Source organism: Amycolatopsis sp. NPDC005003, from assembly GCF_053600695.1.
Genome location: NZ_JBSGAI010000004.1, coordinates 229485 through 286714, shown reverse-complemented (window position 1 = coordinate 286714; position 57230 = coordinate 229485). Strand labels below are relative to the sequence as shown.

The window sequence follows — 57230 nt, the reverse complement described above, 5'->3', positions numbered from 1 at the left end:
GGCCGCCTGCCCGGCGGATGTCGTCATGCGGCTTCGTCCGCCGGTTCGCCCGCGCCGTGGATCCGGCGCAGGCGGTCCGCGATCTCCCGTTCGCGCGCCGGTGCGAAGGTGCTGTGCCCGGCGTGCACGGCGACGTAGCGGACGCTGCCGTCGGTGAAGATCTCCACGTCGGTGCGCGACCCGGCGTCGAAGGGGCCGCCGCAGGCTCCGCAGGTGCGTTGCCGGGCGGCCGCGCCCGCCGGGTCTCGCGGGGACGCGCCGCGCTCCTCGTCGATCCGGGACGGGGTGTGTGGATCGGTCATCGGATACCTCCGGAATTCGGGTGGCGGGGCCGGGTTCGCGGTCCCGCGCGGGATTCCCGTTCTCCCTAGTGCACCGCTCGTCCCGGCCCGCGGGCCACTCGTGCGCTGCGCACCCGGCGGGCGTGAGCGGTTCCCATCCGATCCTCGACCCCGGGAGCGGACCGTGGACGTGGTCGAGGTACGAAACGGAGGAAAACGCCATGGCAGCAACACTGTTGCCGGTCGGCGGCGGCCTGGTGGACGCCGCGCCGCCCGAAGCGACCGACCGTCCGCGCGCGGACTCGCCGCGGGAGCTGCCCGCTCAGGCCGAGCGGGAGTACCTGCGTGAGCACATCGTGCTCGGGTACAACTGACCGGGCCGTGGCCGGGCGGGTACCGCGGCCGGGGCACCCGCCCGGCCCGACCGGCGCACGCACAGAGATGACGTGGTCACCGCGTGACCGCAATACTGGGAGCTCACCGGGGCCGGAGTGGCCGGCGGGGCGAGGCTCGCCGTGCGTGCCCGGGCGCCCGGCGGACGTTCGGTTGGGAGGCCGGCGATGGCGATGCGCCTCCAGCTCACCGCAGGGGTGGAGCTGCTCGAGGACTGGGCCGAGTCGGCGACGCAGGCGGAGCGGAATGTCGTCTACGCGGCGTTGTTCGCCGTGGGTGACGGTTCCGCTTTTCTGATTTACGACATTTTCGGTGATCCACACGATCCCGGTAATTTCATGATCATGGTGAAACCCGGTCTCATTGTCAAAGTGATGGTTCAGCGGGCGGAATCCGCATTCGAAATTCGTTATGTCGGCAGCCTTCAGGACGAAGCCGATGCTCCGGCCCGGCCGGGCTCGACGAGCCCGTAATGACTCGCAGCGACGGTCCGATGGGCCGAACGGGTTAAACCCTCGGCCAGGTGGATCACTCCGCGTCGAAAGTGCAATACGCATGGCCGTTCGGGTATTCATCGCCTTGACAATGTCTCTCGCGGTGTGAAAACCTCTGGGTGTTCGCACTTGCGGTCGTTATTTTTGGGGTGAATAACGAGGAGGCCTCCTTATGTCGTCGCCCGAATTGCCAGGACTCGATGTCTCCAGCCGGGTCCGCGCCAGGGACATCCAGATGACCGGGGTGGCCGATGTCGGCCGCCGGGTGCTCATGATCACCGGCGCGATCGACACCACCGATCACGACGTTTCGGTGAGCGTCAGTTTGCCGGAGCCGGGGCGCTGGCAGGTCATCAAGGCCGAGACCAACCTGACCGACCAGACGTGGGTCGCCATGCAGGCCGTGATGGACGAGGACTCGGTGTTCCTCGACGACGCCGTCCTGATGTCGCCCCAGTTCTCGAAGAGCTTCATGACGCCCGACCAGCGGCGGCTGACCTTCTACGACGGTGAAGTCCGGCCGGGGGAGTCCGTTCTCAAGACGTACTCGATGGAGACCGGCGGCCGCAAGCCGACCTACTTCTACTCGCGCTACAGCCCGATCGCCACCGACAGTGCCGAACAGTCCCAGCAGACGCTCGACGAACTGGTCAGCAACGGGATGCAGCAACGCCCGGTGGTCGAGCTGATCGTCCCGATCACGGTGATCGACTGAACCGGCGCTCCGGCCCGGAATCCGAGCGGTGGGGGAAGCCGTGATCAAATTCGTCCCGGAACCGCACCTGCTGGACTCGCCGCGCGGCCGGCCCTGGCCGAAGCTGCCCGCCCCGGTCGCGGCGGATCGCGGCGCCGCACCCGGCGGCAGCGCGGACGTCGTCGTGGTCGGGGCCGGTCCGGCCGGGCTCGCGGTGGCGTCGGCGCTCTGGCACCACGGCGTCCGCGACGTCGTGGTGGTCGACCGCGACGGCCGGCCGTGCGGCCGGTTCTTCGACCGGATCGACCGGCTGGGGCAGCGGGTGCTGCGCTCGCCCTACGAGCACCACCCCGGCGTCGAGGGCTACCGGGACTGCGAGCTGGTCGACTTCGCCCGCCTGCACTGGGCGCGGCTCACCCCGGTCGAGCGCCGCGAAATCCGGATGTCGCAGGCCGGCCACCGGTCCGTCGTGCCGGTGGACGTCTTCGAGGCGTACTGCGCGCACCTGGCGGCGGTCCACCACGTCACCGAGAAGACGTGGCGCGCCTCGGTTCGCGAGGTGCGGCCCACCGCGGACGCCGTCACGGTGCGCACCGACGGCTTCACCGTCACGGCCCGCCACGTGGTGCTCTGCCTCGGCGAGGAACGCCGGCCGGCCCCCGAGCGGTGGTGGGGCGGCGGCCCGCCGCCCCCCGGGGTCTCGTACTGGGACGAGCCCGTGCCGGCGGGCGCGCGGCAGATCGTCGTGGGCGCCGGCCTGACCGCCGCGCACCTGATCGCCGGCGCGCTCGAGGCCGGGCGAGAAGTGCACTGGGTACTCCGCGACCCCGGCGAGCGCTACCAGTGCGCCGACGTCAACTCGACGTTCTTCCGCCCGGAGGGGCGCAAGCGGTTCGACAGCGTCGGCTGGTCCGACCGGCTGGACCTGATGAACCGGTTCCGCCGGGCCTCGATCATGTTCGAGTTCCGGCCGTTGCTCGAGCGCGCCGAAGCCGACGGCCGGCTGGTCGTGCACCGCGGCGAGACCGTGGAGCGGGTCTCGGCCGGTCTGGGCGGGACGGTGACGCTCCGCCTCGCGGGTGGCCTCGGCGTCACCGGCGACCACGCCGTCTTGGCGCTGGGCACCACCCCGTCGATCGGCGACGGGCTGCTGCCCGCCGAACTGGTCGGGGCCCGCGACGGGTGGCCGGCGCTGGACGAGCGGACCCTCGTCTTCGAGCGTGCTCCCCGCGTTTCCGCGGTCGGCGCCGCCACGGCGATGGTGCTCGGCCCGGCCGCCCGCAACATCGACGGGCACCGGGTGGCGACGACCCGGGCGGCCGCGGCCATCGCGGCCGCCGTCCGGGAAGAACGCCCGATCCGGCCGCGCCGGGAGGCGGTCGGTGTCTGAGCCCGTGGACAGCCGGTTCGCGTTGCCCGACGTCGACGCGCCCGCCGACGTGGAGATCGGCGTCATCCTGCTCGGCCTGGACGCCGACCGCCTCCTCGGCGGGCTGGGCCTGGCCCGGATCGCCGACGATCCGGCGCTGGTCACGCAGCTGGTCGACCAGGCGCGTCACGGCGCGGGCGGCTTCGACCTGGCGGGCCTGGTCGCGCTCGGCCGGGAACACTGGCGGTCGCTGCGTTCCGCGCTCGGCGAGGCCGGGGGCACCCCGGCCTCGCTCAGGCAGGAGTGGGCCAAGGCCGCCGGGCGCGTCGCCGCCGCCGTGCCCGGCTCGGGTCCCGCCTCGATCGCCTACCTGACCGCGTGCGCGCTGCGCCGGGCCGACGTCGACGCCTGCGCGGACGCACCCCCGGACGGAAAGGAACCCTTCGATGTCCTACCTGAAGTCCCTGCCGGCTGAAACGACGCTGCTGCAGGTGTTCCAGGCTTACCCCGGCCCGGCGCGGCACCTGCTGGCCTTCCACGAACTGGTGCTGCGCGAGGAGTCGCCGTTCACGCCGGGGGAGCGGGAGCTGATCGCGGCCTACGTGTCCGGCCTCAACAGCTGCGACTACTGCCACGGCATCCACACCGTCACCGCCGAGGCGTTCGGCGTGCCGGCGGGCACGCTGGCGGCGGCGCTGGCCGACCTCGGCTCCGCCCCGGTGGACGCCCGGCTCAAGCCGGTGCTCGCCTACGTGGGCAAGCTGACCCTGACGCCGGCGAAGATGAGCGACGAGGACGCCGAAGCGGTCTTCGCCGCCGGCTGGGACGAGCGGGCGCTCCACGACGCCGTGCTGGTCTGCGCCCTGTTCAACTTCATGAACCGGATGGTGGAAGGCCTCGGCATCCGCGCCGACCAGGCGTACGCGACGACGTCGGGAGAGCGGCTGAAAGACGCCGGGTACGCGGGCCTGGCGCAGTTGCTCGACGCCGGAGCCTGACCGGAAGGGGCCCCGGCGGGGCCCCTTCCGCACGCGTCAGGCTTCGAGCGGGGTGTTCTGGTAGGCGGCGAGCAGCCATTCTCCGTCCTCTTTGGACAGAACCCAGATCGCCCGGACGGCGCGAGCCGGGCTCACCTCGGTCTCGCCCGGGGCGAGCACCCCGCCGATCGTGGTGACGACCGCGGCCTCCTTGCCGAGGAACTTGACGTTGACGGGATCGCCGTGGACGCGCGTGCCCCGGTACGGGCCGGCGTACCCGGCGGCCATGAAGCCCTTGATGTCTTCGCGGCCCTTGACGAACACGCCGCCGGGCAACGCCATCGTGCCGTCCTCGGTGAAGACCTTCGAGAAGGCCTCCGCGTCGTTTTCCGCCCATGCCGCGACGATGCGCTGCGGAACCGCCGCGACTGCGGCCTGCTCGGCGGCCAGGGTGGTCGTGCCGTTGCTGCTGGACATACCGGTGTTCCCTCTCCTCGGGTGGGCGCGAGTCCTTCGAAGGTAGGCCGCGCGGCGGGGCGGCGGCTTCTCGTCGATTGTGGATTTCGAGAGGACGCGAGGGGCGGGCCGCCGCTGGGAACCTGGCTGGGTACCGGCATCGCGATGTCCCATCCCGAGGAGGATTCGATGGCCGCCAACGACGTACCGGACCGGACCGAGCTGGCCGCACGAGCGACCAAACTGGTGCCGCTGCTGCAGAAGAACGCGGGCTGGGCGGAAGAGCACCGGCGGCTCCCCGAAGAGACGATCGACGCGCTCGCCGACGCCGGCCTGCTGAAGCTGCGCATGCCGGCCCGCTACGGCGGCTACGAGTCCGACACGGCGACCGTGGTGGACGTGCTCTCCGAACTCGCCCGCGGCGACGCCTCGACGTCGTGGACCGCCGCTGTGTGGGCGATCAGCTCCTGGGTCGTCGGGCTGTTCCCGGACGAGGTGCAGGACGAGGTCTTCGCCTCCCCGGACGTGCGGGTGAGCGGCATCCTGAGCCCGACCGCGATGGCGGTCCCGGCCGCCGGCGGCGTCGTGCTCAACGGGAAGTGGACCTTCAACACCGGCGTTTGGCACAGCCAGTGGAACACCAACGCCGCCGTGCGCCCGAAGCCGGACGACGGGTTCGAACCCGTCATGGTGGTGGTGCCGGTCTCCGACCTGCAGATCGTCGACGACTGGCACACCACCGGCATCCGTGGCTCCGGCAGCGTCTCGACCGTGGCGCAGGACCTGTTCGTCCCGGAGGCCCGCGTGCTGCCGATGGGGCCGGTCCTGAACCAGGTCTACGCGTCGAAGGCGAACGCCGGCGCGCTGCTGTACAAGTCGCCCTTCCTCCCCATGGCCTGCGCGACGGCCGGCGCTCCCGTGCTCGGTCTCGTGAAGGCCGCGAGCGAGGCGTTCTTCCAGCGCTTGCCGGGCCGGAAGATCTGCTACACCGACTACGAAGACCAGAGCGCGGCCCCGCTGACCCACCTGCAGGTCGCCGACGCGACCGTGCAGGCCGACGAGGCGGAGTTCCACGCCTACCGGACCGCGGACCGCATCGACCGCAAGGCGAGGAGCGGCGAGGCGTGGACGATCCGCGAGCGCGCCCTCAGCCGCCTCGACCTCGGCGCCCTGGTCCAGCGGGCGAAGGGCGCGATCGACGTCCTCAAGACCGCCAGCGGTGGTTCGTCGATCTACGACGGGGTGGCCATCCAGCGGATCCACCGCGACATCGAGGTGCTCAGCCTGCACGCGATCATGCACCCCAACACGAACATGGAGCTCTTCGGCCGCGTCGAGTGCGGTCTCGAACCCAACACCCACTACCTCTGATCCGGCGGTGCCCGGCGCGCGGGCCGCACCGTCCGAAAAGGACGTTCGCGGGCGGTGCCACGTCGAGGGTGAGACCCGAGAGCCTCCGGTCGGTGTGACCACACCGACCGGAGGCTCTTTTCACGGCAAGCCGAGCGCCGGCCGCGGTCCGGGTGGTCCGGACCGCGGCCGGCGCGGCAGGCTCGCGGGGGTGAGCGATCAGAGCATCTTCCACTGCCGGTACGGGTTCTCCGCCGCGTTCGCCAGGATGCGCCGGTAGCTCGCCGCCCAGCCGGCCACCGTGCTTTCGCCGACGTCTTCCAGGTTGTACTGGATGCTGCCGGTCAGCTCGCCGGTGCGCAGCAGGTGCAGGGCCCAGGCCACGCCGTGCGGGATCCACGGGCCGACCGGTGTCGGCGCGGTGCGCTTGCGGATTTCGGTGGACCCCTCTCCGATCTGGAGGTCCGCTTCGTCGAAGGGGAGCTCGAAGAACCCGATGATGCAGTTGGTCTTCAGGTTCTCGTCGTTCGGCTCCATCACGTGCGGAGCTTCCCATTCGATGTGCTGGATCGGGATCTCGTGGGCGTAGGCCTCGGCCCAGCTGTCCTGCGTCCGCTTGACGACGTCGAGGAAGCTCCCGGCGGGGCCGATGTCGGTCCGGAACACCAGGAAGTTCATCACCGGCCCGACCGTGTCGTCGAACCGGGAGTCGGTGCGGCCGGTGGTGAGCGTGTCGATCGCCTGGTCCGTCGTGCCGGCGATCTCGTGCGCCAGCACGTTGAACGCGGCGAGCAGGACGACCGGGGCGGTGGCCCCCGCCGCTTCGGCGATCTCGGCGACGCCCGCCATGACGCCCGCGTCGACCGTGAAGTTGTGCGTCGTGCACGGCGTGTCGTGCGTGTCCGGGACCGGGTAGTCGGCCGGCACGGCGAAGATCTGGGCCCCGTGCATCTTCTGCCGCCAGTAGCCGCGCGCGGTGTCCCCGGCGGCCGAATTCGCCGCCGCCTGCTGCCACGCCGAGAACTCCCGGTACTGGCGCGCCTCGGGCAGGACCGGCTCCCGGCCCTCCTTCCGCGCCGCGTAGCAGACGGAGAGATCGCGGATGATCACCTGCATCGACCACTCGTCGACGGCCGTGTGGTGCACGGTCAGGGCGAGCACGGAGTCGGTTTCGTCGAACCTGGCCAGGATCGCGCGGACCACCGGCATCTCCCGCGGGTGCACCGCACGCTGCTCCGCCTCGGCCAGCAGCTCTTCGGCTCGCAGGTCCCGCCGCCGCCCGGCGGGCACCGGCAGGTCGCGGACCTCCAGCGGCACCGGGGCCGCCGCATCGACCCGCTGGTAGGGCGGCTCGACCTCGCGGACCACTGTGGTGCGAAGGATTTCGTGGCGCACCACCAGGTCGTCGAGCGCGGCCTGCAGCGCCGGGACGTCCACGCGTCCGGTGATCCGCAGCGCGCTCGCGAGGATGAACCCGGAGCCGAAGAACCCTGCCTGGTCACCCTTGTCCCCGGAGTACCACAGTTCCTGCGGGGAGGAGAGCGGGTAGCCGGGCCGCGTCGTTGCCGTCCGGTCAGCCATTTCTGTCATCGGTTCTGCTCCTCAGGGAGGCGAGGGGGAGCCTACTTGTAGGCCCGGGCTTGCAAATCGAACAGTTCCGCGTAGATCCCGCCCGCGCGCATCAGCGCGTCGTGGTCGCCGCGTTCGGCGATGTGGCCGTCCTGCACCACGAGGATCAGGTCCGCCATCCGCACCGTGGAGAACCGGTGCGAGACGAACAGGGTGATGGCACCCGTCGACTCGGCGACCTGCTTCGCCCGCGCGCCGTACTGCTCGAACAGGCGGTGCTCGGCCTCCGCGTCCAGCGCCGACGTCGGTTCGTCGAGGACCAGCAGCAACGGGGTGTCCCGCATCAGCGCCCGGCCCAGCGCGAGTTTCTGCCACTGCCCGCCGGACAGCTCGGTGCCCTCGCCGTAGCTGGTGCCGAGTTCGGTGTCGAGGCCCCGCGGCAGCTGGTCGACGACGTCGGTCGCCTGCGCCCGGGACAGGGCGGTCCGGATCGCGTCCTCGTCGTCGAGGCGGGGCAGGTCGCCGACGCCGACCGTCTGGCCGGCGGTGAACTCGTAGCGGACGAAGTCCTGGAAACCGGCCGCGATGCGCTCCCGCCACGCGGCCATGGGGATGCGGTCGAGCTCGGCGCCGTCGACCAGGATCCGGCCGCCGCTCGGGCGGTACAGGCCGCACAGCAGCTTGACGAGCGTCGTCTTGCCCGCCCCGTTCTCCCCGACGATCGCCACGGTCGACCCGGCCGGGAGGGACAGCGACAGGCCCTGCAGCACCCGGGCGTCGCTGCCGGGGTAGGTGAAGTCGACGTCCTCGAGCTCGATCCCGCCGGTCAGCCGCGCCGGCGGCACGAGATCCGGTGCGGCCGGCACGCCCTCGCGGACGATCTCGCCCATCGTGTCCAGGCGCTGGAGGGCGTTGGCCATCCGCTGGAGATCGGCGAGCAGCACGACCGCCGTCGCGACCTGCTGGTTGACCTGGGTGGCCAGGCTGATCACGAGGACGACGTCGCCGACGCTGTGCTGCCCGGCGATGGCCTCCCGGACGACGAGGATGACGGCGCCGACGTAGGCCAGGCCGAACACGACCTGCCCCGCGGCCCGCACCAGCGCGGCGCGGGTGTTCGCCCGCCACAGGTGCCGGCTCGTCCGGTCCCACAGCGTGGCGTGGCGGCGGCGAAGCTGGTCGCTGAGGCGGAACACCCGCACCTCGCCGGCGAACCGCGCCGACGACGAAAGCCGGAACAGGTTCCGCGCGATCCGGGTCGGCTCCGCCGTGGCCGAGCGCGAGCGGTCGGTGATGCGCTCGGCCCACCGGCCCGTGAACAGCGGCGGCACGGCCGCGATCGGCAACAGCAGCAGGACCGGGTTGAGCCCGGCGAGCAGCACGGCCGTGAACGTGACCGCCAGGGCCAGGCCGAACATGCTGAACAGCGACTGCAGGGCATTGGGGAACCGCCGGGACTCCGGGTCCAGGACGGTCACCATGTCGGCGTAGTCCGGCCGCTCGTGGTGCTCGATCCCCACCGATCCGTTCGACACCCCCATGAGCCGCTCGACGAACGCCTGCTCGGCGAGCTCGGCCAGCTCGTGCTCCGCGACCGACGCGAAGTTGCTGCAGGACAGCGTCATGATCGCGAAGATGGCGGCGAGGCCGCCGTAGGTGGCGGCCTCCAGCGACCGGCCGTGCACCACCGCGTCGGTCAGCTTGCCGAGGGAGAAGGCCAGCAGCGGGCCGGCCGCGGTGGCGCTCATCGCCAGCGCGATGGCGGTCAGCGTCTTGCGCTTGCTGACGCCCCAAGAGATCGCGAGCACCCGCAGGATGCCCGGCATCATGCCCTTCATCGCGGCATCCCCGCCATTTCGTCGTCCTGCTCGTCCCGGTCGGTGAAGCGTTCCGCCTGCAGGCGGAACAGCTGTGCGTAACGCCCGTTCGCGGCCATCAGCTCGTCGTGGCTGCCCTGCTCGGTCACCTGGCCCTGCTGCAGCACCACGATCCGGTCGGCCTGCCGGACGGTGGAGAAGCGGTGCGAAATGAGCAAGGTGGTGGCGCCTTCGGTCAGCCGGCCGAACTCGCGGAAGAACTGCGCCTCGGCGCGGACGTCGAGGCTCGCGGTCGGCTCGTCCAGCACGAGGACCGACGAGCCGTGCCGCAGCGCGAACAACGCCCGGGCCAAGGCCACGCGCTGCCACTGGCCGCCGGAGAGGTCCGCGCCTCCTTCGAGGTGCCGCGCGAGGGGGGTGTCCAGCCCGCGGGGCAGGCCGTCGAGGGTTTCGGCGAGGCCGACGGCCTCGATCGCCGCCCGGATGCCTTCGGCGTCGTGCAGGTGTTCCGCGGCGCCGAACCCGACGTTGTCGGCGGCGGACACCTCGTAGCGGGCGAAGTCCTGGAAGATCACCCCGAGCCTGGCCCGCCACGCCTCCACCGAGTACTTCCGGATGTCGACGCCGTCCAGGTAGATCGCGCCTTCGGTCGGTTCGTACAGCCGGGCGAGCAGCTTCACGAGCGTCGTCTTGCCCGCCCCGTTGACCCCGACCAGCGCCGTCGACTTCCCGATCTCGATCGTCAGGTCGAGGCCGTCGAACACCTTGCCGCGGTCGCCGGGGTAGGCGAAGCCGACGTTGTCGAAGTGGATGATCCCGACCGGTTCCGGCACGTCGGTCTCGCCCGCCTCGGGCCGGTCCGCGGGCTCGTCCTTGGTCGCCGGGCTCTCGTCGAGCCGGGTGAGGAAGCGCAGAACGGAGTAGTAGGCGTGCATCCCGACCGCCGTCGGCAGGTCGGATTCCGGGAACCGCTGGCCCAGCGAAAGCGCGCCGAGAGCGGCGGTGATCACCATGACGTAGGTGGTCAGGGTGAGCGACGTGCCGGGCTCGGCCGCGGCGTTGCCCAGCAGCGCCAGGACCCCGCCGCTCACGGCGAGACCCCAGACGGTGTACCAGACGAACGGCCACAGGTAGATCCGGCGGCGGGCCGCCCAGACCGGCTTGAGCCACTCCTGGTAGCAGTCGCGCCAGTAGCCCCGGAGGAAGTCGATCAGGCCGAAGACCCGGATCTCCTTCGCCGCGGTGGCTTCGAGGGTCAGCCGGCGCAGGTAGTCGTTCTTGAGCTCTTCCGGGTCGAGGTCGAACCGGACCTGGGCGTACTTGCGCAGCCCGCCGCGCACGCCGTAGCGGAACATCGAGACGGCGAGCACGAGCCCCGCCGCGGCGAACCACGAGAACCCGGCGCCGACCACGGCGGTGTACCCGACCAGCTGGCCGTAGCGGGCGAGCAGCGTGAGCTGCCCCGCGCAGGCCTGCCCAGGGCTCTGGACCCACTGCTCCAGCTCACGCGCCGCCACCCGGAGGTCGGAGACGACGTCGGGATCCTCCATCGGGCCGATGCTCGAGGTGCCGGTCGAGGCCGCCATCACCTCGTCGATCACCCGGCCGTCGACCCGGCGGGCGACCAGCTCGCTCACCGATTCCCGGATCGGGGCCACGACCTGCTGGGCGATGAAGGCGCCCGCAGCCACCGCGAAAGTGCCCAGGAGCGCGTCCCACGCGGGGGAGCCGAGGCCGCCTTCGACCGCCGCGGGAGTCCGGCCGACCATCAGCGCGGAGGCGACGACGAACACCACCGGGAGCGCGCCGAGCAACAGGTTGACGAAGGTGGCGAGCGCGATCAGCGGGCCACCCGCCTTGCGGGTCAGCCGGACGATCTCCCAGCGCTGCCGGAGCAGCTGGGCCGCCGTGCTGTTCGAGGTCATGGGTCCCTCCAGCCGGGAACGGTGACGGCGCGGACGACGGCCTGCTCGCCGATATCGCCGTCGTGGCCGCGAATACGAAAAAGCAATCCTATCTTCGACGGAAATCTGTTGGCCATTTCTGGGCCGAACTCCGCATTTTCGGAGATGGCCGCGGAGTCGGCGCGGAAAGGGCGGGGTGCCCGATCCGCCGCGCCGGCATCGGCGGAATCGGCCGAGCGCCGGGCGAGCGGGTCAAAACCGCAGGATGACCTTGCCGACGAATTCCCCGCGCAGCTGGCCCACCGCGGCGGCGATGCCGTTCTCCAGCCCGTCCACCACGGTCTCCGCGACGACCAGCCGTCCGTCACGCACCCAGCCGGAGAACTCCTCCTCGAACTTCGGCAGCAGATCCGGGTGGTCGAAGGTGTAGAAGGCCTGGATGCCCAGGCGCTTGCCCACCAGCTTCAGCATGTTCCGCGGCCCGGTCGGCACCCCGGAGCGCACCTGCGCGGTCTGGCCGCACATGACGATCCGGCCGCGCGGGCGCATCACGTCGATGGCGGCTTCCAGCAGCGACCCGCCGACGCTGTCGAAGTAGAGGTCCAGCCGGTCGTCCAGGCCCAGCCGGAGCAGCTCGGGCAGGCAGCCGTCGTGGTAGTCGAAAGCCGCGTCGTAGCCGAGTGTTTCCGTGACGTACCGGACCTTCTCCGGCGAGCCGACGGACCCGATCACCCGCCCCGCGCCGCGCAACCGGGCGATCTGCCCGGCGATGCTGCCGACTCCGCCGGCGGCGCTCGCCACGAGCACGGTGTCGCCCGGCCGGACGCCCGCGACCTCGATCCCGATGTAGGCGACCAGGGCGAAGCTCAGGTGGTGCGACAGCGACGGGTAGGCGTCCGGGTCGATGCGGCGGAACTGCGAGCCGTCCTCGACCGCGTAGTCGCGCCAGCCGAACCGGTGCCACACCACGTCACCGGGCGCCAGGTCCGGGTCGCGGGATTCGACCACTTCGCCGACCGCGTCGCTCCACATCGCCGCGCCGGTTTCGAAGAAGGGGATGTCGAACTGGCTAAGGTCGCTCATCCGGAGCAGGCCGCCCGGGTCGATCGACATGAACAGGTTGCGCACCACCACCTGCCCGGCGCCGGGCGCGGGCACCGGCACCTCGACCAGGGCGACGTCGTCCGGCGCCGGTATCCGCTGGGCCGGGCGGGACACCAGGCGCATTTCACGGCCGGTTCTCATCTCGGTTCTCCAACTCGTCGGAAGGGCCGCTTGGGGGGCCGAACGCCTCCCGGAACCTCGGCGATCGACGAGCCACCATCCTAGAACCGGTTTCCGCCACCCGGCTCTCCGAACTTGCCGGAGAAGACGCATTCCATGAGTAGTTGGCGGCACTTTTCGCCGGAAGACTGCGAAGGCACCGCGAACTGTTGCGCGGGCGGACAAGGGAATACGGGTGGTGGATGCCATGGCGGTGACCCAGCTGAAAAAACGGCGCGACGGGCGTCGGTGGGCCGCATTGACGTTGCTCTGCGTTGCGAGCTTCATGATGATTCTCGACGGGCAGATCGTCTTCCTGGCGCTGCCCGCGATCCAGGACGGCCTGCACCTGCCGACGGAACAGGCGCAGTGGGTGCTCACGGCGAACGCGATCGCCTTCGGCGGTCTGCTGCTGCTCGGCGGGCGCGCCGCGGACCTGCTCGGCCGGCGGCGGGTGTTCATGCTCGGCGTGGCCGGTTTCCTGCTCACCTCCCTCCTGTCCGGCGTCGCCTGGAACGGCGCCGTGCTGGTCACGGCGCGTGCCCTGCACGGCTTTTCCTCGGCGGTGATGGTCCCCAGCGCGCTGTCGATCCTGATGAACACCTTCTCCGAGGGCCGGGAACGGAACCGGGCGGTCGCCACCTGGTCCGCGGTGGGCGGGGTCGGCGCCGTGGCCGGCCTCCTCGTCGGCGGCGGCCTCACCACCGCGCTCGGCTGGCAGTGGGTCTTCGTCGTCAACGTGCCCGTCGTCCTGGTCGTGCTGGTGCTGACCCCGGTCATCCTGCGCGAGAGCTGGGACCGGACCCGGCGGTCGTTCGACATCGCCGGCGCGGTGACGAGCACCGGCGCGCTCACCGCGCTGATCTACGCCTTCGTGGACGCGCCGGCCGCCGGCTGGGCGAGTGTCCAGACGATCGGCCTGCTCGCCGTCGCGGTCGTGCTCACCGCGCTGTTCCTGGTGATCGAGACCCGGTCCGCCGCGCCGCTGGTCCCCCTGCGGGTGCTGCGCAAGCGGACCGTTTCGTCCGGGAACACCCTGATGCTCATGGTGGCGATGTTCGCCGCGGGGGAAAGCCTGCTCATCTCCCTGCACCTGCAGCAGGTGATCGGGTATTCGGCGATGCAGGCGGGGCTCGCGGGTTCGGTCATGCCGGTCATGGCGGTCGTCGGCGCGTACGTCGGGCAGGCCATCGTCACCCGCTGGGGTTACCGCGCCGCCGTGGTGCCCGCGGCGCTCTCGTTCGGCGGCGCCTGCGTGCTCCTCGCCCGGCTCCCGGTCGACGGCCACTTCGTGACCGACGTCCTCGGGCCGCTGATGCTCTTCGGCCTGGCGCTCGGCATGGCGCACACCACTTCCTCGATCGTCGCCCTCAGCGGCGTCGGCGAAGCCGAGTCCGGCCTGGCGTCCGGGCTGAGCTCGGCGGGGTTCCAGATCGGCGGTGCGTTCGGGATCGTGCTCGCCACGACCGTGTCGGTGTCCGTGACGGCGGGCTCGGCGACGCCGGCCGGCCTGGCCAGTGGCTACCACGCCGGGTTCCTCGCCCTGGCGATCCTGGCGGTGCTCCTCCTCGTGGGGACCACCCTGCTGCCCGCTCGCCTCCGCCGCACGGAGACGGAGGCGCAGCCCACCCCGATCGAGCGTGCCGACCGGGCCGCCTGACGACAGCGCACGTGGCGAGATGCGCCGGAATCCGGCGCACGGTAAGCAAAGCGAACCTACGGTCCCGATCGAGGGGTGGACAGCAATGGGAGTCGAGTCGACACACCGGCCGCGTGTGTCGGTGGTCATCCCCACCTACAACCGCAGTGAGCTGCTCCGGGTCCAGCTGGAGCACCTCACCCGGCAGCAGCTGCCGGCCGACGAGTTCGAAGTGATCGTCGCCGACGACGGCTCGTCGGACGACACCCGTGCCGTGGTGGCTTCGTTCGCCGGCCGGCTGCGCTTGCTGTACCACCACCAGGAGGACCTGGGCAACCGGGTCGGCACCGCGCGCAACGCGGGGGCGGCGCTGGCCACCGCACCCCTGCTGGTGTTCCTCGACACCGGCCCGCTGTTCGGCCGGGACTTCCTGGTGCAGCACCTGGCGCTGCACGCCGACGCGTCCCGGCGGCGGGCCGTCGTCGGCTATGCCCACGGCTACAACCCCGAGAAGGACCTTTCGTGGGTGCGCGACGAGGTCGCGCGCCTGGGTCCGGAGGCGACGGTCGCCCGGTACGCCGACGATCCGGACTTCCGCGACATCCGGCTCGAGCAGCTCGCGGACGTGGACTACGACCTGTCCCGGCGGCTCGAGCCGTGGCAGGTGTTCTTCAGCCTCAACGTCTCCATGCCGGCCGAGGACTTCCGCGCGGTCGGCGGCTTCGACGAGGCGTTCAACGGGTACTGGGGCGCGGAGGACCTCGAGCTCGGCTTCAAGCTGTTCCGCCGCGGGCTCGAAATCCACCTCGGCTTCGACGCGTGGGTGGTCGACGTGCCGCACCCGCGGGACATGTCCGTGCTGATGCCGCAGCTCGTCCGGCAGTTCCGGGTGCTGCTCGACCTGCACCGCGAACCGCTCTTCGAGATCGGCGTCGCGCTGATGGCCCGGCAGCACATGTGGAAGTGGGACGCCGAGAACAGCCGGCTCGACGCGTGGCGCCGGGAAGCCGCCGGCCGGGGCGTCGCCGCGGAGATCGCCACCGCGATCCGGGACCTGCCCGCCGGGACGAAGATCGCGGTGATCGGGTCGGGCGGGGAGATCCCCGAGGACGCGCCCCCGATGGTCGTGATGGACTTCGACCGCGGGCTCGTGGCCCGGGCCGCCGGCGCCGGGCGGCACTTCGGCCACCACGCCCTCGGCCTGCGCACCCCGCTGCTGGAGCAGTCGGTGGACACCGTCGTCATCACTTCGCGCCTCGACGGCCTGTGGGAGCGCTGGGGCGACGACCTGCTGGGCGAGGCCCGGCGGATCGGGCGCGAAGTGCGGGTGTTCGCCGGTGCGGGGGAGCGTGCCGCATGACCGACGTCGTCACGGCGCCGGGCTCCTCGACCCCCTCGGCCGCCCTCACCGCCCGCGCCCGCCGGGCGGTGACCGGCGTCTTCTTCGTCAACGGCCTGCTCGTGGGCACCTACCTGGTGCGCATCCCGGCGCTCAAGGCCGGTCTGGGCCTCACCGAGTCCGAGCTCGGCGCCGTCCTCACCTGCTGGGGCGTCGCCGCGGTGCTGACCATGCAGCTGCTCGGCAGGCTGGTGGCCCGCGTCGGCAGCGCGCCCATCATCCGCTTCGCTCTCGCCGCACTGCCGTTCGCGTTGTTCGGCATCGGGCTCGCGGGCAACGCCTGGCAGCTCGCCGTCGCGGTCTCCGTCGGCGGGGCGCTGGTCGGCACGCTCGACGTGGCGATGAACGCGCACGCCGTGGTGGTCGAACGGGTGCTCGCGCGGCCCGTGCTCAACAGCTGTCACGCGGCGGTGAGCCTCAGCTCGATCGGCGCGTCACTGCTCGGCGCCGCGACCATCCGCGCCGGGTGGTCGATGGCCGAGCACACCCTCTGCGTGGGCGCGGTCCTCCTGGTCGCCGGGGTGCTGATCACCCGGGGGCTGCTGCCGGCCACCGCGGACCGCGCGAACGGTTCCGGGCCGGCCGGGACGCCGCGCCGCCGGGCCGGGTGGCGAGGGCCGGTGCTGCTGTTCGGCCTGCTCGGTCTCGCGCTCATGCTGTGCGAAGCCGCGGTGATCAGCTGGAGCGGGGTGTTCCTGCACGAGGACCGCGGCGCGACGCTCACCGTGGCGGCCTTCGGCTACACCGCGTTCACCGTGTGCCAGACCCTGGGCCGGCTGGCGGGCGACCCGCTCACCGCGCGCCTCGGCCGGGCCCGGCTGTTCCGGGTGCACGCGCTCATCTCGGTGGCGGGGTTCGCCGCGGTGGTCGCCGGGCCGTCGACGGCCGTGACGCTCGCCGGGTTCGCCGTGGTCGGCTACGGGTCGTCCGTCCTGGTGCCGCTCGTGTTCAGCGCGGTCGGGCACGCCGGCGGCGAGGGGCCGGGGGCGGCCGCGCTGGTCGCCAGGGCCACCACGTTCGTCTACGCGGGCATCCTCGTCGGTCCGGCGCTCGCCGGCTGGCTGGGCCAGCTCGTCGGCTTGGCGTGGACGTTCGCCGCCCTGATCCCGCTCATGGTCGCCGCGGCGTTCGGCGCCCGGCTGATGCGGGCCGGCGACTGAGCTCCGGCCACCAAGGCACCGTGACCCGGCCGGGTCACGGTGCCTTCTTCGTGGCACCGGTGACGGGGCGGGACATGTAGACCGCGTCCGGTCCGTAGCCGTCGGGCAGCACGACCTCGGGGTGCGCGCGGAAACCCTGCGCCGCCCAGAACCCGGCGGCGCCGCCGACCGCGATCAGCGAGAGCCGCTCGTAGCGGTGCGACCGGGCGGCGTCGGTGAGGTGCCGCAGCAGCCGCGTTCCCCAGCCGCGGCCCCGCAGCCCGGCGGCGACCACGATGTCGTGCAGGTGCAGGTTCGCCGAACGGAAGACGACGGTTTCGGGGCGGCCGGGATCGGGGAAGCGGTACCGCGGGTACGGCAGCGCGAGCAGGTAGCCGGCCACCCCGGCACCACCGTCCAGCACGAACGAAGTTTCCTTGGCCCAGCGCGACTCCAGGGCCGCCCGGCTCTCCGACAACCCGCGCGGGCCGTACTCCGCCGCTTCCAGCTCGGCGATGGCCTGCCAGTCGGCGGCGTCGATCGGCCGGATCTCCTCCGCGCGCACGGCCGTGACCGGCAACGGGCGGAAGCCGTTGAAGCCCACCGTGGTGTAGCCGATGGCGTAGGCACCGGCGGAGTGGATCCACACCGGATCGCCGGACGCGAGGTCCGCGGGCACCGCGACCGGGTCGCCGCCGAACCTGTCGTCGCTGTCGCAGGTCGGACCGGCGATCACGGCGGACACCACGGCCGTGCCGGCATGACCGGGGAAGGTCAGCCGGTAGCGGAGCTGATCGGTCTCGTAGAGGCCGTTGAACTTGCCGCAGCTGAGGTACAGCCACCGCTGCGCGCGGGACGTGAGCCGCGTGACGTGCGCGCGGATGGTGCCGTGGTCGGCGACCAGGTGCCGTCCCGGTTCGACGACGAAGCCCAGCCGGTCGTCCGCCTCGCGCAGCCGGCTCATCCCGGCCCGGATGGCGGCGAAGATCTGCCGGGTGGGCGGCGACAGCGGGGTGCCCGCCCGGCTGAGGTAGCCGTGCGCGGGGAGCCCGCCACCGAGGTTCACGTGCCCGAGGCGGATGCCACGCGCCGCCAGCGAGGTCACGAGCGCCACCAGGCGGTCCAGTGCCTGCCGCCACGCCGAAGCCGTCATCTGCTGCGAGCCGACGTGGATCGACAACCCGGCGGGCACCAGGCCGAGGCGCCGTGCCTCGGTCAGCACGCCGACGGCGTCGTCGCTGCCGTACTTGCCGTCCAGCGCCCACAGCGCGCCGGCGCCGGTCGTGGTGACCCGGCAGAACACGTGCGCGCCGGGAGCGTGCCGGGCGATCGCCCGCACGTCCTCGGTGCAGTCGGTGGCGAAGGTGGTGATGCCGAGCGCGTGCGCGGCGGCGATGTCGGCGTCGGACTTCACGGTGTTGCCGTAGTGGACGTCGGCCGGCAGGGCCCCGTGGCGCAGCGTCAGTTCGATCTCACCCGGGCTCGCGGCGTCGAACCCCGCGCCCACGCGCGCCAGGCACGCGAGCACCGGAGGGTGGGGACACGCCTTGACGGCGAAGCGCACGGAGACGTCCGGCAGTTCGTCGAGCAGGGCGTGGTACTGCCGTTCGATGCCGGTGAGGTCGTAGACGAGCTGGTCGTGTCCGGCTCTCGTCAGCGCGGACCGCACGTGGGCGGGCTCAGGCATCGCCGGCCCGGGCGGCCTCGATCAGTGCTTCCCACGCGTCGATCAGCACCGCGTAGTCGTCGATGTCCCTGCGGCTCTCGGCGAGCAGTTCGTCGCGGTGGTGCCGGATGTGGTCGGCGACGCGGGTGAACCGGCCACCCAGTGCCCGGTACGCCCGCTCCAGCCGGTCGATCCGGGTCTCGTCGCGGTCCTGCCAGGTGCTCTCCCGCACGATCGCGGCGATCCGGGCCGGGTCGTCGGAGTCCATCCGCCGGTAGATGAAGTGGAAGTAGTACATCGACAGCACGAACTTGGCGAACCGCACCTGGTAGGCGAGAAAACCCTCGTCGGTCTTCCGTTCCGCCGTGTGGAAGTTGACGATGTGGCGGTTGTGCACCACCGCGGGCAGCCGCGCCTTGTGCGCGACGTGGATGAGGAAGTAGTCGCTGCCGATGGTGTCCGTGGCGGGCGGCAGCGGGAGCCGTTCGTGCAGTCCGTGGAAGCTGATGTTGTGCATGTCGACCCGCATCGGATCGACGACGTCGAGCACGGACCGGTCACCGTCGAACGCCGCCCACCCGGTGAACGATTCCTCGACCAGCGCCCGTTTTTCGTCCTCGGTGGCGCCTGGCGCGGCCCAGAGGCTCACCAGGTCGTGGTAGGCCGGGTGGGTGCGCACGTCGTGGAGGTCGACGGACATCTCACCGACGAACGAGGCGCCCACCAGTGCCACCGGCCGGTGCCGCAGGGCGGGGTCCAGCCGGTCCGTCACCGCCACGGCCTGGTGCGCGGGTTTGCCGAGGGACTGCAGTTCGGCGTGGATCGGGAAAACCGTTGCGCCCTCGAAGGTCTGGTAGCGGAGGTCCGAGTCGCGGCGGTGCACGGACTCGCACCCCAGCGCGGCCGCGATCAGGAACGCCCGGTTCGTGCACGCGCCGTACGACAGCGCGGCCGGGAGGAGGAGGTCCAGGAGGTAGTCGGGCTTGGTGGCGGCGGACCGCTTGAGCACGCGGCGCAGGAACTCCCGCTGGGCCTCCTCGTCGAGGTGCCGGACGTTGCGCGCCGCGGCGAGCACTCGGGCGTGTGCCTCGAAGTGGTCCGACGAGTCGAGCACCAGGAGGTGCACCTCGACGGCGGGGAAGGTCGCCGCGGCGTAGGCGGCTTCCGCGACGACCTCGGTGAGTGTGGCGGCGCACTCGCGGTTCGTCGGCACGGTCAGGCAGATGCGGTGCATAGCCGGCTCTTTCCCTGCGAGGAAACGTGACGAAACCCGATCGTAGGCAGTGATCACGGTGCCCGGCTCTTCGCGAGTGCGGTGGGCAGGCTCACACCCCGTGGTGCCGATCACCTGCCACAGTGTCCATTTCGGACAGTTTGGTATTCGCGACGAGGACCCGCCGGCGCCGCGACGCCGGCGGGTCCTCCCCGCGGGAAAACGTGCTGCCGGATGTCCGGATCAGCAGAGGCCGAAGGGCGGCTTGTGGAAGTCGCCGCTCGGCCCGGCCGCCCGGGTTCCGGTCGTCAACGGCTTGAACACCTCTTGCGGCACCGCCGAGATCCACGGCTGCCCGAGGGCGACGGTGGCCGCCAGCCTGCCGATCTCGTCCGATCCACGGGCACCGTGGCCGTTCCCGCCGACCGCGACGGTCAGCGTTTCGTCTTCGGTGACGTGCCCGAGGTAGGGGTAGCGGGACGGGGTCTTGTCGATCAGGCAGCACGCTTCGCGCACGGAGACGGGGCGCAGGTCCGGGAGGAGCAGCGAGCGCATCCTGGACAGGAAGTCGTACTGCTCCGGCGTGATCCGCTGCGCGGCGCACCACGACTCCATCTCGCCGGTGTCCGTCAGCTCCCGGACGATCGGCTGCATCCCCGGTCCGATGCGGACGTACCACTTGCCGTCCGGGTACCGGATCGGCGGAAGCAGGTACAGCGACATGTTCTCGTTGCCGGAGTCCTCCGGGTCGATGGTGACGACCGGCGGGATGGCCTGGAACCGTTCGAGCTGGTCGTCGGCCACCTCGAACAGCAGGTTCGGCTCGGTGAAGACGTGCAGCGCGAGTTCGATGCCCGCGGGCAGGACGTCGTTCTGGTTGGTCAGCGCCCCGGCCGCCACGACGAGCCGCTCCGCGCCGATCTCTTCGCACCGGCCGTCGCGCTGGACCGCGACCCGCCAGAGCCCGGACCGCGCGTCCTTCGCGACGCCCTTGACGGCCCCGCGCACGACCTGCCCGCCGGTGCTCTCGGTGAGCGCCAGCTGCGCCCGGACCAGCTGCCGCGGGTTGAGGTAGCCGGCCTGCTTGCGTTCGAACAGCCCCTCCACCCCGCCGGACATCGGCGGGAGGCCCAGCTCCGGGAACTCGCGGCCGAGGTCGCCTGCCGAGCTCCGTTCGACGGTGATCGAGTCCGCCTCGCACTGGCTCAGCATGTCGGCGGTCCGGTGCCCGATGGACTTCGCCATGAGGATGAGCGAGCCGCACTCGTGGAAGAAACCGATGCCCGACTCGGCCTCGATGGCCCGGAAGCGGTCCAGCGACGTCGAATCGGTGGCCTGCCAGACCGGGTCCCAGCCCAGCCTGCGGGTGATCCGGGCCTCGTCGAAGTAGGCGCCGAACGAGTGCCGGTCCACGGGTGTGCCGTCAGCCGGTTCGGCCGGTCCGACGACCGCCACGTCCACGCCGGCCCGGCCGAGATGCTTGGCGGTCGCCGAACCGAACATGCCGGCGCCGATGACCACGGCTTCGAAGGTCCTCAACACGATTCGCCTACCTGCCCCACGTTCGTCGATCGGGAATGGGAGTTGGGTGCCTGCCGAACCGGGTGGGCCGCCGCGCCCGCCGGGCGGCGGTCGTGGCGGCCCGGCCGGTCAAGCCGCTTGTCGCCCGCTTGCCTCCACGACTCGCGGCATGACCGTCGTGCGGTACAGCAGGCGGTGGTGCCGCTTGCTGTCGCAGGCGGTGCGGGTGTGCATCGTGGCGTCGTTGTCCCAGATCACCAGGTCTCCGACGGCCCAATGGTGGCGGTAGAGGTAACGAGGGGCGGTGGCGTGCTCGTGCAGCCGGTCCAGCAGAGCCTTGCCCTCCTCCGGCGCCATGCCGACGATCCCGCTGATGATCATGGTGCCCAGCAGCAGCGAACGGCGTCCGGTGACCGGGTGCACGCGGACCACCGGCTGTTCGATGTCCGGCGTGCGCCGCTTCTCCTCTTCGGTGAGCGGCTTCTTGTGCGGGTTGGTCGCCAGCTCCTGCTCGACCAGGTAGTTCATCGAGTGGACGGCGCGCAGGTCGTCGATCTGCGCCTTCAGGTCGGCCGGCAGGTCGTCGTAGGCCGCCGTCGCGTCGCCGAACACCGTGTCCCCGCCTTCGGCGGGAGCGACGGCGGAATACAGCAGCGACGCCCGGCTCATGACCTTCTTCCACGAGTAGTCGGTGTGCCACTCCTCCTGCTCGTCACCGTCGTAGAGGCCGATCGGCTGGCCGTTCTCGAAGATGTTGCTGATCTTGAGGATCTCCGGGTTCCCGGGCACCACGTACCGGGCCACCGGGTACACGTCCAGCGGGCCGAAGTGCCGGCTGAACCGGACGTGCTGCTCGTGGTCGATCCGCTGCCCCGGCAGCACGAGCACCCGGTGGCGGGTCAGATCCGAGACGAGCCGGTCGACGGTGGCACCGTCGATGTCCTCCCGGAGGTCGATCTCCGTGATCTTCGCGCCGAACGTCGGGCTCAGCGGTTCGAGGTGGTAGGTCATCGAGCTCCCCCAGCTTCCCGGGATCTGTGTCGGACGGTGGTCGGTCGGTCGGCTAGTCGAGGTCGATGAAGGCGCGCAGCTCGATCCGGCCGATGCGGGCCATCGGGTGCGCGCGGACGACGTCGACCGCGTCTTCGAGATCGGCGCACTCGAGGATGTCGAAGCCGACGATCGTGTCCTTGGTGTCCGCGAACGGCCCGGTCGTGCGCAGCAGTTCCCCCTTCCGGACGCGGATGGTGACCGCGTCCGACGGCGCGGCCAGCGCGCTGCCGAGCACCCGCCGCCCGCTCGAGTCGGCGCTCGTCACCCACGCCTCGATGTCGTCGGTGCGGTCGTCGTCGGGCTCGCTGTCGGTGCAGACGAACATCAGGAACTTCATCGTTGTTTCTCCTTCGGTTTTTCGAAAAGTGCGAGCGGGCCGCCGGGTTCAGGCGGCGGCCCGGCCCGCCGGCAATGCGCGCGCGAACGACCGCACGTCCGCCACGAACTCCCCGGGCTGTTCCAGCGCGGGGAAGTGACCGCCACGGTCGAACTCGCTCCACTGCACGATGCCCGGGAAGCGGGCCGCGGCCAGCTTCCGCACCGGCAACGCGAGGTCGTGCGGGTGGACCATCACCCCGAGCGGCACCGCCAACGGCGGCGGCACGCCCTGCGGCTTGCCGGGCGAGGGCAGCTGGTCGGCCATCTCGAAGTACACCTGTGCCGCGGACCCCGCGGTCCCGGTGAGCCAGTAGATCGAGACGGTGGTCAGCAGCCGGTCGCGGCCCACGGACCCGCCGGGCACCGACGCGTCCGTCCATTCCCGGAACTTTTCGGCGATCCAGGCGAGCTGACCGGCCGGGGAGTCGGTCAGCCCGTAGGCCAGCGTCTGCGGCCGGGTCGACTGGATCGCCATGTAGGCGCCCTTGGCGGGCATCTCGTCGAGCAGCGCCAGGCGCTCGCGGTCCCGGTCGTCGAGGAGGGTGTCCTCCTCCGGGGTGCCGGCCGGTGGCGTGAGGAGGTAGTTGACGTGCACGCCGAGCAGGGCTTCCGGGGCCAGGCCGGCGAGGGTCAGCGAGATCCACACGCCGAGGTCCGTCCCGTGGGCGGCGTAGCGCGGATAACCGAGGCGGCGCATCAGTTCCGCCCAGGCGGCGGCGATGCGCCCGACCGTCCACCCGGGACCGCGGGCCGGGCCGGAGAAGCCGAACCCCGGGGGGCTCGGCACGACCACGTGGAAGGCGTCGGCCGGGTCGCCGCCGTGGGCGCGCGGATCGGTGAGCGGGCCGATGACGTCCAGGAATTCGGCGACCGAACCGGGCCAGCCGTGCGTCATGAGCAGCGGCACGGCGTCCGGTTCGGGCGACCGGACGTGGAGGAAGTGGATGTCGGCGCCGTCGATTTCCGTGACGAACTGCGGGAACCGGTTCAGCTCGGCTTCCGCGGCCCGCCAGTCGTAACCGGTCCGCCAGTACTCCGCGAGTTCCCGGAGGTGATCGACCGGCACGCCGCGTTCCCAGCCGGCGCCCCGGAGCTGAGCCGGCCAGCGCGTGTGCCGCAGGCGGGACCGGAGGTCGTCCAGGGAACTCTGCGGAATGTCGACGCGAAACGGTCGCATGCGCTCGCTCCTCACCTTCGTGCCGGTCCCGCGGAAAATCGCCATGAATAGCCGCCGACAACGGTAGCCCAGCCGGAAATCGTGGCCAACGCACGCGGGGGCACAAGGCATTTTCGAAGAAAAGTCACTCGGCAGGGTGGCGCCGATCGCGGCCGGGCGGCGGCAGCGCAATGCATGAGTGGTCCGGGTACCGGCCGCCGATCTAAGTTGCGAACATCTGTTCCGGGAATGTTGGAGGGTCCGTGGGAGAGCCAGCTGAGTCCATCGTCCTTGATCCGGCCGGCACCGACGTGCGGGCCGAAGCCGTCCGGTTGCGGGCGCAGGGCCCGATCGCGCAGGTCGAGCTGCCCGGTGGGGTGCGCGCCTGGTCGGTGGTCGGCCACGACATGGTGCGCGAAGTCCTGGCCGACCCCCGGTTCGCCAAGGACGCCAACCAGTACTGGCCCGCGTTCGTCAGCGGGGAAATCGGCGAGGACTTCCCGCTGATCGGCTGGGTGCTGATGGACAACATGACGACCAACGACGGCGCCGCGCACAGCCGCCTGCGCCAGCTGACGGCCAAGGCGTTCACCCTGCGGCGGTCGGAGGCGATGCGGCCGCAGGTCGTGCGGATCACCGACGAACTGCTGACGGACCTGGCCACCGCCGCGCCCGGCGAGGTCGTCGACCTCAAGGACCGGTTCGCCTACCCCTTGCCCACCAAGGTGATCTGTGAACTGTTCGGTGTCCCGGAGGACCGCCGCCGGGCGGTGATGCGCGGTGGCGAGGTCAACACGGACACCAGCATCAGCCACGAAGAGGCGCTCGCCAACGTCGAGGAATGGCACCAGGCGATGCAGGAGCTGGTCGAGTTCAAGAAGCGGGAACCCGCCGACGACCTGCTGAGCAAGCTGATCGACGTGCAGGCCGAGGACGGCAGCCGGTTGAGCGACAGCGAGCTCGCGGGCACCCTGCACCTCATGCTGGGTGCGGGTTCGGAGACGACCACCAACCTGATCAGCCGGGCGGTCGTGGCGCTGCTGAAGCACCCCGACCAGCTGCAGATGGCGCTCTCCGGCGAAGTTTCCTGGGACGACGTGGTCGAGGAGGCCCTGCGCGTCGAGTCGCCCATCGCGCAGCTGCCGTTCCGGTTCACCACCGAAGAGGTGCACATCGCCGGGGTGACCATCCCGAAGGGCGATCCGGTCCTGATGAACTTCCTCGGGGCGGGCCGCGACTTCGAGCGATACGGGCCGGACGCCGAGCGCTTCGACATCACGCGCGAGGACAAGAAGCACCTGTCGTTCGGGCACGGGGTGCACCACTGCATCGGCGCCCCGCTGGCGCGGATCGAGGCGACCGTCGCGCTGCCCGCGTTGTTCGAGCGGTTCCCGGACATCGCGCTGGCCGTGCCGCCGGACGAGGTCTCGCCGGCGCCGACGTTCCTCCTCAACGGCGTGGAGACGCTGCCGGTGGTGCTCAAGAGCCAGTGACCGAAAAGGTCCGTTCCGCTGCGGATTTCGTGGCGGAAACGGATTTTTCGACCACTGTCCTCGGTGCAACGCAATTTCGAGGAAGTGTGACGGCTCGAAATGAAGCAGAATGAGAATCCGGCGGAAGACCCGCCATCGGGATTTGCCGGTCATCGAAGGGGAAGGCTGGACGGAATGTCTGGACTCGCAAACTTGGTCGACACCGGCCCGCTGGAGGCGGAGCTCGTCGAACGATATCGGCGCGACGGCTTCCTGCTGCTTCCGCCGGACTACCTGGCCGGTGACGTCTTGGGTGCGGTGACGGCCGCGCTGCCGGACGTGCTGTCCGAGTCGGGTCCCCGCCGGGTGCTCGAGCGGGACAACGTCACGGTGCGGTCGGTCTACGGCGTGCACCAGACCCACTCCGGGTTGCGGGACGTCGCGCGAAACCCGGCGCTGCTCGGCGGGGTGCGGCAGTTGCTGGACGACGACGTGTACGTGCACCAGTCGAAGATCAACATCAAGGCGCCGCTCGCGGGCGACCAGTGGGAGTGGCACCAGGACTACATCTACTGGCTGCAGAACGACGGGATCCGCAAGGCCGACCTCGTCAACGTGTCGGTGTTCCTCGACGACGTGACCGAGTTCAACGGCCCGCTCACCTTCATCCCCGGCTCCCACGAGCGGGGCGTGCTGGCCGGGACGCTCGCCGACGGCATGCCCCTCGGGTACGAGGACGCGCCGGAGTGGGTGGCCACCTTGACCGCCGAAGAGAAGTTCCAGGTCGGTGCGCCGGTCATCGAAGAACTGGCCCGGGCCAACGGCATGGTGAGCCCGAAGGGGCCGGCGGGGTCGGTGCTGTTCTTCAACCCCAACCTGCTGCACGCCTCGTCGCCGAACCTGTCGCCGTTCCGCCGCGCCATGTTGATCTTCGTCTACAACAGCGTCCACAACCTGCCGGTGGACGTCACGGCTCCGCGGCCCGATTTCCTTGCCGACCCAGACGTCCGGGCACTGAGCCCGGTACCGCCCGCAAGCACGGGGGAGAAGTCCTGATGAGCCAGACCGTCGAGCTGATCATCCCGAACAGCGCGGAGTACTTCCTCCGTGACCCGGACCTGAACCTCACGGGCGACGAGCGCGCCCGCGTCGTCCGGTTCAGCGGGACCTACGAATGCGAGCACTCCGTCTTCTGGAGCTCGGCACCGCGTGTCCTGCTGCTGCCGAGCGGCGTGAACACGCTGTGGTTCAAGGACATCCACGACGCACTCGGGCTGACCCCGCCGGCCTACGTGTCGCCCGAGATGAGTTCCGGCCTGCTGGTCGAGGACCTGCTCGCGGACGGCGCCGCCCAGCAGCGGCTGCGTGAGACGCTGGCGGAGTACGGCCTGGTCAGCTTCAAGCTGGTGGGCCCGACGCAGGAGATCTACCAGCTCGCGGCGATCGTGCGCGGCTGGGGCCACGAGGTGGAACTCGAGTGCGTCCCGCGCGAGGACTACTGGGCCAGCCTTTACCTCGACTCCAAGGTGAGCGTGCTCGACCTCGCCCGTGAGGACTCCGGCGTGCCCGCCGCTCCCGGGATGATCGTCAGCAACTGGATCGAGCTGCGAGGCGCGATCATCGCGATGCAGAAGCGGTACGGCAAGGTGATCGCGCGCACCGCCTACGGTGTCGCCGGCGACGGGTCCGGTGTCATCACCGACGCGCCGGGCAGCGTGGAGGCCTTCCTGGACAACGCCGCCCGCGACTCGTTCTTCGCGTTCCCGATCCTGGTGCAGCAGTTCGTCGAGCACGCGCCCGGTGTCGGCTGCCCGGCGGTCGACATCTTCGTCGGCGACGAGGGTGTCGAGGACGTCGTGCTGTGCGCGCTGACGGTCGAAAACGGCTACCAGTTCCGCAGTGTCGACGTCGGGGACGGCGCACTGCCGCCGGTGTGGGGCGAGCGGGTGTCGGAAGTCGCGCACACCGTCGGCCGGGCCGCCCACGCCCTCGGCTACCGCGGCTGGCTGTGCGCGGACTGCGTGGCGGGCGCCGACGACCGGCTCTACGTCACGGAGATCAACGCGCGGCGCAGCGGTTCCCTGCACGCCGGCGGGCTGCTCCGGCTGTGGGGTGCGCAGCGTGAGCTGACCCTGTCGGCCGACTTCATGATGGAGGTGCCGCCCGGGATCACCTACGAGGACCACATCCGCCCGGTGTTCCAGCGGCTGTGGGAGCGCGGGGTGCGCGCCTACCCGACGAGCATGCGCGGGGTCTACTGGGACCGGCCGATGATCGCCGTGATCGCCGCGGCCGAAACCGCGGCCGAGGCGCAGAAGATCGTCGCCGGCATCCGCGCGGAGATCGTCGGGCAGGGCCCCGGGGGGCGGGTGGAACTCGCCAAGACGGCCTGACGCGCGACCTGACCGTCCCTGCCCCGCGCGCGCGGGGCAGGGACGCCGAAACCGGTAGGGAGAACCGTGGACATCGCACTCACCTTCGACGAGGGCTACGGGACGTACGTGCACCCGTTCGTCGAATCGCTGCTGGAGCACCACCCGGCCGGGGAACTCTCCTTCTGGTTCCTCGTCGCGCCGGACGTGTCCCAGGAGACCCGGACCGCGCTGCGGCGCCAGATCGGCCACCGCGGACAGGCCCGGTTCCTCGAGTGCGACCACACCGGCTACGCCGACCTCCCGCTGTCGACCGACGACGAGTTCACCTACGTCAGCACCGCGACCTACCTGCGGCTGCAGCTGGCCCACCTGCTGCCGGCCGGGGTCGACCGGGTGCTGTACCTGGACTGCGACATCCTGTGCACCGGCCCGCTGGACGAGCTGGCCGCGACGGACCTGCGGGGCAACACGATCGCCGCGGTCGGCGACCCCTACTGCCGTCGGCTGTCCGACATGGAGGGGCTGCCGGGGCTGGCGGAGCACCCGGAGCTCGACCCCCGTGCGCGGTACTTCAACAGCGGTGTCCTGCTGATCGACGTGCGCGCCTGGCTCGACGGCGAGGTCACCCCGCGGTGTCTCGACTACATCCACCGCCACCGGGACCAGACGCGGTTCCTCGACCAGGACGCGCTGAACCACGTGCTCTACGGGAAGTGGCTGCAGGTGGACAAGCGGTGGAACCACGCCAAACCGTCGCGGCTCGAGCCGTCGCTCGGCGGCTCGCTGGCGGAGGCCACGTTGGTCCACCAGATCGGGCCCCGGAAGTACTGGGATCCGCATTACCCCGGCGGCGAGCGGAAATCGCTCTACGAGAGCTACGCCGCGAAGGCCCGGGTGGCCATCGAGGCGGCCGGCGCAGCCTGACCACCCGCGTCGCCTGCGCGCGGCGCCGTCCGAGGAGAAGCACTTGTCCGATACGCCGGGCGGCCCGCTCCCCGCGGCCCACCGCCACCCGCTTTCCTGCGCGCAGGAGCTCTGGTGCGAAGGTGCGGGAGCGGGAGCCTTCGGCCCCGGGTTCGTCCTGGCCGACGCACTGCGGCTCTCCGGAGCGGTCGACGAGGGAGCCCTCCGGGGTGCGCTCGACGACCTGGTCGTCCGGCACGAGGTGCTCCGGACGACCGTGGTGCACACGGGTGCGCCGCCGCACCAGCTGGTGCACCCGCCGGCCTCGGTGCCCTTGGTGGTGCGGACCGCCGCCCCGACCGGTGATCGCGACCGCGCCGCGGGCGAGCTCCTGTTCGAGGCCGAATCCGCGCGGCTGGACGTGACGGAGCTGCCGCTGCTGCGAGCCGTGCTGACCCGCTTCGACCCCGAAGACTCGGTGCTGGCGCTGGTCACCCACCACACCGCGGGCGATGGCTGGTCGATGGACCTGCTCAAGCGTGATCTGGCGGCTTTCTACGCCGCCCGGGTGGCCGGCCTGCCCGCCGACCTGCCGGAGATCCGGCAGTACGGCGAGTACGCCCGGGAACAGCGGGAGCTGCTGCGGGGAGCCGGGCTGGAGCGCGCGCTCGGCTACTGGCGCGGGAAACTCGGCGGGTTCCCGCGGTTCTTCCTCCCGGGCGACCGGCCGCTCACCGGTCCGGCTCCGGTGCCCTACACCACCGCCGGCTTCGTCATCGAGCCCCGGCTCGGCGCCGCCGTGGACGCTCTCGCCGTCGAGACCCGCGGCTCGGCCTTCATCGTCCTGCTGGCCGCCTTCGGCGTCCTCGCGAACGGGCTGACCGGGACGACCCAGCCCGCGGTGAACACCCTGACCGCCGGGCGGCGAGACCCGCGGTTCCACGACACCGTCGGCCCGTTCCTCAACTTCTTCACCCTGCGCACGGACCTCGGGGCCTGCGGCAGCTTCCGCGACGCCGTCCGGCTGACCCGGAAGGCGCTGCTCGAGGCGTACGCCCACGAGGTCCCGATCCAATACGTCGAAGAAGCGGTGCCGGAGCTCCAGGAACCCCTCGCGGACCCGCGCCAGTGCGACTTCATCTTCGGCTACAGCCGCGCGCGCTTCGGGGAAGACGAACTCGCGATCGCCGGCGGCTGCCGGCCGATCCGGCAGCTCGAGCAGAAGAGCTCGCAGATCCCCGGCGGCGCGGCGTGGACGATGACCGCGCAGCCGACGGGGGAGACCTTCGGCAAGGTCCAGTACAACCCCGCCCAGTTCGACGAAGCGACGGTCGGGCGCTGGGTGGCGGACTACCTCTTGCTGCTGGCGGAAATGACCGCGCATCCGGACCGCGACTGGCGGCTCGCGGGGGACCGGGCCGGCCGAACGGAAAGGCGGGAAGCATCATGACCGACGACGTCACACTGACCACGACCAGGACGGTCCTCGAGCTGGCGAGCGCGGTTTCGCAGCGCGAGCCGGCCGGGCACGAGGACCCGATCTCGGCGGGGTTCGACTCCATCGCGATCATCGAGCTGGCGATGCGGCTCGAGGAGCGGCTCGGGGTGGTGTGCTCCATCGAGGACGTGTTCGACGCGACTTCGTTCGACGCGCTCGGCGAAGAGCTGGCCGGCCGGCTCGACGCGGCGCACGCCGGGTGACGGGCCGTGGAAGGAGCAGAGGGCTGCCCGGTCGCGGGCCGGGTGCGGGAGATCGTCCGGCGCCACGGTGACCGCACGGCCGTGTGCGCGCCCGACGGAGAGCTTTCCTACACCGGCCTGTGGGAGCGGGCCGTCGAGTGGCGGCAGCGGTGTGAAGCCGCCGGGCTGCCCGCCGGCGCGCTGGTGTGCGTGGTCTCGGACGGGAACGCCGAGCTGCCCGCCGTCTTCCTCGGGCTGCGGGCAGCGGGCTTGGTGCCGCTGCTCGTCGACGCACTGCTCCCGGCGGCCCACGTCGAATCGGTGATCGGCCGCGCCAAACCGGCGGCCGTCGTCACGTGCCCGGGCGGCGAGATCCGCCCGGTGTTCCCGGCGGCGGAGCGCCGCCTGCCACCCGAGGCCGGGTACGTGACCTTCTCCTCCGGCAGCCAAGGCGCCCCGAAGGCCATCGTCGGCCAGGCCCGCGGCCTGCTCCGCTTCGTCGACTGGGAGGCGGCGGAGGTCGGCGGCGGACCGGGCACCCGCACGGCCATGCTGACGTCGCCGTCGTTCGACGTCGTCTTCCGCGATCTCCTGCTGCCGCTGTGCACCGGCGGCGAGCTGCACATCGCCGGCAGCGCGATCCGCACGTCGCCCGGACGGGTACTGGCCTGGCTGGCCGCGCACGAAATCGAGGTCCTGCACGCGGTGCCGAGCCTCGCCACGCGCTGGGCCGACGCGGCGCCCTCGGCCCGGGTCGCCGGGCTGCGGGCGACGCTGCTCGCCGGTGAGCCGCTGCACGACCGGCACGTCACCCGCTGGCGGTCGGTCGCACCGTCGACCCGGGTGTTCAACCTGTACGGGCCGTCCGAAACCACCCTGGCCAAGTTCTGCCACGAGGTCGCGGCCGACCCGCCGCCCGGCGTGCAGCCGGTCGGCAGACCGCTGCCGGGGACGACCTTCACCCTGGAACCGGTGGCCGGCGAGCCCGCCGCCCGGCGGGTGGTCATCAGCAGCCCCGACGGCTCGCTCGGCTACCTGGCCGGGACCTGCGGGCCGGCGGACGAGCGGCGGCTGACCCGGGAGTCCGGGGTGACGCGCTTCGCCACCCAGGACCGCGGCGAGCCGGACGGTGACGGTGGCCTGGTGATCGGCGGCCGCCTCGACACACTCGTGAAGCGCAACGGCACCCTGGTCGACATCGCGCGGATCGAAACGGCCGCGGCCGCCCTGCCGGACCTGCGCACCGCCTGCTGCGTGCAGCTGGTGCCCAGCGGCCGGATCGTGCTCGCCGTCGAGTGCGCGGACCCCGCCGAAGCCGGCCAGGTCCGTCGCCGGCTGCGGCCCCGGCTCGGCATGGAACTGCCCGACGAGGTCCGGGTGCTGCCCGCCCTGCCGTTGCTGCCCGGGGGAAAGGTCGACCGCCGGACGGTGCGGTCCCTGCTCGAAGGTGAGGAAGCCGTTGCCTGACCGCGAGATCCTGCTGTGCAAGTGGCAGCCCGAGCTGCTCGCGGCGCTCGTGGACCTCGGTGCGCGCGTGTACCTCGTGCTCGACCGGTACGACCGGTTCGACGAGACTGCCGGTGGCCCGATGACGGCGCGGTGCGAACGCGTCTACCGGATCGGCAGCTTCGACTCCCTGGAGGAGCTCGCCGCGGTCGCCGTCGACCTCCGCCTGCGCGGCGCGGCCGTCGAACGAGTGGTCAGCCAGAGCGAACTCAGCCAGTCCGGTGCCCGGCACCTGGAGTTGCTGCTCGGTCTCGGCGGCGACCCGGTCGCCCACGTCGCGCACCGGGACAAGCGGCTCATGAAGCAGCGGGTCCGGGCGGCCGGGGTGCCGGCCGCGCGGTTCCGGTCCGTGCCGGACCCGGCCGACGGCGAGGCGATCGCCGCGGCCCGGCGCGACCTCGGCCCGCGGCTGGTCGTCAAGCCGGCCGCGGGCTTCGGCTCGATGAGCACCGTCCGGGTGGGGCCCGGTGACGACCTCGCCGAGGTGATCGCCGGCTTCGGCTTCGACCCGGTGCTGCGGTCGCGGCAGCTCATCGTCGAGGAATGGGTGACCGGCGAGGAGCTCGCGGTCGACGCGCTGTGGGCCGGGGGCCGCCCGCTGTCGTTCGTCGTGCACGGGTACCACGAGCCGCGCCTCAACATGACCGATCCGTCCAGTATGGACGGTTCGCGGATCCTGCCCCGCGAGGACCACCAGGAGCTTTACGACCGGCTCCTGGCCCTGCAGCTGCGCGTCAACGAGGCGCTGGGCATCACCGACCACGCGACGCACATGGAGGTGTTCCGCCGCCCGGACGGCGAGCTCGTCTTCTCCGAGATCGCCAACCGGGTGGGCGGCGGGTGGATCTACGGCATGCTCGGCGCCCACTACGGCCGGTCGATCTGGCGGGTGCTCGCGGAGGTGATCCTCCACGGCACCTGCCCGGCCGCGGAACCGCGCCGCCGGTACGTCGGTGCGGTGCACGTGCGGCCGGCTCACCCGGGGACGATCACGCACTTCCCGGCGGACGCCGAACTGGCGGCGTTCCCGGGCGTGCTCGGCTGGTGGAGCGTCCGCAAGGCCGGCGACCGCGCGCGGCTGAGCCACCCGTCCGACTTCTACCTCCACATCGTGCTGGGGGCCGACACCGAGGCCGAGTTGTCGGCGCTGTGCGCCCGGGCGGTCGGCCGCTTCGCCATCACGACGGAGCCGGAACTGCGGCGGACGGGGTGAGCATGCGCGCGTACGAAGACACCGGCGTCGACGTCGCCGAGGTGGGCGATCTGGGACAGCTGGCGCCGGCCGGCACCGGCCCCGGCCACCCGCACGTGCTGCGGGTGCGCTCGATCGGCCCGGACTGGCGTGCCTGCCACGACCTCGGCGTGGTCGTGCGGCCGGCCTGGGTGCACTGGGTGCTGCCGGCCGGCGACGGGGCCGGCGGAATGCTGGCCGGGCAGTCCCGGCAGCAGCGGTCGCGGACGCGCGGCGCGGCCCGCACCCTGGCGGGCCTGGCACGCGAGCTGCACGAACCGGTCGGCGCCGCGGTGTTCGCCGAGTGGGCCGAGCTCTACACCGCCCAGGTGCGCCGCATGAAGTTCGGCCGCAACCTGGCGGCGATCTTCCGGCGGGAGCTGCTCGCGCCGGACTCCGCCGCCCTGTTGCTGGGCTGGCGTCGTGACGGCAGGCTCGTGTGCGGCTGCGTGGCCGAGGTCGACCCCGTGCGGTCGGCGCTCGTCACGCGGTTCAGCGCGGTGGCACCGCACGAACGGGCGGCCGAACTCCCGCGGGGCATGTACGCGGCGCTCGCGGACCTGGCCGCGGAGCGTGGGCTGCGCTGGGTCACGGCCGGCAACGACGTGAACTTCTACGGCGCATTGCACCGCCCCGGCCTGTGCGCGTTCAAGCTCCGGCTCGGTTTCCGGCCGGTGCCCGGCGACCTGTTCGGGCGGGTTCCCGAGCGCACGTTCGCGGAGCGGGTGACGAACCTGGCCGGCCTCGAGCCACCGGTCCTCCGGTTCGGTTACCGGCGAGCCCGGTCCACGACGGCGGGGATCGACGACTTCCTGGCCGGATCGGACCGGCTGGACCTGGTGTCGGTGTCCCCGCCGGGCCCGCCGAACCCGGTTCTCACGTCCCTGCCCGGCCACCGGGGCATGGTGCTCGCCTGAGGTCCGCTGCGCCGGAACTCCTTGCGGAGCAAGCGGAAACCGGGATCGGCAATCGAGGAGATGCGGGAAATGCCGAGCGCGAGCACTTTTGAGAAGGGCGTAATTCCGGTGAACGCCGCGACTCCGTTCGCCACCCTGAACCGACGAAAGGAAATCGCATGACTGCGACAGCCCCAGCGGCGGAAGGCATCAAGGCCAGGATCACCGAGGCACTGCCACAGCTGGCCGCGAACGCCACGTGGGCTGACGAAAACCGGCGGCTGCACGAGGAAACCGTCGGCCTGCTGGAGGAATCCGGCGTGCTGCGCATGCGCGTGCCGGTTCGCTACGGCGGTCACGAGACCAGCAGCCGCGAGCTGTTCGAAACCCTCGCCCAGCTGGCGCGCGGCGACGGTGCGGCGGCGTGGAACACCGCGGTCTGGTCGATGTGCGCCTGGCTGACCGGGCTGTTCCCGGACGCGGTCCAGGACGAGGTCTTCGCCGAGCCGGACGTCCGGATCTGCGGGGTGCTGAGCCCGACCGCCGTCGCCCGCCCCGACGGGGGCGACCTCGTGATCGACGGTAGCTGGAAGTTCATCAGCGGCTCCCTGCACAGCCAGTGGCAGATCGTCCTGGCGATGGCGCCGACACCCGACGGCGCGTCGATGTGGCCGGTGATGGCGCTGGTTCCGCTGTCCGAGCTGCAGATCCACGACGACTGGTTCAGCTCCGGCCTGCGGGGCACGGGAAGCGTGACCACCGCCGCGGAGGGGGTCCGGGTGCCGATGGCCCGGGTCCTGCCCATGCCGCTGATCTTGCAGGAGCAGTACGCGACGCAGGCCAACCTCGCCTCGCCCGTCTGGCGCGGCCCGATGATGGCCACCGGGTCGTCCTGCTTCGTCGGCGCGGCGACCGGGATGGCGCAGGCGGCGCTCGCCGGGTTCCTCGAAAGCGTCCCGAACCGCAAGATCACCTACACCGCGTACGAAAACCAGGCCGAGGCGCCGGTGACGCACTTCCAGGCCGCCGAGGCGTCGTACCTGGTGGACGAGACCGAGTTCCACGGGCTGCGGCTGGCCGACCGGCTCGACCGCAAGGGCGCGGCCGGCGAACCGTGGTCGCTCCAGGAGAAGGTAGCGGCGCGGGCGGCGCTCGGCCGCGTGTTCCGGCTCGCCGAGCGCGCCGTGGACGTCGTGGCGAGCGGCAGCGGCGGCAGTTCCCTCTACCGGTCGGTGCCGGTGCAGCGGATCCGCCGCGACGTGCAGGCGCTCAACCTGCACGCCCTGATGCACCCGGACACGAACGCCGAGCTGTACGGGCGGGCGCTCTGCGGACTCGAGCCGAACACGGCCTACCTGTGACCACCGACGGCCGGGGCACCGGCCGCAGCACCCACCGGGAAGCGACCATGCATTCCTTTCGCGCGCACTTCCCCGAGGAAAGCCTCGAGGACCTCCGGCAGCGGCTCGCCCGGACGCGGTTGCCCGACGAGGTCGACGGCAGCGGCTGGAGCCGGGGCGTCCCGGCCGGGTACCTGCGTGAGCTGATCGACCACTGGCAGCACGGGTTCGACTGGCGGGCGGTCGAAGACCGGCTCAACGCCCACCCGCAGCTGCTCACCGAGATCGACGGGACGCTGGTCCACCTGATCCACGTCCGGTCGCCCGAGCCGGATGCAGTCCCGCTGCTCATCACGCACGGATGGCCGGGGTCGGTGCTCGAGTTCCTCGACGTGATCGGGCCGCTCACCGACCCCCGGGCACACGGGGGCGACCCCGCCCGGGCGTTCCACGTCGTCCTGCCGTCGATCCCCGGCTTCGGCCTGTCCTCCCCGCTGGGCGAGCCGGGCTGCGACGTGGCACGGGTGGCGGGCCTCTGGATCGAGCTCATGGCGCGGCTCGGCTACGAGCGCTACGTGCTCCAGGGCGGGGATCTCGGCACGTTCGTCACCCTGGCCGCCGCGGCCATGGACCCGGAACACGTCCTCGGGGCGCACCTGAACTTCCTGGTCACCCCGCCGTCCGGGCCGGAGGACCTCGACGGCCTCGCCGAAGCGGACCTGGCCCGCCTCGGCCGGCTGTCGGAGTTCTTCGAGAGCGGTTCGGCGTACATGCGGGTGCAGGCCACCCGGCCGCAGACCATCGCCTACTCGCTCACGGATTCGCCGGCCGGCCAGCTGGCGTGGGTCGTCGAGAAGTACCGGGAGTGGTCCGGCTGCGCGGAGCGGCCGGAAGAGGTCATCGACCGTGACGACATCCTGGCGAACGTGACGCTCACCTGGCTGACCGCCACGGCCGGCTCGGCGGCGAACTTCTACTACGAAATCGCCGACCAGATGCCCGGCGCGCCCGGCGCGGGTGCGATGCCCCCGCCGCTCGTGCCCGTCGCCGTGTCGGTCTACCCGGGCGACCCGGCGCCGCCGGTCCGGGCGCTGGCCGAGCGGATGATCCCGAAGATCGTCCAGTGGCGCGAACACGAGCGCGGCGGGCACTTCCCGTCCCTCGAGCAGCCGGAGCTCTACGTCCAGGACCTGCGGGACTTCGCCGCCACCCTCGCCCCCGAAGGAGACGCACGGTGACCGGGCCGAAGCCGCGGCGCGCGGTCGTCCTGGGCGGCAGCATCGCCGGCCTGCTCTCCGCGCGGGTGCTGGCCGACCACTACACCGAGGTGCTGGTCGTCGACCGCGATCAGTTCGGGGACACCGGCTCACCGCGCCGCGCGGCACCGCAGGGGCACCACGTGCACGGCCTGCTGGCGCGCGGGCACGAGATCATCGAAGGCCTGTTTCCCGGTCTCACCGCGGAACTGGTGGCCGACGGGGTGCCGATCGGCGACTTCGGGACCAGCCTCGGCTGGTACTTCGACGGCCGGATGATGCGCCGGACGGCCACCGGGCTGACGTGCATCTCGCCCTCGCGGCCGATGCTCGAGCAGCGGGTGCGGCGCCGGGTGCGGGCCCTGCCGAACGTCGGGTTCGCGGAGCACACCGACATCGCCGGGCTGGTCACGGATCCGGGCCGCCGTGCGGTCACCGGGGTCCGGGTGCAGAGCCGCGACGGCGGCCCCGAGCGGGTCGTCGAAGCCGCCCTGGTCGTCGACGCCTCCGGCAAGGGGTCCCGGGCGACCGGCTGGCTGGCGGAGCTGGGCATGCCCGAGGTTCCCGAAGAGCGCGTCAAGATCGACATCACCTACACGACGTGCGATTTCGAGGGCCCGTTGACGCCGGACCCGATCGGCGACGGGGTCGCGGAGGTCTGCGTGGCCACGCCGGCCAACCCGCGAGGGGCCACGTTGGCGCGGCTCGCCGACCGGTATTCGCTTTCGCTGTACGGGATCCTGGGCGACCGCCCGCCCCGGGACCCGGCGGGGTTCCTCGCGTTCGCCGAGACGCTCGCGGTGCCCACGATCCACGCCGCGGTGCGCGGGGCGCGGCGTCTCACCGACCCGGTCTCCTACCACTACCCGGCGAGCGTCCGCCACCGGTTCGAGGCGCTGCCCGAGCCGCCGGACGGGTTCTTGGTCGTCGGCGACGCGGCCTGTTCGTTCAACCCCATCTACGCGCAGGGGATGACGGTCGCGGCGCTGGGCGCGGACGTGCTCTCCCGGCACGTCGGCGGAGGGCGTGAACCACGACCGCGCGCCTACTTCCGCGACCTGGCCAAGGTGAACGACGCGCCGTGGGCACTGGCGGCGGGCGGCGACCTCGGCTTCCCGGGCACCGTCGGGCGCCGGACGCTCGGCGTGCGGATCGCCAACGCCTACGTCCCGCGCCTGCGCACCGCGGCGGTCAACGACGCGGAGCTCACGAAAGCGTTCTTGCGCACCGCCGGCCTGGTCGACCCGCCGCAGGCGGTCATGCGGCCCGGCGTGGTGCGGCGGGTCTTCTTCGGCGGCCGCCGGGGCAGGCCGGGCACCGGCGGCGAGGCGGACGCCGCGGCGTGATCCGCCGGCGTCATCCGGCCGGGCGACATTCTTCTTCCGGCGTGCTCTCCGGCGCCGAACCGGCCGGACCCCGGCGGCGCGCGGGTACTTTGTTCCCTGCGGCCACGACCACTTGACCACCGCCCGAAGGAAGGGATCATCTTGATCAAGGGACTGAGCAAGGTCGACGTCATCACGCTGTTCGTCGAGGACCTCGCTCCGGCGAAGGCGTTCTACCAGGACGTCTTCGGACTGGAAGTGGTCTACGAGGACGACGTCTCGGCCGTCGTCAAACTGGACAACCTGCTGATCAACCTCCTGCACAAGGACAACGCCCCGACGCTGGTCGAGCCGGCCGAGGTCGGCGCCGCCGACCGCGGTGCCCGGCTGCTGCTGACGATCGAGGTGGAGGACGCGAACGCCACCTGCGCCGAGCTGGAGAAGCACGGCGTCAAACTGCTGAACGGCCCGACGGACCGCCCGTGGGCCCGCCGCACCGCGGCGTTCGCCGACCCGGCGGGCAACGTCTGGGAGATCGCCCAGGTGCTCCCCGAGAACTGACGCGAACGAGAAAAGCGACCGGCCGCTTCGGCGGCCGGTCGCTTTTTGTGTTTCCTCGCTTGGTGTTCCTGGCCCCGCTGTGGCCGGGGCCCCGCCGGACGGGTCAGCACCCGAGCCGGTCGCCGTCGGCTTCCGGCCCGTGCTGGAACGGGTAGGTCGGCAGGGGAAGCGGATCGGTCCGCTCGCTCTCGTAGAGGGCGGCCCAGTCGACCGGAACGCCGCGGACGTGCAGCCGCAGCAAGGTGTCCAGCAGCGCCCGCCGCTCGTCCACCTGCTTGCGCAGGGATCCGACGGCCAGTGCGGTGAGGCCCGGGACCGTGTCGAGGGTCTGCTGGACCGGGGTCGTCAGGATCGGGTGGGTGCTCACCTCGAGGAACGTGGTGTGCCCGGACCGCACGAGCTCCTGGATCCCCTCGTGGAAGAACACCGGCTCGCGCATGTTCGCGTACCAGAAGCCCGCGTCGAGCGCCGGTCCGTCGACCCAGCCGCGTGCGGCGGGCGAGTAGAGGGGGATCGACGGTGGTTTCGGTCGCAGCGGGGCGAGGTCCGCGAGGACGGTGGCGCGGATGCGCTCGACGATGGCGGTGTGGGTCGCCGTGTCCGTGGCGATCCGCCTGACGCGCACATCGCGTTGCCCGCAGCGGCGTTCGAACTCCTCGACGAGCGCGGTGTCGCCGCCCACCACCACCGAAGCGGGGCCGTTGACCGCGGTGATCCCGATGTGCCCGGAGAAGCCCGCCAGCACGGCGGTCACCTCGGCCGGCTCGAGGGAAACCGAAACCATGGCGCCGCGCCCGGCCAGTTCGCGGGCGATCGCCTGGCTGCGGAGCGCGATGACCCGCGCCGCGTCGGGCAGGGACAGCGCACCGGCGACGTAGCCGGCCGCGATCTCGCCCTGCGAGTGGCCGACGACGGCGTCCGGGACGATGCCCAGATGCCGCCAGACGGCGGCGAGGCCGACCATGACCGCGAAGGTGACCGGCTGCACCACGTCGATGCGGTCGAGCGAAGGCGCGCCCGCGGCGCCCCGCAGGACGTCGAGTACCGACCAGCCGGTGTACTCGGCCAGGCAGCCGGTGCATTCGTCGACGGCGCTGCGGAAGGCGGGCGAGGTTTCGAGCAGCCGGGCGCCCATGCCGGGCCACTGCGCGCCCTGACCGGGGAAGACGAAGACCGTGCGGCCGGCCAGGTCGGCGACGCCGCGGGTCAGCCCCGGCGCCGGACTGCCGTCGAGCCACTTGGCGAGGACCGCGGCCGCGCGCTCGTGGTCGGCGACGGCGAGGCGGACCGGCAGGTGCTCGCGCCGCGCCGCGAGGGTGTGGCCGACCGCCTTCGGGTCCGTTCCCGGGTGCGCGTCGAGGAAGCCGAGCAGCTGCCGGACGCGGTCGCGCAGGGCGTTCCGGTCAGCCGCCGACAGCAGCCACGGTATTCCGGCGAGCGCACCCTCGGCGGCCGCTCCCGCCCCGGGACTCTCCGGCGGCGGAGGCTCTTCCAGGAGCACGTGGATCGTCGTGCCGTCGGACCCGTGGGCCGAGAGCCCGGTCCGGCGCGGCCGGTGGCCCGGCCACCCGCGGCCGGCCGCGTCGGCGTCACCGGGTCCGGCATCCGGCGTCCGGTGCGCGGCCGGCGGAACGACCCCCGCCACGAGCGCGCACACCGCCTGGATGACCGCCACACCCCCGACGTTCCCGGAGGTGGCCGCGCGAACTTCGACGACCTCGGCGTCACCCGGTGCCAGACCGGCGTCCGCCAGCGCCCGCCCGGCGGCTTTCCGCTGCGCGTCCCCGGACACACCCCGGGCGAGAGAACAGCCGCTGACGATCGCGAGCGGACGGTGCCCGCTGTTCACCGCGTCCGAAAGCCGCTCCAGCAGCAGGGTGGTCACTCCCTCGGCCCCGGCGGCTTCGCAGACCGTCGCGAACGTGGTTTCCCGGTGCCGCAGCGACTGGACGGCAAGGTGCAGCGCCGCCAGCGGCGGCGCGTCCGCCCCGACCGTGACGGTGGGTCCCCCGGCGTGCACCGCACCGGCCACGAACCCGGCGGCCCGGCCGTTCGTGAGGCCGTCGGGCGCCGGGCGGGCGGCCGCGTCGGTGGCGCTCGCCGTGGCGAAGACGCCGGCCCGTCGCCCGCCGACCGTCGAAGGGGGGATGCCGGCGCGTTCGAACGCCTCCCAGGCCGTCTCCACGAGCATCCGCCGCTGCGGGTCCACCGCGCGCGCCTCGTCGGGGGACAGCCCGAACAGGGCGGCGTCGAGCCCGGCGGCCGGCTCGAGCGAGCCCGGTCCGGAGCCCGGGCCGCCGGCGAGCGCGAGTTCCCACAGCCGCTCCGGGGAGTCCGTTCCGCCGGGCAGGCGACAGGCCATCCCGACGATGGCGACGGGTTCACCGGCGGCGGTCAAGGTGGTGTCGAGGGTCATGCGTCGCTCCCTTGAGGCGGCCGTCAGAACGTCTTCCAGAACCGGTCCGGCTCGGCGAGCAGCGCGGTGAGGAGTTCCTGGTACCCCGTCGTCCACCCGGTGATCGTGGCCGGGTCGAACTCGTCCGGGTTGAACTGCACGCAGCCGCTCAGCGCGCCGGAGGGCAGCGTCTGCAGCGTCCAGGCGGCGCCGCCCGGCATTTCCTGGCTGACGGAGCCGGCGGTGGCCGCGCCGCGGATTTCCTGCGCGCCGCCGGCCAACGGCAGCACCGGCTCACTGAACGGCGATTGGAAGTAGCCGAAGATGAAGTCGCAGTTGCGCGGATCCGCGAGCGGGGCCATGAGCTCGGGCAGTGCTTGCTCGACGAGCTGGATCGGCACTTCGTTCGAGTAACTGTCGATGCAGGTCCGGCGGGTCCGGTCGACGATGTCGCGGAACGTCACGCAGTCCGCGATGGTCGTGCGGAGGGCGGCGAAGTCGATGAACGAACCGGCGGTGTTCCGGAACCGGCGCTGGGTGCGGCCGTTGACCAGCGTGTTGATCACCGGATCGGTCGTGCCGGTGATCCGGTGCGCGAGCACGCAGAACGCCGCCAGCAGCACCATGAAAGCCGAGCTGCGGGCTTCCCGGGCGAAGGACGCCGCCCGGGCGCTCGTCGCGGCGTCGATCCTGAAGTGGTGCGAGGAGTAGGGCGATACGTGCTGCGGCGGGATCGGCCGGTCGGTCGGCAACGTGAAGATCCGGGCGCCGGCGAGTTTTTCGCGCCAGTAGCCCAGCACCTCGTTGCGCGCGTCACCGGTGCGTTCCCGCTGCCAGGCGGTGTATTCCCGGTAGGGCAGCGCCTCCGGAAGCGGTTCGGTCCGGGCGCCCGTCCGGAGCTGGTAGAGAGCCGCGAGGTCGTGCACGAGCAGCTGCAGCGACCACTGGTCGCACGTCGTGTGGTGGGAAACCAGCGTCAACGCGGAATCCTGATCGTCGAATAGTTGCAGCGTCGCCCGCAACTGGGGCGTCCCGGTGGCGTCGATGGAGCCGGCCTGGGCCTCGAGGAGCAGATCCACCGCGCGTTCGTCGGCAGACCGGCCGGCGTCCGGCCCCGGCTCGCGCACCTCGAGCGGAACCGGCGTGGGCGGGTGCACCCGTTGCCGCGGCGGGGTGCTGTCCCGGTCGATGACCGTGCGCAGCACCTCGTGCCGGCCGACCAGGTCGTTCAGCGCCTGCTGCAGGGCGGCCACGTCGAGGTGACCGGAGATGCGCAGCCCGGTGCTCACGATGAACCGGGGACCGAACGAGCCGGCACCCGCGCCCGCGCACCACAGTTCCTGTTGCGCGGAAATCGGAAAGTACTCGGGGTCGTCTTCGAAGCGCGGGCTGGTGGCTGGCATCGCGTTGAACATCCTTCCGGCCGGAATCGCTTTTTCCGCTGTGCGGGTGCCGCCACTTCGGGCCGGGCCGCCCCCCGCCGAGAACTGTCGCACCGGGCCGCGGGCCGCCTTTCTCCTGGAGTGCGCGAAATCGGGCGCAATCCGGAGGAAGTTTCCCCCGCCGCCGCTGGGACGCTGACCGGGATGGGTTTTCGGGTGAACGTGGTCGGTCGATCCCGGAGAGGGGTGTCATGACAGCGGGTGTGCTTGAAGTGACGTTGTTCGCCTACCGTGAGGTACTGGGCAATCCGGATATCGCCGAAGACGACGATTTCTTCGAGCTGGGCGGTGATTCGGTGCAGGCGATGGACGTGATCGCGCTGGTCGCCGAAACACTGGACGTCGACATCCCGGTCGGGCTGTTCTTCGCCAGCCCCACGCCGGCCGAGCTGGCCGAGGCCGTCGGCACGCCGCCGGGTGCGGTCGCATGAGCTCCGTTTCCGACGACCGGGCGACCCACGTCCAGCTCCCGGACACCGATTGGGCGTTCTGGCGCCCGGTCGCGCTGCGCGCCCCGGGTTTTCCCGCCGACGCGGGGCTGCTCGCCTCGCCCGGGCTGGTCGCGGAAGCCGACGCGGTCGAATCCGGCGACAAGCAGTCCCTCAAAGCGTTCCGCGCGGCGTTCGACGCCGACGGCGACCGGATCGCGGCCCGGCTCGTCGCCCTGATCGACGACCCGCGGTTCCGGCGCGCGCTCGCGTGGCAGAACCACCGGATCTTCGAGACGGCACTGGAGCCCATGCGGCGCAACCTGACGGCCGACCCGGTCCGGCGCCACAGCAAGCAGCGCCAGCGCGAGGACCTGATCGCCAGCTACTGGCACCGGTACTGCCTCAAGAACGACACGATCGGCTTCTTCGGTCCCGTCGGCTGGGGTGCGTTCGACGGGGACGCGGCGGAGACCCGCCTCCGCCCCGGCCGTGATCTCACCTCGTCGTCCGACGTCTTCTTCGAAGCGTGGGCGATCGACCTGCTCACCGAGAAGATCGGCGCCACCCCGGGGATGGCGTCGTGGGTCGCGCCCCGCAAGGTGCCGTTCGTGCGCCTCGACGGCACGCAGGTGGTCGGCCCGAGCCGGCGCCCGATGACCCTGACAGAGGTGGAGGCCGAAGTCCTGCGGTCGAGCACGGGCCTGGAGCCGGCCCGTGCCATCGCGGCCCGGCTCGCCGGGCAGTACCCGGAGACGGAAACCGCCGACGACGTCTACCGGGTCATCGAGCGGCTGGCCAAGAAGCGCCTGCTCGTTTGGAAACTCCAGGTGCCGCTCTCCCCGTACCCCGAGAAGGACCTTCGCGCGTTCCTCGAAGGAATCGGCGACCCCGAAGTCGCCGCGGACGGCCTGGAACGGCTGAGCCTGCTGGAATCCGCCCGGGATCGGGCGTGGGCGGCCGCGGACGGCGACCTGGCCGATTTCGTCTCGGCGCTGCGGCACCTCGACGAGGTCTTCGTCAAGGTCACCGGAGGCCTGCCGAGCCGCAACAGCGGCCAGGCCTACGGCGGCCGGACCCTCGTTTACCACGACGCCCGGCGCGACACCGAATTCGTGTTCGGAGCGGACCTGCTCAGCGCTCTCGCCCCGTTGGGCCCGGTCCTCGACAGCGGCCGGTGGCTCGTCCACCACTTCGGCGCGCGTCTGGAGCGTGAGTTCGGCGAGATCGTGGCCCGGCTCGCGGCGGACGGCGGCCGGGTCGATCTGGCGTCGTTCTGGTTCGAATGCCTGCCGGTGCTGCACCGCAAGAGCCCGGCGATGATCGGCGAGCTGCAGGCCGAGCTGCAGCGGCTCTGGGCCGAGGTCCTCGAGGTACCCGAGGGTGAGTCGCGTGTCCGGCTCGACGGCGAGCAGGTGCGTGAACGCGCGCGTGCGGCGTTCGGTGCCGCCGGCTCCGACTGGTCGGTCGCCCGGTACTGCAGCCCGGACCTGATGATTTCGGCGGTCGACGTGGAAGCGATCCACCGCGGCGAGTTCGAGGTGGTGCTGGGGGAGGCGCACCTCGGGTTCGCCTCGTACCGCCACTACTTGTTCGTCACGCAGCACCCCACGCCCGGCGACCTCTTCGACTGCCTCGACGCGGACTGGCCGGCACCCCGCCTCCTGCCGGTCCAGCCACGCGAAAGCGCGGGCCGGCTCACCATCCGGACCCAGCCGGCGTTGAACCGCGACGAGGACTACCAGGTCGCGCTCTTCGAGCAGACCACCGAGCCGGGACGGCCTCGTGTCCTGCACGCGGCCGACCTCGTCGTCGAGCTCGACGACGGCCGCCCCACGGTCACCCTGCCGGACGGCCGCACGTACCCGGTCCTCGACCTGTTCGCCGAAACCGTGCTCAACACCGTCGTGGACGCGATCACGTTCCTCCCGCCGGCGGACCATCAGCCGCGCATCACGATCGACCGCCTGGTGCTTTCGCGCGAGACCTGGCGCCTGCCCGCCGTTGAGTTGGATTTCGCGCAGTTCACGGACCCGGCGACCCGGTTCGTCGAGACGCGCCGCTGGTGGCGCGGCACGTCGCTGCCCCAGCAGGTGTTCGTGAAGGTGCCGGGCGAGGTCAAGCCGATCTTCGTCGATTTCGAAAACGTGTTCACCATCAACGCGCTCGCGAAGTTCGTCCGCAAACTCCAAGCGACGGACCCCCAGGCCAAGGTGGCCATCAGCGAGATGCTCCCCTCCCTGGACCGGCTCTGGCTGGCCGACCGCGACGGCAATCGGTACACGTCGGAACTGCGCCTCGTGGCTGTGGACCGCACCACGGTGCGAAAGGGGTAGAAGCCGGGCGTCGCGCCGCACTCCGTCCACTCGGGAGTGCGGCTTCGCTCCCTCCCCGGACGGCTGGTGGCCCTCCTCGCCCCGGTCGGCCCAGGTCGCCCCGTCGGCCTCGGTCGGGCGGGGGACGCACGGATGTTCCCGCACCGCATGCGGCATCCGCGCGTCGCCCGGACGCGTCCTGCCGACGACGGTCACCTGCACCAAGGCGTCGTTCAGGCATGCCTGGTCATGGTCACGCCGCCTCGGGGGTGTCGTCGTGTGGCTGCCGCGGCGGCGGGAAATCCGTCCGGGAAGGCCGCGGCAAAGTGGACTGTGGCGTTCCCGTAGGTGAGTCGGCCCTTTCCGCCGGCGGGAATCGTTCGCCCGGCTCCGACCGGGGCTGAGGAGACCGGGCCTCGAGGTGGTGCAGTCTCATCAGGTGCCGCCGGACGAGGCCCGCGCGCCGGGCTTCGTCGAGGGCCGTTCGCGCGATGCGGTTGGTCCGCCGCCTTCGGTGCCGTCCTCCGGGCTCCTCGTGGTCCATGGTGTGGTGCCTCCCTCGGGCATGGTGGATTCACTCGATCGGGTGGATCTGTTGGATAGAGGAAGTCGTCGCTGCGCGTGATCACTCGGGTACTCACCCGCGCAGGTAACAAGGTTGTCTCGGGATGGGCTCGGCTCGGGTCCGCTGGGCCACCTGGCCGCTCGCACGATGCGACTTCCGGAGTCCCGCGGCGCGGGAACGCGAACGGTGACCGTCCAAAGTGGGAGCACGTCCGGCGGCGCTCGGGAAGGCCCCGGTGTGGGGCCGGTCACGTGGGCAGGGTGCGTCGTGCGCAGCCGCGCACGACGTCTTCCCTGGTGGCGCCCCCGGCAGGACTCGAACCTGCGACCTAGAGATTAGAAGGCTCTTGCTCTATCCAGCTGAGCTACGAGGGCCCGCGCCGACGGCTGCTGCCGGAAACCGGGCACCGGCAGCTTAGTCGTCACCATCCTCTCGATCGTTCGACACCGGCGAATCGTTTCAGGTCTCGTTCGACGGAATTCGGAAGTTCGGGGCCGGGGGCGTCGAGCGCGTGGTGTAGACCTCCTTGAGTGCCGGGTGCGGTGCTGAGGGTGACCGAACGGGCTTCCGGACCGGCTTCGAACCTGTAATCTGGCGAGCAGAAGGCTCTTGCTGTGTCCAGCCCGACCACGTTCGCCTGCACGTCCCTGCAGCCGGGTAGGCAACGCCGCGAGCGTCCGCACGCCGCCGCTCGCCCGCCGCGGCGGGCGACGCGGTGGTCTCCTCACCTCCATGTTTCTCCTGGACGCTCGTCGGTCTCGACCGCGTGCTGTGGTCGGTCGGGGTGCGGGCCTTGGACTGAGTGGTGTTGTCGGTCCTGAGGTGACCAGGCATCCGACGCTTGCCACGGTCGGTTTCGCGGTGATCTCTCCTTTCCGAACCGTGCCCGCCGGAGCGCTTCCGGCGGCGTTCCCGCCGCGGCGGTGGCTGCAGGCGCCGCTGCTGCCGCGCCGATTGCCGCCACGGTGCAGGGCGCCGCGGCCCCGGCTGGGTTCCGGCGCTCGCCGCCGCGGTCGGACCGCCCCGGGGTGGGCGGGTGGCCGGGCCGCGTGGCCCATGCGCCTCACGGGGCGGCTGGCGCGCCCAGAGGGCGCGCTGAGCCCCGCAACGGTGCTGAGCCCTGCAGTGGTGCTGGGCCCGCGACGGTGAGCCCTGCGACGGTGCTGAGCCCCGCGACGGCGCTGGGCCTGCACCGGTGCTGAGCCCTGCAGTGGTGCTGGGCCCGCGACGGTGAGCCCTGCGACGGTGCTGAGCCCCGCAACGGCGTTGAGCCTGCGACGGTGCTGAGCCCTGCAACGGGGCTGAGGCCCCGCAACGGCGCTGAGCCGTGCGCTGGGCGCCCGGGAGCCCCCGCTCGGCCCCGGAAGCCAGCATGGCGAGAACCTCGAGTGGGAAGCCCGTGGGCGCGCCCTGCCGCTCGGGCGCGCCCACGGGGTGGGGCCGCTTCGGGGTAGCGGCCCCGGTCGGGCCCGGCCGCCGCCGCGAGCCGGCTCTTCCTCGGAGCTGGCGGCTGTGCGGGGCCCGGGTCAGGGCGTCACTCCCAGATCTGGATGCCGCGGACCAGGAAGGGGGCGTTCGGGACGTACGTGCCGCCGCCCGGGTAGGTGATGAAATCCCCTTCGGTCGAGCATTCCTCGTCCTGGTACACCGTGACGTCGCGGGTCATCAGATTCGCGAACGACGATCCGTCGAATCCTTCCGGTAGTGGCAGGCATTCCTCGGTATTGGCCGTGCGCAGGTCGAAACGCTGGATTTTGCCGACGTAGCCGTCGGACGGCCACAGGCAGAACTCGCCTTTGCGGCAGCCCGGATCCGTGCCTGCGTGCGCGGCTCCGACACTGGTCAGCAGTCCGATCACGGCCAGGACGACGATGTGCGGCAGGCGGGAACGAAGACGACGTGAAGACATGGTGGATTTCCCCTCCGGAATCGCGGCTTTCGTGGGCCGCGGTGAACGTGTGATTCCAGATTGGCGGGTGGTTGCCGGTTTGTCAGCCGCTATTTCGATTCTGTGGACAACTGCCCCTCGGTGGAAAGGTTGTCCACAGCCGCAAAAGAAGGCCTTGCAGAATGGCGAAGGCGGTGCTAGGCGGGACCCGTGCTGCCACGCACCACCAGGGAGACCGGCACCTCGACCGGCGCCGGCGCCGAACCGCCGTCCAGCAGGCCCAGCGCCAGTTCCCCGGCGATCCGCCCCTTGGCCACGAGGTCCTGCCGGACCGTCGTCAACGGCGGCGAGGACCACGACGCCGGCGGGCTGTCGTCGAAGCCGGCCACGGACAGCTCACCCGGCACGCTGATCCCCAGCTCACGGGCCGCGGCGAGCACCGCCAGCGCGAGCTGGTCGGACATGCACAGCACCGCCGTCGGCCGCGGCGACGCCCCCAGCAGCGCGAACGCCCCCGCCATCGCACTCTCCGCACTCAACCCGGCGGCCTCCTCGACGACGACCGGGCACGACCCCAGCTCGTCCAGGTAGCCGCCCAGCCGCTCACGGACGTCGTGGAAGGGCGCGGCCGCCGCCTCCGCGACGCTGAGCCCGCCGCCGCCGGGCCGGAGGTGGCTGCACGCGGCGAAGATCCCGAACCGCCGGTGCCCCAGGGCCAGCAGGTGCCGGGCGGCCAGCGCCGCGCCGCGCCGGTCCGCGCAGCCGACCCGCGCCGTGCCGGGCAGCAGCGGCTGGTCGATCACCACCAGCGGCAACCCCCGCGTGCGCACCGCTTCCAGCGAAGGAGCGCCGTCGGGCAGCGAATACAAGATCGCGATGTCGGCCTGCGCGGTGCGCACCCGATCGGCGGGCGGCCCGCCCGGCAGGAGCAGCAGCGCGTGCCCGCCCGGGTCGATCACCCGCGCCAGCGCGTCCAGCGTCAGGTACAGCGCGGGGTCGGAGAACGCCATCGACAGCGACGTGTCCAGCAGCACCGCGATCGCGCCGGTGCGGCTGGTCGCGAGGCTGCGCGCGGTCGGGTCCGGCCCGGGGTAACCCAGCTCGGCCGCCACCCGCAGCACCTGATCCCGCAGCCGCGCGGACAGCTGGTCGGGCCGGTTGTAGGCGTTCGAAACGGTGGCCCGCGAGACACCGACGGCATCGGCGACGTCGTCGAGCGTGGGACGGCGGCGCCGGGTCATCCGCGGAGTCTAACCGTGGACTTTCTGAAGCGCTTAAGTCACGCTGGAGGAACGAAAGGGGGACCCATGCGGGACCGGATCGCGGTGTTCACCGTGTTCGCCCTCAACGGGCTCGCGCTGGGGTCGTGGGCGTCGCGCACGCCCGCGCTGACCGCGCAGGTGCACGCTTCGCCCGGGGTGTTCGGCCTGGCCCTGCTCGGCGCCAGCGTCGGCATGCTCGCTGCCGCTTCGGTGTCCGGACGGCTGATCGAACGGGCCGGCGCCCGGGCGGTCGTCGCCGGGAGCACCGCGATGGCCGCCGGTTCGCTCGTGCTGATCGGCTTCGCGCCCACCGTGCCGCTGCTGGCCGGGGCCCTGCTGGTGATCGGCGCGAGCGTCGGGATGCTCGACGTCGCGATGAACGTCGCCGGCGTGGCTGTCGAACGCCGGCTCGGCAAGCCGGTGATGTCCGTCTTCCACGCCGGGTTCAGCTTCGGCGCGCTCGCCGGTTCGCTGGCCGCGGGCCTCGCCGCCGGCCACGGCTGGTCCCCGGCGCGCCACCTCACCGTCGCCGCCGTGGTCGCGGTCCTGGTGCTGGCCACCGTGATCCGCCACGTCCCGGGTATCCGCCCCGAGCACACCGAAGAACCCGTGGTCACGCCGGCGCGGGCACCGATCCGGCGGCCGGTGCTGTGGCTGCTCGCCGCGGTCGCGTTGTGCTCGGCCATCGCCGAAGGGGCGTCGTCGGACTGGTCGGCGTTGCTGATGACGGTCGAGCGCGGGGTCGGCCAGGGCGCCGCGGCCCTCGCGTTCGCGGGGTTCCAGCTGGTCATGGCCCTGACCCGGCTGGCGGGCCCGTGGGCACAACGCCGGTTCGGCCCGACCCGCTGCCTCGCCGCGGGCGCCACCCTCGCCGCCGCCGGCCTGGTCGCGGCGGCCGCCATCCCGGTCGCCGCCGTCGGGTACGCCGGGTTCGCACTGGCCGGCGCGGGGCTCGCCGCGTCCTTCCCGATGGCCCTCAGCCTCGCCGGGGACGCCGGGAAGCGCGGCGACGGCACCGGTGGCGAGCGCGAGATCGGTTTCGTCACCGCCGTCGCCTACACCGGCTTCCTCGGCGGCCCGCCGATCGTCGGCGGCATCGCGCAGGCGACGGACTACGACGTGGCGTTCGTCTTCGTCGCGCTCGTCGCGGCTTTGATCCTGCCCGCCGCGGTCGGCGCGCGGCGGTCGCGGCGGCGGGAAGAAGCGGCGGCGATGATCAGCCGATAGGCGTTCCAAGCACGAAATCCGTGCCGCAACCCGCGTTTCCGCCACGGCCCGGGCGTTGACAGTCTCCTGGTGCGCGAGGCAAGCTGAACCCCGTCGGTAAACTGAAATGAATAAGGCGACGTTTCAATTTCAGGTCGGCTGATCAAGGCGGGGGCGCCTTGATCCGGGGAGGACGTCGTGAGGGTTGTGCTGCTCGGCGGAGCGGGGGCGCTCGCCGGCGGAAGCGGGCGGTTCGGCGGGACGGGACTGACGCTCGTGCGGGACGCCGTGCCGCGGCTCGTGCTGGTGCCGGTGGCGTTCCGGCTGGCGCTGTTCCTGCAGGCGGTCTGGTCCGGCGGCCCGCTGAGCGCGCCGGTGCTCTGGGGCGCGATCGCCCTCTACCTGGTGCCCAACCTGCTCGAAGTGGCCTGGGTCTTCCGCCGGGCCACCGGAATCCGGCCGGTGCTGGCCGCCGACACCGCGTACACGCTCGTGACGAGCCTCGCCGCGGCCGTCTTCGCGGCGCGCTCACCGGAGCTGCTGACGCTGGCCTGGCCGAACATCATGGGCACGGTCATGGTCTGGACCCTGCTGCGCGGCGCACCCGCCGGTGCCGTCGCGATCGTCGGCGCGCTGCTCCTGAGGTACGGCATGGCCGCGGTTTCCGGTACGTCGGCGCCCGCGACGTGGATCCTGCTCGCCCTGATCGCGGCCGCGGTGACCGCGTTGGCGATCGTGCTGCTCGTCGCCGGGTCCATGCGGTTCGCGCTCGGCCTGGGCGAGCAGCGCGGCCGGGCCGCCGAGCGGGAACGGCACCGCCGCGACGTCCACGACACGGTCCTGCAGGTGATGGAATCCCTCGCGCTGCCCGCGCCCGGGGACGCGCTCGACCCGCGAGGCAGCCTCGACCAGGTCCGCCGCACCGCCCGCGCGCACGCCCTGCGCCTGCGGCTGAGCCTCGACGGCGACGCGCCCGCCGAGCCGGGCGGGCTCGAACACCGCCTCGGCGCGCTGGCGGTCGAGATGACCGCGGACGGGCTCCGCGTCGACCTCGTCGTCCTCGCGAAGCCCACTGACGTCCCCGAAGCCGTCGTCAACGCCCTTCACGACGCAACCCGCGAAGCACTGCGAAACACCTTGAAGCACGCGAGGACGGCGAAGGCCGTGGTGTGCCTCGAAGAGCGCGAAGGCGTCGTCACGGTGTCCGTCCGCGACCACGGCACCGGCTTCGACCCCGGCGCGCACCACGCCGGGTTCGGCATCGAGAACTCGATCCACGCGCGGATGGCCGAGATCGACGGCGAAGCGCGCATCGACTCGGCACCCGGCCAGGGCACCCGCGTCCTGCTGACCGCGCCGCTAAAGCTGGGTTTCCCCGTCGGGTGAGTCCCGCCACTGGGCGAACGGACGGTCCAGCACCCACTTGCCGTCGGACTCGGAAAGGACGCGGTATTCGCAGGTCGCCGGGTTGGACAGCGACTCGAACAGCTCGATGCTCCAGCCGAAGAGCCGGCGGCACAGCAACCGCAGCGTGAGCCCGTGGGAGACGATCAGCACCGTCTCCGGGTGACTTTCGTCGCGCAGGCGCAGGTCCGAGAGGAACGCCGCGACGCGGTCGTCGACGTCCGCGCCCGACTCGCCGAAAGGCAGCCGGTAGAAGAAGTGCCCGAACTCGTGCCGCCGCGCCTTCTGGATCTCCTGGTCGGCCGGGTCCTGCAGGTTGCCCCAGTCCTGCTCGCGCAGCCGCGGCTCCTGCACCAGCCGTTCGCACGACGCCCGGATGTCCAGCAGCCGCAACGTCTCCCGGGTGCGCAGGTAGGGGCTGACGTACACCGCGGGCCGCGAGCCGTCGAGCAGCCGGGCGATCTCCGGCGCCACCGCCCGGGCCTCCTGTTCGCCCTTCTCCGTCAGCGGCAGCGCGTGGTCGGGGATCCGCGTGTAGGCGAGCTCGTCGACGTTGCCCAGCGACTCGGCGTGCCGCAGCAGGATCATCTTCACCGCCCCCATCCTGCCCGTCACACGGGCCTGACCGGGGCGGGGCATACCCTCAGGGGCGTGTCCGCCACGAAATCCGACGTCCCCACCCAGCGCCGGGCCAGTGTGCTGCCCCTGCTCGTGGTCGGCGTCCTGCTGGCCGCCGTGGTCGCGATCGGCCTGATCGCGCTGACCGGCGGGGCCGGCTACGCCATCGCCGGCCTGCCCGACCCGGGACTGGTCACCAAGTACGGCATCACCGTCATGCGCGTGCTGTCCGAATGCGCGTCGGTGATCTGCGTCGGCTCGCTGCTGCTGGCCGCCTTCCTGGTGCCGCCGCAGAAGTCCGGGACGCTCGGGCCGGAGGGCTACGGCGCCCTGCGCGCGGCGGGCATCGCCGCCTGGGTGTGGTTCGCCGCGGCGCTGCTCTCGGTCGCCTTCACGGCCGCCGACACCGCCGGGAAGCCCTTCGGGGACGTCTTGGACCCGCAGACGCTGCTCGACCTCGTCGGCGCCATCGAACAGCCCAAGGCGTGGCTGTGGACGGCGCTGATCGCCATCCTCATCGCGCTCGGCTGCCGGCTCGCGCTGTCCTGGGGCTGGACGGCGGTGCTGTTCTTCCTCGCCGTCGGGGGGCTGGTCCCGGTCGCCGTCACCGGGCACTCCGCGAGCGGCGGCTCGCACGACGTCGCCACCAACAGCCTGCTGTTCCACCTGGTCGCCGCGGCGCTGTGGGTCGGCGGCCTGGTCGCCCTGCTGGCGCTCGGGTACCGGCGCGGGGGCCACCTGAGCCTGGCCGCGCAGCGGTTCTCGAAGCTGGCCCTGGTCTGCTGGATCGTGATGGCGCTCTCCGGCGCGGTCAACGCGCTGGTCCGGATCGGCCTCAACGATCTGTTCACCACCGACTACGGCCTGCTCGTCGTGGCCAAGACGATCGCGCTGCTGCTGCTCGGGGTGTTCGGGCACCAGCAGCGCGAAAAGGGAGTCGCGAACCTCGTCAACGGCAAGGGCGGCGCCCAGCTGCTGCGCCTGGCCTCGGTCGAGATCCTGATCATGTTCGTCACCATCGGCATCGCGTCGGGGCTGGCCAGGACGCCACCGCCGGCGGACGCGATCACCCAGCCGTCCACCACCGAGCTGCTGATCGGCTACAACCTCGACGGCGCGCCGACGGTGTGGCGGCTGCTGTTCGACACCCGCTTCGACCTGGTCTACGGCACCATCGCGCTCGTGCTCGGCGGCCTGTACCTCGCCGGGGTCCAGCGGCTCCTGCGCCGCGGCGACACCTGGCCGGTGGGCCGCACGGTCGCCTGGATCGCCGGCTGCGTGGTGCTGCTGATCGCGACGTCGTCGGGGGTCGGCCGGTACGCGCCCGCGATGTTCAGCGTCCACATGGGCAACCACATGCTGCTGTCGATGGTGGCGCCGGTGCTGTTCGTGCTCGGCGGGCCGGTGACCCTCGCGCTGCGCGCCCTGCCCACCGCGGGCAAGGACGCCCCGCCCGGGCCGCGCGAGTGGCTCGTCGCCTTCGTGCACTCCCCGGTGTCGCGGTTCCTGACCCACCCGGTGGTCGCGCTGCTGCTGTTCGTCGGCTCGTTCTACGCGCTGTACTTCTCCGGCCTGTTCGACAACGCACTGCAGTACCACTGGGCGCACCTGGCGATGAACGGGCACTTCCTGCTCGCCGGCTACGTCTTCTACTGGCCGGTGATCGGCGTCGACCCGTCGCCGCGGCGGATCCCGTACCTCGGCCGGCTCGGCATGATGTTCGCCGCGATGCCGTTCCACGCGTTCTTCGGCGTGATCCTGATGAGCAAGCAGACGGTGATCGGGCAGGCCTTCTACAGCCAGCTGCACCTGCCGTGGGTCGCCGACCTGCTCGCCGACCAGCGGCTCGGCGGCGGCATCGCCTGGGCGGCCGGCGAGGTCCCGGTGCTGCTGGTGCTGATCGCGCTGCTGGTGCAGTGGTCGCGTCAGGACGAGCGCGAGGCGAAGCGGCGTGACCGGCGCGAAGCCGCGACCGGCGACGAAGAGCTGAACGCCTACAACGCGATGCTGAAGAACCTCGCCGAGGGCAAGCGACCCTCGGGTTCCAGTTGAGGTTGAGCCGCCGTCCGGATGCCGGGAAAACGGCCGTTTTGCTACTCTCGCCGTGATCTCGGGCTGACTTTCGGTAGTCCGACGGTGACCGGCGTCGAGCCGCGATCAGGTGCGCTCTACGATCGTGGGTATGGCCGAGTTCATCTACACCATGAAGAAGGTGCGCAAGACCGTCGGGGACAAGGTCATCCTCGACGACGTCAGCACCGCGTTCTACCCCGGCGCCAAGATCGGCGTGGTCGGGCCGAACGGTGCCGGTAAGTCCACCGTTCTCAAGATCATGGCGGGGATCGAGCAGGCCAGCAACGGCGAAGCGTTCCTCCAGCCCGGCGCCTCGGTCGGCATCCTCATGCAGGAGCCGGAGCTGAACGAGGAGAAGACGGTCCGCGAGAACGTCGAAGAGGGCCTGGGCGAGGTCAAGGTCAAGCTCGACCGCTACAACGAGGTCCTCAAGCTGATGGAGACCGACTACAGCGAAGAGCTGCTCGAGGAGATGGGCAAGCTCCAGGAGGAGCTGGACCACGCCGACGCCTGGGAGCTCGACTCGACCGTCGAGCAGGCCATGGACGCGCTGCGCTGCCCGCCGCCGGACGAAGGCGTCACCCACCTCTCCGGTGGTGAGCGCCGCCGGGTCGCGCTGTGCAAGCTGCTGCTGTCGGCGCCCGACCTGCTGCTGCTCGACGAGCCCACCAACCACTTGGACGCCGAGAGTGTCCTGTGGCTGGAGCAGTTCCTGGCCCGCTACGCCGGCGCTGTCCTCGCGGTCACCCACGACCGGTACTTCCTGGACAACGTGGCCCAGTGGATCATGGAGCTGGACCGCGGCCGCGTCGTCGGCTACGAGGGCAACTACTCCACGTACCTGGAGAAGAAGCGCGAGCGCCTCGAGGTCCAGGGCAAGAAGGACGCGAAGCTCGCGAAGCGGCTGAAGACCGAGCTCGAGTGGGTCCGGTCCAACGCCAAGGCGCGCCAGACCAAGTCCCGCTCGCGCCTCGACCGCTACGAGGAGATGGCGGCGGAGGCCGACAAGCACCGCAAGCTCGACTTCGAAGAGATCCAGATCCCGCCGGGCCCGCGGCTGGGCAACGTCGTGGTCGAGGTCGAGAAGCTCCAGAAGGGCTTCGACGGCCGGGTGCTCATCGACGGCCTCTCGTTCAACCTCCCGCGCAACGGCATCGTCGGCGTGATCGGCCCGAACGGCGTCGGCAAGACCACGCTGTTCAAGACCATCGTCGGGCTCGAGGAGCCGGACGCGGGCGACGTCAAGATCGGCGAGACGGTCAAACTGTCCTATGTGGACCAGAACCGTGGCGGGATCGACCCGAAGAAGACGGTCTGGCAGGTCGTCTCCGACGAGCTGGACTACATCCACGTCGGGCAGACCGAAATGCCGTCGCGGGCGTACGTCAGCGCGTTCGGCTTCAAGGGCCCGGACCAGCAGAAGCCGGCGGGCGTGCTCTCCGGTGGTGAGCGCAACCGGCTCAACCTGGCGCTGACGCTCAAGCAGGGCGGGAACCTGATCCTGCTCGACGAGCCGACCAACGACCTGGACGTCGAGACGCTCGGCTCGCTGGAGAACGCGCTGGAGCAGTTCCCCGGCTGCGCCGTCGTGATCTCGCACGACCGGTGGTTCCTCGACCGGGTCGCCACGCACATCCTGGCCTGGGAAGGCACGGACGAAGACCCGGCCAAGTGGTTCTGGTTCGAGGGCAACTTCGAAGGGTACGAGAAGAACAAGGTGGAGCGGATGGGCGCCGAGGCTGCCCGCCCGCACCGTGTCACCCATCGCAAGCTGACCCGCGACTGAGGGGGCGGGTTTCCCCGTGGAAGCCAGCAAACACCGGACGGGCCCGCTCTCCCAGGAGGGCGGGCGCTCCGCGCATGCCGGGGGAACCCTCTCCGCAGTCGGCAGGCTGATCGAACGCGCGGACGCGCTGCACCTGCGCGCGCCCGAACTCGCGCTGGTGCTGGGCGAGCGCGCGGCCGCGTTGTCCGAGGCCGCCGGGGCCGACGAACAGTGGATCCGGGCCGAGAGCCTGGTCGTGTCCGCGCGCGTCCGGCTCGGCATGCGGCCGGCCACGGTCGGGCGCGCGGTCGCGGCGTTGCGCGCGGCCGAGCACGCGGGCTACGGCGACATCGCCGCGCGGCTGCGCATCGACCTCGCCGTCTGCGCCCGCAGCCTGGGCGTGCCGCTGACCGGCCTCGCCGCGCTGCGGCCGGTGCTGACGGATCCGGTGGTCTCGCCGGTGCACCGCGCGGCCGCGTTGTGCCACCTGGTGGGCTGCCTGGGCCAGCTGGGGCGCAAGTCGGAGCTGGACCGCGTGCTCGTGGAGGCGGACAAGCTGGTCGTCGGCGACGACTCGCTGGGTGCGGACACCCAGCTGCTGGTGCGGGCGTTGCTGCGCGTCGGCACGGCCGCCCACCGGCGGCGTCACGGAGACCTGACGGCGGCGGCCGACGCGGCCCGGACCGGGCTCGGGTTCCTGGAGAAGCTCGACAACCCGGCCGACGACGGCGGGCTCGTCCGCGTCCGGCTGGTGTTGTTGCTGGTCAGCACGCTGCTCGACCGCGGCGACACCGAAATGGCGTACGAGATCGCGGAGCCGGTGCTGGCCGAGCCGGTGCGCGCGGCGGGCGTCGCCCCGATGGGCTGGCTGCGGCTGGCCGTCGCGACGCGGGTCCATCTGCCCACGGGATCGGGCGAAGCGGCGATCGAGCTGGTTCGCGAAGCCGTGGCGAGCACGGACCGGCACGGGCTGTCGGCGATCACCGCGCGGCTGTGGCTGGAGCTGGCCCAGCTGCAGGAGCGGTTCGGGCAGGCGGAGGAGGCCATCGCGTGCCTGTACCGCTCGCGGGCGGCGGAGCAGCTGCACGCCCGCGCCCGGCGGCAGGCGTGCAGTGTGCTGGCCGGCGAGTTCGGCAGCGGGGAGCCGGCTTCGGTCGATCTGGACGAGGTGCTGAAGGCGGTGCCGTCACCGGCCGCCACCCGGCCCTCCGGAAGCAGCGTGCCGTCCTCCCGGCCGGTCCCGGTCCCGGTCGTCGCGGCCGAGCCGGTTCCGGAGCCCGAGCCGCGGACGCCGGCGTGGTCGTTCGGCCGGGAGGAGGCGCCGTCACGACCCGAGCCGCGGCCGCCGGCGCCGGCCTGGTCGTTCGAACGGCCGCGGGTGACGGCGGACGTCGCCGAGACGACGGTGATGCCCGCGGTGCGGGACGAGCCTGCACCGCAGCCCGGGCGGCGGCCGGAGGTGGCTGCCGGCCGGCCGGAGGGCGAGGCCCGGCCGGGGGCGGCCGAGCCGGAGTTCCGTTCGGCTCGGCCGGTCGAGCAGGGGCCCGAGTTCGGTGAGGCTCGGTCGGCGGAGCGGCGGCCTGGGTTCGTTGT

Annotated in this window: 46 protein-coding genes, 1 tRNA gene and 1 pseudogene; 30 read left to right on the top strand and 18 right to left on the bottom strand. The window is 71.9% G+C overall.

Translation table 11 applies throughout. The annotated features are described in order from the left end of the window. Positions 1-23: 23 nt before the first annotated feature. Positions 24-302: a hypothetical protein gene (locus ACWED2_RS07200; RefSeq protein WP_449689544.1), complete on the bottom strand. Its 279-nt coding sequence runs from the start codon at positions 300-302 to the stop codon at positions 24-26. A gap of 200 nt (positions 303-502) precedes the next feature. On the opposite strand from ACWED2_RS07200, the gene ACWED2_RS07195 reads away from it, so the two are divergent. The 6 genes from ACWED2_RS07195 to ACWED2_RS07170 all read left to right on the top strand — a co-directional run bounded on the left by ACWED2_RS07195 (position 503) and on the right by ACWED2_RS07170 (position 4229). Next, positions 503-655 (top strand): hypothetical protein, encoded by a 153-nt coding sequence (locus ACWED2_RS07195; RefSeq protein ID WP_449689543.1) that lies wholly within the window; start codon positions 503-505, stop codon positions 653-655. A gap of 186 nt (positions 656-841) precedes the next feature. Continuing rightward, positions 842-1147, top strand: a complete 306-nt coding sequence (locus ACWED2_RS07190; protein ID WP_449689542.1) for a DUF6235 family protein — start codon at positions 842-844, stop codon at positions 1145-1147. 256 nt (positions 1148-1403) lie between these two features. Further along, entirely contained in the window at positions 1404-1883 is a 480-nt protein-coding gene (locus ACWED2_RS07185) for a DUF6423 family protein (protein WP_449689587.1), read from the top strand. Positions 1884-1923: 40 nt separating this feature from the next. After that, entirely contained in the window at positions 1924-3252 is a 1329-nt protein-coding gene (locus ACWED2_RS07180) for an FAD-dependent oxidoreductase (RefSeq protein WP_449689541.1), read from the top strand. Next, positions 3245-3706: a DUF6187 family protein gene (locus tag ACWED2_RS07175; RefSeq protein ID WP_449689540.1), complete on the top strand. Its 462-nt coding sequence runs from the start codon at positions 3245-3247 to the stop codon at positions 3704-3706. The genes ACWED2_RS07180 and ACWED2_RS07175 overlap by 8 nt, the downstream gene beginning before the upstream one ends. Next, positions 3678-4229 carry a carboxymuconolactone decarboxylase family protein gene (locus ACWED2_RS07170; RefSeq protein WP_449689539.1) on the top strand — a complete coding sequence of 184 codons (552 nt, stop codon included), beginning with the start codon at positions 3678-3680 and terminating at the stop codon, positions 4227-4229. The genes ACWED2_RS07175 and ACWED2_RS07170 overlap by 29 nt, the downstream gene beginning before the upstream one ends. Positions 4230-4265: 36 nt before the next feature. Here the strand turns inward: ACWED2_RS07170 and ACWED2_RS07165 are convergent, their stop codons facing one another. Further along, the gene (locus ACWED2_RS07165; protein WP_449689538.1) at positions 4266-4685 is read right to left on the bottom strand and encodes an SgcJ/EcaC family oxidoreductase; all 420 of its coding nucleotides are present in this window, start codon (positions 4683-4685) and stop codon (positions 4266-4268) included. Between the two features lie 168 nt (positions 4686-4853). On the opposite strand from ACWED2_RS07165, the gene ACWED2_RS07160 reads away from it, so the two are divergent. Further along, on the top strand, positions 4854-6035 hold the full coding sequence (locus tag ACWED2_RS07160; RefSeq protein ID WP_449689537.1) for an acyl-CoA dehydrogenase family protein: 1182 nt from the start codon (positions 4854-4856) through the stop codon (positions 6033-6035). Positions 6036-6233: 198 nt separating this feature from the next. On the opposite strand, the gene ACWED2_RS07155 is transcribed toward ACWED2_RS07160, so the two are convergent. The 4 genes from ACWED2_RS07155 to ACWED2_RS07140 form a co-directional block, all read right to left on the bottom strand. Further along, positions 6234-7604 (bottom strand): condensation domain-containing protein, encoded by a 1371-nt coding sequence (locus tag ACWED2_RS07155; RefSeq protein ID WP_449689536.1) that lies wholly within the window; start codon positions 7602-7604, stop codon positions 6234-6236. Positions 7605-7636: 32 nt separating this feature from the next. After that, on the bottom strand, positions 7637-9421 hold the full coding sequence (locus ACWED2_RS07150) for an ABC transporter ATP-binding protein (RefSeq protein ID WP_449689535.1): 1785 nt from the start codon (positions 9419-9421) through the stop codon (positions 7637-7639). Then, entirely contained in the window at positions 9418-11325 is a 1908-nt protein-coding gene (locus tag ACWED2_RS07145) for an ABC transporter ATP-binding protein (RefSeq protein WP_449689534.1), read from the bottom strand. The genes ACWED2_RS07150 and ACWED2_RS07145 overlap by 4 nt, the downstream gene beginning before the upstream one ends. 231 nt (positions 11326-11556) lie before the next feature. Beyond that, the gene (locus ACWED2_RS07140; RefSeq protein ID WP_449689533.1) at positions 11557-12549 is read right to left on the bottom strand and encodes a zinc-binding dehydrogenase; all 993 of its coding nucleotides are present in this window, start codon (positions 12547-12549) and stop codon (positions 11557-11559) included. A 226-nt stretch (positions 12550-12775) separates the two neighbouring features. On the opposite strand from ACWED2_RS07140, the gene ACWED2_RS07135 reads away from it, so the two are divergent. The 3 genes from ACWED2_RS07135 to ACWED2_RS07125 all read left to right on the top strand — a co-directional run bounded on the left by ACWED2_RS07135 (position 12776) and on the right by ACWED2_RS07125 (position 16765). Next, complete coding sequence (locus tag ACWED2_RS07135) at positions 12776-14227, top strand: MFS transporter (RefSeq protein WP_449689532.1); 1452 nt, start codon at positions 12776-12778, stop codon at positions 14225-14227. Positions 14228-14312: 85 nt separating this feature from the next. Continuing rightward, positions 14313-15566 (top strand): glycosyltransferase, encoded by a 1254-nt coding sequence (locus tag ACWED2_RS07130; RefSeq protein WP_449689531.1) that lies wholly within the window; start codon positions 14313-14315, stop codon positions 15564-15566. Next, on the top strand, positions 15563-16765 hold the full coding sequence (locus ACWED2_RS07125) for an MFS transporter (RefSeq protein ID WP_449689530.1): 1203 nt from the start codon (positions 15563-15565) through the stop codon (positions 16763-16765). Before ACWED2_RS07130 ends, ACWED2_RS07125 begins: the two co-directional genes overlap by 4 nt. A 34-nt stretch (positions 16766-16799) precedes the next feature. Here the strand turns inward: ACWED2_RS07125 and ACWED2_RS07120 are convergent, their stop codons facing one another. The 6 genes from ACWED2_RS07120 to ACWED2_RS07095 all read right to left on the bottom strand — a co-directional run bounded on the left by ACWED2_RS07120 (position 16800) and on the right by ACWED2_RS07095 (position 23752). Then, complete coding sequence (locus tag ACWED2_RS07120; protein ID WP_449689529.1) at positions 16800-18431, bottom strand: GNAT family N-acetyltransferase; 1632 nt, start codon at positions 18429-18431, stop codon at positions 16800-16802. After that, positions 18424-19644, bottom strand: coding sequence for a DUF6271 family protein (locus ACWED2_RS07115; RefSeq protein ID WP_449689528.1), 1221 nt, complete (start codon positions 19642-19644; stop codon positions 18424-18426). The genes ACWED2_RS07120 and ACWED2_RS07115 overlap by 8 nt, the downstream gene beginning before the upstream one ends. A gap of 222 nt (positions 19645-19866) precedes the next feature. Then, entirely contained in the window at positions 19867-21165 is a 1299-nt protein-coding gene (locus ACWED2_RS07110) for an NAD(P)/FAD-dependent oxidoreductase (protein WP_449689527.1), read from the bottom strand. Between the two features lie 108 nt (positions 21166-21273). Next, a complete protein-coding gene (locus ACWED2_RS07105; RefSeq protein ID WP_449689526.1) occupies positions 21274-22155 on the bottom strand; it encodes a TauD/TfdA dioxygenase family protein in 882 nt (293 codons plus the stop codon). Between the two features lie 52 nt (positions 22156-22207). Continuing rightward, positions 22208-22534: a YciI family protein gene (locus ACWED2_RS07100; protein ID WP_449689525.1), complete on the bottom strand. Its 327-nt coding sequence runs from the start codon at positions 22532-22534 to the stop codon at positions 22208-22210. A gap of 48 nt (positions 22535-22582) precedes the next feature. After that, the gene (locus ACWED2_RS07095) at positions 22583-23752 is read right to left on the bottom strand and encodes an epoxide hydrolase family protein (protein WP_449689524.1); all 1170 of its coding nucleotides are present in this window, start codon (positions 23750-23752) and stop codon (positions 22583-22585) included. A gap of 242 nt (positions 23753-23994) precedes the next feature. Between ACWED2_RS07095 and ACWED2_RS07090 the strand changes: the two genes are divergently transcribed. The 13 genes from ACWED2_RS07090 to ACWED2_RS07030 all read left to right on the top strand — a co-directional run bounded on the left by ACWED2_RS07090 (position 23995) and on the right by ACWED2_RS07030 (position 38276). Further along, positions 23995-25224 (top strand): cytochrome P450 family protein, encoded by a 1230-nt coding sequence (locus tag ACWED2_RS07090; protein WP_449689523.1) that lies wholly within the window; start codon positions 23995-23997, stop codon positions 25222-25224. 174 nt (positions 25225-25398) lie between these two features. Beyond that, positions 25399-26259, top strand: a complete 861-nt coding sequence (locus ACWED2_RS07085; RefSeq protein ID WP_449689522.1) for a phytanoyl-CoA dioxygenase family protein — start codon at positions 25399-25401, stop codon at positions 26257-26259. Next, positions 26259-27596 (top strand): hypothetical protein, encoded by a 1338-nt coding sequence (locus ACWED2_RS07080; RefSeq protein ID WP_449689521.1) that lies wholly within the window; start codon positions 26259-26261, stop codon positions 27594-27596. The genes ACWED2_RS07085 and ACWED2_RS07080 overlap by 1 nt, the downstream gene beginning before the upstream one ends. Before the next feature lie 66 nt (positions 27597-27662). Beyond that, on the top strand, positions 27663-28502 hold the full coding sequence (locus tag ACWED2_RS07075; protein WP_449689520.1) for a glycosyltransferase family 8 protein: 840 nt from the start codon (positions 27663-27665) through the stop codon (positions 28500-28502). A gap of 43 nt (positions 28503-28545) precedes the next feature. After that, complete coding sequence (locus tag ACWED2_RS07070) at positions 28546-29931, top strand: condensation domain-containing protein (protein WP_449689519.1); 1386 nt, start codon at positions 28546-28548, stop codon at positions 29929-29931. Beyond that, positions 29928-30182 carry an acyl carrier protein gene (locus ACWED2_RS07065; protein ID WP_449689518.1) on the top strand — a complete coding sequence of 85 codons (255 nt, stop codon included), beginning with the start codon at positions 29928-29930 and terminating at the stop codon, positions 30180-30182. Before ACWED2_RS07070 ends, ACWED2_RS07065 begins: the two co-directional genes overlap by 4 nt. Before the next feature lie 6 nt (positions 30183-30188). Then, positions 30189-31628 (top strand): AMP-binding protein, encoded by a 1440-nt coding sequence (locus tag ACWED2_RS07060; protein ID WP_449689517.1) that lies wholly within the window; start codon positions 30189-30191, stop codon positions 31626-31628. Next, the gene (locus ACWED2_RS07055; RefSeq protein WP_449689516.1) at positions 31621-32880 is read left to right on the top strand and encodes an ATP-grasp domain-containing protein; all 1260 of its coding nucleotides are present in this window, start codon (positions 31621-31623) and stop codon (positions 32878-32880) included. The genes ACWED2_RS07060 and ACWED2_RS07055 overlap by 8 nt, the downstream gene beginning before the upstream one ends. Before the next feature lie 2 nt (positions 32881-32882). Further along, the gene (locus ACWED2_RS07050; protein ID WP_449689515.1) at positions 32883-33815 is read left to right on the top strand and encodes a hypothetical protein; all 933 of its coding nucleotides are present in this window, start codon (positions 32883-32885) and stop codon (positions 33813-33815) included. 158 nt (positions 33816-33973) lie between these two features. Further along, positions 33974-35155 carry an acyl-CoA dehydrogenase gene (locus ACWED2_RS07045; protein WP_449689514.1) on the top strand — a complete coding sequence of 394 codons (1182 nt, stop codon included), beginning with the start codon at positions 33974-33976 and terminating at the stop codon, positions 35153-35155. A 47-nt stretch (positions 35156-35202) separates the two neighbouring features. Further along, complete coding sequence (locus ACWED2_RS07040) at positions 35203-36372, top strand: epoxide hydrolase family protein (protein WP_449689513.1); 1170 nt, start codon at positions 35203-35205, stop codon at positions 36370-36372. Further along, on the top strand, positions 36369-37736 hold the full coding sequence (locus ACWED2_RS07035; RefSeq protein ID WP_449689512.1) for an FAD-dependent oxidoreductase: 1368 nt from the start codon (positions 36369-36371) through the stop codon (positions 37734-37736). The genes ACWED2_RS07040 and ACWED2_RS07035 overlap by 4 nt, the downstream gene beginning before the upstream one ends. 141 nt (positions 37737-37877) lie before the next feature. Further along, positions 37878-38276 (top strand): VOC family protein, encoded by a 399-nt coding sequence (locus ACWED2_RS07030; RefSeq protein ID WP_449689511.1) that lies wholly within the window; start codon positions 37878-37880, stop codon positions 38274-38276. Between the two features lie 103 nt (positions 38277-38379). Here ACWED2_RS07030 and ACWED2_RS07025 read toward each other — a convergent pair whose 3' ends face one another. Both ACWED2_RS07025 and ACWED2_RS07020 read right to left on the bottom strand, forming a co-directional pair. Then, entirely contained in the window at positions 38380-40692 is a 2313-nt protein-coding gene (locus ACWED2_RS07025; RefSeq protein ID WP_449689510.1) for an acyltransferase domain-containing protein, read from the bottom strand. A 23-nt stretch (positions 40693-40715) separates the two neighbouring features. Continuing rightward, a complete protein-coding gene (locus ACWED2_RS07020) occupies positions 40716-42074 on the bottom strand; it encodes a condensation domain-containing protein (RefSeq protein WP_449689509.1) in 1359 nt (452 codons plus the stop codon). A 230-nt stretch (positions 42075-42304) separates the two neighbouring features. Here ACWED2_RS07020 and ACWED2_RS07015 point away from each other — a divergent pair, with 230 nt between their 5' ends. Together ACWED2_RS07015 and ACWED2_RS07010 are read left to right on the top strand one after the other, a co-directional pair. Further along, on the top strand, positions 42305-42544 hold the full coding sequence (locus tag ACWED2_RS07015; RefSeq protein ID WP_449689508.1) for an acyl carrier protein: 240 nt from the start codon (positions 42305-42307) through the stop codon (positions 42542-42544). Further along, entirely contained in the window at positions 42541-44877 is a 2337-nt protein-coding gene (locus ACWED2_RS07010) for a lantibiotic dehydratase (RefSeq protein ID WP_449689507.1), read from the top strand. The genes ACWED2_RS07015 and ACWED2_RS07010 overlap by 4 nt, the downstream gene beginning before the upstream one ends. A gap of 841 nt (positions 44878-45718) precedes the next feature. On the opposite strand, the gene ACWED2_RS07005 is transcribed toward ACWED2_RS07010, so the two are convergent. From ACWED2_RS07005 to ACWED2_RS06995, 3 genes are all read right to left on the bottom strand, one after another. Next, positions 45719-45795: transfer RNA gene (locus ACWED2_RS07005), tRNA-Arg, on the bottom strand. A 1160-nt stretch (positions 45796-46955) separates the two neighbouring features. After that, positions 46956-47330 carry a peptidase inhibitor family I36 protein gene (locus tag ACWED2_RS07000; RefSeq protein WP_449689506.1) on the bottom strand — a complete coding sequence of 125 codons (375 nt, stop codon included), beginning with the start codon at positions 47328-47330 and terminating at the stop codon, positions 46956-46958. Between the two features lie 176 nt (positions 47331-47506). Continuing rightward, positions 47507-48550, bottom strand: coding sequence for a LacI family DNA-binding transcriptional regulator (locus tag ACWED2_RS06995; protein WP_449689505.1), 1044 nt, complete (start codon positions 48548-48550; stop codon positions 47507-47509). Positions 48551-48616: 66 nt separating this feature from the next. Here ACWED2_RS06995 and ACWED2_RS06990 point away from each other — a divergent pair, with 66 nt between their 5' ends. Both ACWED2_RS06990 and ACWED2_RS06985 read left to right on the top strand, forming a co-directional pair. Beyond that, complete coding sequence (locus tag ACWED2_RS06990; RefSeq protein ID WP_449689504.1) at positions 48617-49798, top strand: MFS transporter; 1182 nt, start codon at positions 48617-48619, stop codon at positions 49796-49798. A gap of 186 nt (positions 49799-49984) precedes the next feature. Further along, a complete protein-coding gene (locus tag ACWED2_RS06985) occupies positions 49985-51163 on the top strand; it encodes a sensor histidine kinase (RefSeq protein WP_449689586.1) in 1179 nt (392 codons plus the stop codon). Here the strand turns inward: ACWED2_RS06985 and ACWED2_RS06980 are convergent. Beyond that, positions 51137-51775, bottom strand: coding sequence for a histidine phosphatase family protein (locus tag ACWED2_RS06980; RefSeq protein WP_449689503.1), 639 nt, complete (start codon positions 51773-51775; stop codon positions 51137-51139). The genes ACWED2_RS06985 and ACWED2_RS06980 overlap by 27 nt on opposite strands. Before the next feature lie 57 nt (positions 51776-51832). Between ACWED2_RS06980 and ACWED2_RS06975 the strand changes: the two genes are divergently transcribed. The 3 genes and pseudogenes from ACWED2_RS06975 to ACWED2_RS06965 all read left to right on the top strand — a co-directional run. Next, positions 51833-53851 (top strand): cytochrome c oxidase assembly protein, encoded by a 2019-nt coding sequence (locus ACWED2_RS06975; protein ID WP_449689502.1) that lies wholly within the window; start codon positions 51833-51835, stop codon positions 53849-53851. A 130-nt stretch (positions 53852-53981) separates the two neighbouring features. Further along, positions 53982-55658, top strand: a complete 1677-nt coding sequence (gene ettA, locus ACWED2_RS06970) for an energy-dependent translational throttle protein EttA (protein WP_449689501.1) — start codon at positions 53982-53984, stop codon at positions 55656-55658. A 16-nt stretch (positions 55659-55674) separates the two neighbouring features. Beyond that, a pseudogene (locus ACWED2_RS06965) lies at positions 55675-57230 on the top strand (hypothetical protein); the annotation flags it as partial.

Coding starts and splice junctions, on each gene's coding strand:
- ACWED2_RS07040 (WP_449689513.1), top strand. CDS start 35,203: ATGCATTCCTTTCGCGCGCACTTCCCCGAGGAAAGCCTCGAGGACCTC.
- ACWED2_RS07085 (WP_449689522.1), top strand. CDS start 25,399: ATGTCTGGACTCGCAAACTTGGTCGACACCGGCCCGCTGGAGGCGGAG.
- ACWED2_RS07165 (WP_449689538.1), bottom strand. CDS start 4,685: ATGTCCAGCAGCAACGGCACGACCACCCTGGCCGCCGAGCAGGCCGCA.
- ACWED2_RS07080 (WP_449689521.1), top strand. CDS start 26,259: ATGAGCCAGACCGTCGAGCTGATCATCCCGAACAGCGCGGAGTACTTC.
- ACWED2_RS07115 (WP_449689528.1), bottom strand. CDS start 19,644: ATGCACCGCATCTGCCTGACCGTGCCGACGAACCGCGAGTGCGCCGCC.
- ACWED2_RS07000 (WP_449689506.1), bottom strand. CDS start 47,330: ATGTCTTCACGTCGTCTTCGTTCCCGCCTGCCGCACATCGTCGTCCTG.
- ACWED2_RS07160 (WP_449689537.1), top strand. CDS start 4,854: ATGGCCGCCAACGACGTACCGGACCGGACCGAGCTGGCCGCACGAGCG.
- ACWED2_RS07010 (WP_449689507.1), top strand. CDS start 42,541: ATGAGCTCCGTTTCCGACGACCGGGCGACCCACGTCCAGCTCCCGGAC.
- ACWED2_RS07140 (WP_449689533.1), bottom strand. CDS start 12,549: ATGAGAACCGGCCGTGAAATGCGCCTGGTGTCCCGCCCGGCCCAGCGG.
- ACWED2_RS07135 (WP_449689532.1), top strand. CDS start 12,776: ATGGCGGTGACCCAGCTGAAAAAACGGCGCGACGGGCGTCGGTGGGCC.
- ACWED2_RS06990 (WP_449689504.1), top strand. CDS start 48,617: ATGCGGGACCGGATCGCGGTGTTCACCGTGTTCGCCCTCAACGGGCTC.
- ACWED2_RS07130 (WP_449689531.1), top strand. CDS start 14,313: ATGGGAGTCGAGTCGACACACCGGCCGCGTGTGTCGGTGGTCATCCCC.
- ACWED2_RS07190 (WP_449689542.1), top strand. CDS start 842: ATGGCGATGCGCCTCCAGCTCACCGCAGGGGTGGAGCTGCTCGAGGAC.
- ACWED2_RS07145 (WP_449689534.1), bottom strand. CDS start 11,325: ATGACCTCGAACAGCACGGCGGCCCAGCTGCTCCGGCAGCGCTGGGAG.
- ACWED2_RS07155 (WP_449689536.1), bottom strand. CDS start 7,604: ATGACAGAAATGGCTGACCGGACGGCAACGACGCGGCCCGGCTACCCG.
- ACWED2_RS07105 (WP_449689526.1), bottom strand. CDS start 22,155: ATGACCTACCACCTCGAACCGCTGAGCCCGACGTTCGGCGCGAAGATC.
- ACWED2_RS07065 (WP_449689518.1), top strand. CDS start 29,928: ATGACCGACGACGTCACACTGACCACGACCAGGACGGTCCTCGAGCTG.
- ACWED2_RS07200 (WP_449689544.1), bottom strand. CDS start 302: ATGACCGATCCACACACCCCGTCCCGGATCGACGAGGAGCGCGGCGCG.
- ACWED2_RS07170 (WP_449689539.1), top strand. CDS start 3,678: ATGTCCTACCTGAAGTCCCTGCCGGCTGAAACGACGCTGCTGCAGGTG.
- ACWED2_RS07185 (WP_449689587.1), top strand. CDS start 1,404: ATGACCGGGGTGGCCGATGTCGGCCGCCGGGTGCTCATGATCACCGGC.
- ACWED2_RS07125 (WP_449689530.1), top strand. CDS start 15,563: ATGACCGACGTCGTCACGGCGCCGGGCTCCTCGACCCCCTCGGCCGCC.
- ACWED2_RS07050 (WP_449689515.1), top strand. CDS start 32,883: ATGCGCGCGTACGAAGACACCGGCGTCGACGTCGCCGAGGTGGGCGAT.
- ACWED2_RS07100 (WP_449689525.1), bottom strand. CDS start 22,534: ATGAAGTTCCTGATGTTCGTCTGCACCGACAGCGAGCCCGACGACGAC.
- ACWED2_RS06995 (WP_449689505.1), bottom strand. CDS start 48,550: ATGACCCGGCGCCGCCGTCCCACGCTCGACGACGTCGCCGATGCCGTC.
- ACWED2_RS07020 (WP_449689509.1), bottom strand. CDS start 42,074: ATGCCAGCCACCAGCCCGCGCTTCGAAGACGACCCCGAGTACTTTCCG.
- ACWED2_RS07195 (WP_449689543.1), top strand. CDS start 503: ATGGCAGCAACACTGTTGCCGGTCGGCGGCGGCCTGGTGGACGCCGCG.
- ACWED2_RS07095 (WP_449689524.1), bottom strand. CDS start 23,752: ATGCGACCGTTTCGCGTCGACATTCCGCAGAGTTCCCTGGACGACCTC.
- ACWED2_RS07045 (WP_449689514.1), top strand. CDS start 33,974: ATGACTGCGACAGCCCCAGCGGCGGAAGGCATCAAGGCCAGGATCACC.
- ACWED2_RS07150 (WP_449689535.1), bottom strand. CDS start 9,421: ATGAAGGGCATGATGCCGGGCATCCTGCGGGTGCTCGCGATCTCTTGG.
- ACWED2_RS07015 (WP_449689508.1), top strand. CDS start 42,305: ATGACAGCGGGTGTGCTTGAAGTGACGTTGTTCGCCTACCGTGAGGTA.
- ACWED2_RS07120 (WP_449689529.1), bottom strand. CDS start 18,431: ATGCCTGAGCCCGCCCACGTGCGGTCCGCGCTGACGAGAGCCGGACAC.
- ettA (WP_449689501.1), top strand. CDS start 53,982: ATGGCCGAGTTCATCTACACCATGAAGAAGGTGCGCAAGACCGTCGGG.
- ACWED2_RS07025 (WP_449689510.1), bottom strand. CDS start 40,692: ATGACCCTCGACACCACCTTGACCGCCGCCGGTGAACCCGTCGCCATC.